We start from the raw sequence: 56,855 nt of genomic DNA, 5'->3' as shown, positions 1-56,855 counted from the left end.
ATCGCAACGTCATCGAACCCGACCAGCCCGGCATCAAACAGGAATTCTCACCGCCGCCGGCAGACTTCCTCGTCAATGTCAGCGCGTCCGAGCCGGCCATCGCTGTGATCCCCGAGGGAAATTACGTCGCCGCCGTGATCCGATTGCGAGCGTTCGACAACATGTTCCTCTATGTCGCCCGCAAGCTCGATCCGCGCGTGGTCGCGCAGATGAACCAGAGCCAGGCGGGCGCGGCCGAATATGCCGAACTGGAATCGCGCAGGCTCGGCATTCAGGTCGCCTTCGCGCTGATGTTCACCGTGATCGCACTGACGGTGCTGATGTCCGCCGTGCTGATCGGACTGAATTTCGCCAACTGGCTGGTGGCGCCGATCCGCCGCCTGATGGGCGCAGCGAACATGGTTTCGACCGGTGATCTTCATGTCCAGGTGCCGGTGATCCAGTCCGAGGGCGATCTCGCCCATCTCGGTGAAACCTTCAACAAGATGACGCAGGAGCTGCGCACCCAGCGCGACGAACTGGTCAGTGCGAGCGACGTCATCGACAGCCGCCGCCGTTTTATCGAGGCGGTGTTGTCATCGGCCAGCGCCGGCATTATCGGCGTCGATGGCTCGAACATGATCGGCATTCTCAACCGCTCGGCCGAGAAGCTGGTCGGACATTCGGAGTCCGAGACGCTGGGCCACCCGCTGCACGAGATCATTCCCGAGCTTGATGAATTGATGCAGACCGCACGAGAGGGATCGCAGCGGCTGGTGCAGGGACAGGTGACGATCACCCGCGACGGGCAGGAGCGCAATCTGTCGGTGCGCGTCAGCGCCGAACAGACCAGCCAGTCGCGCGACAGCTACATCATCACCCTCGACGACATCACCGAACTCGTCTCGGCACAGCGTACCTCGGCCTGGGCCGACGTGGCGCGCCGCATCGCGCATGAGATCAAGAATCCGCTGACGCCGATCCAGCTCTCCGCCGAGCGCATCAAGCGCAAATTCGGCAAGGTGATCGTCGATGACAAGGCGATCTTCGAACAATGCACCGACACCATCGTCCGGCAGGTCGACGATATCCGGCGCATGGTCGACGAATTTTCGCGCTTTGCACGCATGCCCAAGCCCGTGATCGAGGGTGAGGATGTCGCCGACACTGTGCGTCAGGCCGTATTCCTGATGCGGGTCGGTCACCCCGAGCTCGACATCTCCGCCGAGATCAAGGAAGAGCCGATGCGCGCGCGGTTCGATCGCCGGCTGATCTCGCAGGCGCTCACCAATATCATCAAGAATGCGACGGAGGCGATCGAGGCCGTGCCGCCAGAAGAACTCGGCAAAGGTCGTATTGATGTCACAGCGTCGCGCGAGAACGACATGATATTGATCGACGTGATCGACAACGGCATCGGTCTGCCGACTGTCAACAGGTCGCGTTTGCTCGAACCCTATGTCACGACTCGCGAGAAGGGCACCGGCCTCGGCCTCGCGATCGTCGGCAAGGTGCTCGAGGATCATGGTGGAGGCATCGAACTTGGCGACGCATCGAGTGTTCGTCCAGGACAGCGCGGTGCCTGGATGCGACTGCGGTTTTCTATCTCCGGTCAGAAGGCTGACGCGGACAAGAGTGAACCGGAAGCCCCGCCTGATGACGAACCGAAGATCAAAACTGCGACCGGCAACTGACAAGAATAAACGTGACCAGGATATTTTGACCCATGGCAAATGACATTCTGATCGTCGACGACGAAGCCGATATTCGCGATCTTGTTGCGGGCATTCTGGACGATGAGGGCTTCACCACCCGCACCGCACGAGACAGCGATTCCGCGCTCGCGGAAATCGCCAATCGCCGCCCCAGCATGGTGTTTCTCGACATCTGGCTGCAGGGCAGCAAGCTCGACGGCCTGCAACTGCTCGAGCAGGTCAAACGCGACAATCCCGAATTGCCTGTGGTGATGATCTCAGGCCACGGCAATATCGAAACCGCGGTCGCGGCAATCAAGCGCGGCGCCTACGACTTCATCGAAAAGCCGTTCAAGGCTGACCGGCTGATCCTTGTCGCGACGCGCGCGCTGGAAACCTCGCGGCTGAAACGCGAAGTCAAGGAACTGAAGCAACTCGCGCCGGTCGCCAATTCGCTGACCGGGCGCTCCGCCGCCATGAACCAGCTGCGCCAGACCATCGATCGCGCCGCCAAGGCCAATAGCCGCATTCTCATCGTCGGCCCGTCGGGCGCAGGTAAGGAGCTCGCCGCGCGCACGCTGCACACGGCCTCTGCCCGCTCCACGGGACCGTTCGTCGTCATCAACGCTGCGGCGATTACGCCGGAGCGCATGGAAGTCGAACTGTTCGGCATCGAACAGTCCAATGGCGAACAGGCGCGTAAGGCAGGAGCCCTGGAAGAGGCTCATGGTGGCACGCTATTCATCGATGAGATCGGCGATCTGCCCCGCGAGACCCAGAACAAGATCCTGCGCGTGCTGGTCGATCAGACTTTCATGCGGGCAGGGGGCACCACCAAGGTCAATGTCGACGTCCGCATCATTTCGTCGACCGCACGCAATCTCGAAGAGGAAATCGCCGAGGGCCGTTTCCGCGAAGATCTTTATCACCGCCTCTCGGTGGTGCCGATCCGCGTGCCGCCGCTGTCCGAGCACCGCGAGGATATCCCGGAGCTGATCGAATATTTCATGGAGCAGATCTCGATCGCGACCGGTCTGCCGAAGCGGCAGATCGGCGAGGACGCCATGGCGGTCCTGCAGTCGCATGTCTGGCCGGGCAATATCCGCCAGCTTCGCAACAACGTCGAACGCGTCATGATCCTGGCAGGCGGCGGGCCGGAAGTGATCATCACCGCCGACATGCTGCCGCAGGATGTCGGCTCAATGGTGCCGTCGATGCCCACCAGCAACAATGGCGAGCACATCATGGGCCTGCCGCTGCGCGAAGCCCGCGAAGTGTTCGAGCGCGATTATCTGATTGCGCAGATCAGCCGTTTTTCGGGTAATATCTCGCGCACCGCTGAATTCGTCGGCATGGAGCGCTCCGCCTTGCACCGCAAGCTCAAGGCGCTCGGCGTCGGCTAAATCACTCACCTCACCTCAAGCTTCAACTCAAGCCTCGGAACGAACATGTCGCGCATCGCCTATGTGAATGGTCAATACGTCAACCTGCGCGATGCCGCCGTGAACGTCGAGGACCGCGGCTATCAGTTCGCCGATGGCATTTACGAGGTCTGCGAGATCATCGGCGGCAAGATGGTCGACTTTCCCCGCCATATTGCGCGCATGCAGCGCTCTTTGCGAGAGCTGCGCATCGCCGAGGCCATGCCGCTGACATCGCTCAAGGTGGTGATGCAGGAAGTGATTCGCCGCAACCGCATCAATTACGGCATCGTCTATCTGCAGATCAGCCGCGGCGTCGCCCATCGTGATCACGGATTTCCGTCGCCGGACGTGAAACCCAGCGTGGTCGTGACGGCGAAATCGCTCAACTTCGCCAAAAACCAGGCGACCGCCGCCAAGGGCGTGAAGGTCATCACCACGGCCGAGAACCGTTGGCCGCGCGTCGACATCAAGACTGTCGGCTTGCTGCCCAACGTGCTGGCGCGACAGGAAGCCCGCGACAAGGGCGCCTATGAGGCCTGGTATGTCGACGCTGACGGTTTCGTCACCGAGGGCGCATCCTGCAACGCATGGATCGTCACCAAGGACGGCAAGGTGGTGACGCGCACGGCCGTATCAGGCATTCTTGCAGGCATCACCCGCGCCGTACTGATCGAGGTTCTGGCTTCGATGCAGCTCAAGCTGGAAGAGCGGAACTTCACGCCGGCAGAGGCCTATGACGCCGCGGAAGCCTTCGTCTCGTCGGCGAGTCAGATCGTGATGCCGGTCATCAATATCGACGGCAAACCGATCGGTGACGGCAAGCCAGGTGGTATCGCGACGCGCCTGAGGCAGGAATTCCATAAATTCGCAGCGATTTCATAAAATTTGCCGCGCTTTTAGGCACCAATTCCGCGTTCCGGCTTGCCTAAAAAGCGCGCCTGCCGTCTAATCACGTCGTCGCGCTCCCGGAGGGGGATCTCAGGGGAAAGCGCGGCGGCTTGGTAAGGCCCCGGAGAGGGCTGCGCCGGGTTCAAAAAAAGCAACAAAACAGACTGCGGGATTAAAAAAAATGGCGGCAGACCGCGCACAGAATCTACAGGACACCTTCCTCAACCACGTACGCAAGACCAAGACTCCGCTCACGATCTTTCTGGTGAACGGCGTCAAACTGCAGGGCATTGTCACCTGGTTCGACAATTTCTGTCTTTTGCTCCGACGCGACGGACACTCGCAGCTGGTGTATAAGCATGCGATCTCGACCATCATGCCGGGCGCACCGATTCAGCTGTTTGAGGGTGGCGAGGATCCGGCTTGAGCGAACTCCTGAGAGACGCTTGATTGGAATTTCGTAGCTTCGAAGGCAATGCTGCCGACCGACCCTCGGCCAGCAGCGAATCGACCGGCCGCGTTCTCGTGGTCGGTCCTTACATGCGCGAACGGCGGGGCGACGCCGACGCGCAAGCCTATTCTCATGTCCGCGATACGGAAGCCCGGCTCGAAGAGGCGGTCGGTCTCGCACGCGCCATCGACCTCACTGTAGTCGAAGCCGTCGCCGCGCCGCTGAGCCAGATCCGCCCGGCCACCTATCTCGGCAAGGGCAAGGTCGAGGAGATCGCCGGCCTGATCGCGGCAAACGAGATCGGCATCGTGGTGATGGACTGCGCGCTGTCGCCGATCCAGCAGCGCAATCTCGAAAAGGAACTGAAGGCCAAGGTGCTCGACCGCACCGGCCTCATCCTCGAAATCTTCGGCCGCCGTGCCAAGACCAAGGAAGGCACGCTGCAGGTCGAGCTCGCGCATCTCAATTATCAGCGCAGCCGTCTGGTCCGGTCGTGGACCCATCTGGAGCGCCAGCGCGGCGGCTTCGGCTTCATGGGCGGCCCCGGCGAAACCCAGATCGAGGCCGATCGCCGCATGATCGGCGACCGCATCGCGCGGCTCGAAGCCGATCTCAGGAAAGTGCAGGCGACGCGGCGCCTGCATCGCGCCGGTCGCCAGCGCGTGCCGTATCGCGTCGTCGCTCTCGTCGGCTACACCAATGCCGGCAAGTCGACGCTGTTCAACCGTCTGACCCGCGCCGACGTGCAGGCCGAGGACATGCTGTTTGCGACCCTCGATCCGACGCTGCGTGCGCTGACGCTGCCGCATGGCGGCAAGGCGATGCTATCGGACACCGTGGGCTTCATCTCCAACCTGCCGACCCAGCTCGTTGCGGCCTTCCGCGCGACGCTGGAGGAGGTCCTGGAAGCCGACATCATCCTGCATGTCCGCGACATTTCGCACGAAGACGCGGACGCGCAGCAGAGCGATGTCGACAAGGTTTTGCGCCAGCTCGGCATCGACACCGATGCATCAGCGCGCATCCTCGAAGTCTGGAACAAGATCGATCGTTTCTCGCCGGACGAGCGCGAGAACCTCGCCAATATCGCTGCCCGCCGTCCGCCAGAAAAGCCGTGCTTCATGGTCTCGGCGGAAACCGGCGAGGGCATCGATGCGCTGCTCAACGCCATCGAGGAACGGCTTGCCGCTGCGCGCGTGACGCTGGATTTGCAGATCGATGCCGCCGACGGTGCCGGCGTGAGCTGGCTGCACCGCAATGCCGAGATTCTCGTGAAGGAACTGCACGACGGGCATTTCGACATGGTGGTCCGCGTCGATGAGACCAAGCGTGATGTGGTGATCAGCAAATATGGCGCGGTGCTGCATCCCGTGGAGTACTGACGGCTACTCCGCGCCCTTCGCCTCGTTCCACAGCGCATCCATCTGTTCGAGCGACGCCTCCTGCAGCGAGCTTCCCTTCGCCGCGAGCGCCCGTTCGATATAGCCGAAGCGCCGTTCGAATTTCGCATTGGTGCCGCGGAGCGCCAGTTCCGGATCTGCCTTCACATGGCGCGCGAGATTGACCAGCGCGAACATCAGATCGCCGGTTTCGGCCGCCACTTCGCTCTGATCGCCGCGATCGAGCGCTGCTTCGATCTCGTCGGCTTCCTCGCGGATTTTCGCCAGCACCGCGCGTGGGTCGTTCCAGTCGAAGCCGACGCTGGAGGCTTTCGTCTGCAGCTCCATGGCTTGGCTCAGCGCGGGTTGCCCGGCCTTGACGCTGGCCAGGAACGAGGAGAGCGACGGGACGTCTACGCCGCGCCGCGCAGCACGCTCGGCCTTTTCCTCGGCCTTGATGCGGCCCCACGTGCCCTTCACGTCGGTCGCTGCGATCTTGCCGTCCTTGCCGGGAAACACATGCGGATGTCGGCGGATCATCTTGCGGGTGATCGCCTCCACGACGTCGCCGAACGCGAATGCGTTCTGCTCCTCGGCCATCCGCGCGTGGAACACCACCTGCAGCAGGAGATCGCCGAGTTCGTCGCAGAGATCGCCGAGATCGTGTCTGACGATAGCATCGGCGACCTCATAGGCCTCCTCGATCGTATAGGGCGCGATACTCGCGAAATCCTGCTCCAGATCCCATGGGCACCCCGTCACGGGCGTGCGCAACTGGGCCATGATCTCGATCAGGCCGGCGATATCGCGGGAAGGGGTCATAAGGCACCACAGGTCACAGCAGGAGCTTCTGCTATGCCGCAGGATGACGCGATGGCCCAGCGGAAATGCCCGGTTTTGCCTGTCTTTCACACAGCCCTGCAGAGTGCTATTTGCAGCCCATGAGCGACACTTTTCCAGATCAAACGGCCCTGGTGCTGTTTTCCGGCGGCCAGGATTCCGCGACCTGCCTGGCCTGGGCGCTGGCGCGCTTCAACCGCGTCGAGATGCTGGGCTTCAGCTATGGTCAGCGCCACGCTATCGAGCTCGACAGCCGCGACAAGCTGCTGGCCGGCGTGAAGGCACTGAACCCCGGCTGGGCCGCCAAACTCGGCGACAGCCACACGCTGGATATCCCGACACTGTCCGCCATCTCCGACACCGCGCTGACGCGTGACGTCGCCATCGAGATGGGCGCCGACGGGCTGCCCAACACCTTCGTGCCCGGCCGCAATCTGGTGTTCCTGACATTCGCGGCAGCGCTGGCCTATCGGCGCGGCATCACCCACATCATCGGCGGCATGTGCGAGACCGACTATTCCGGCTATCCCGATTGTCGCGACGACACCATCAAGGCGCTGCAGCAGGCGCTCAATCTCGGCATGGCGAAGAACTTCACGCTGCACACGCCGCTGATGTGGCGCGACAAGGCGGCGACTTGGGCGCTGGCGCATGAGCTCGGCGGGCAGGGCCTCGTCGACCTGATCCGCGAACACTCGCACACCTGCTATCTCGGTGAGCGCGGCGCGTTACACGACTGGGGCTATGGCTGCGGCAAATGCCCGGCCTGCGAGCTGCGCGCCAAAGGCTGGCGCGCATTCGCAGCCACGGCTGTCTAGACCGAGAGCGACTCGCGGACCTTGGCCGCCTCGCTCGCGCTGAGGCCTGTCAGCGGCGGACGCACCCGCAGCCAATTGTCATTGTTGTCGCGCTTCGCCAGCAGCACCTTGAGCGAGGGAAGCTGCACATAGGTGGACACCGCATTGCGCGTCGCCACGATCCGCTCCTGTGCGGCCGCGACTTCAGCCTGTTTTGCTGGGTCGTTGAAGCCGTTGAATACAGTCGCGAGCTCACGGCTGACGAGGTTGGACGCTGCCGTGATACAGCCGGCGCCGCCCAGCGGCAGCAGCTTCAGCATCAGGGGGTCGGCGCCAACCAGCACCGAGAAGCCCGGGAAGCGCTCGACGATGGCGCTCATATTGGCGAACTCGCCCGCGGAATCCTTGATGCCCACAACGATCTCCGGGAAACGCTTGCGCAACCGATCGATGACATCGAGAGAGATCGGCACCGCCGACATCTGCGGGATGTGATACAGCACGACGCGCAGGCGCGGATCGGCGACGCGCTCGATCACTGCCGTATAGGCATCGACGATGCCATCATCGGACACGCCCTTGTAGTAGAACGGCGGCAGCATCACGACGGCACCGACGCCATTGGCAACCGCGTGTTTCGTGAGCTCGACCGTTTCCATGATCGACGCAACGCCGGTGCCGGGCAGCAGCTTCGACGGCGCGATCCCCGACTTCACCACGGCGTCCAGCAGCGCCATGCGCTCGCGGGATGACAGCGAATTGGCTTCGCCTGTGGTGCCGAGCATGGCGATGCCGGTGCAGCCGTCATCGAGCAGGCGCTGGCAGTGGGAAGTGAACAGACCCTGATCCACCGACAGGTCGGCGTTGAAGGGGGTGGTCGCGGCGCAGTAGACGCCGGTCGGGAAGGGAGCTGTCATCGTTGTGCTCTTTCGGGTGCGTGTTGCAGGAGTTCTTCTAACGAAGCGCTGGTGTTTTCACCTCTCCCCCCGCGCGAAGCGAAGCTTCGCTAGAGGGGAGAGGTGAAGGAAGATCACGGCATGATCTGCCCGCCATTCACCTCGATGACCTGGCCGGTGATGTAGCTGCTCATGGTCTCGTCGGCGAGGAACTGATAGGCGCCGACGCAATCGTCCGGCGTGCCGATGCGACCGAGCGGGATGCCCTGGCGGGCGCCTTCAAGCTGCTCCGCGGTCGAATAGCGCTGGTGGAACGGCGTCATGATTACGCCCGGCGCCACCGCATTGGCGCGTACATTGAACGGCGCCAGTTCCTTCGCCAGCACACGCGTGATGGTGCTGACAAAACCCTTGGCGGAACCGTAGAGGCCGGCACCGCCGCTGCCGCCGTTGCGGGCCGCGACCGAGGTCGTGTTGATGATCGAACCCGCGCGCTGCGCCTCCATGATCTTCGCGGCCCTGCGGCAGGCGAAGAACACCGAACCGATATTGAGATCGACCACGTCGTCATATTGCTCGTCGGTGGCATCAGCGATCGAGGTGCGGCCGAACATGGCGCCGGCATTGTTGATCAGCACGTCGATGCGGCCGAGCTTGGCATGGGCTTCGTCGATCACGCGCGCAGCTTCAGCACGCTCCGACACGTCGCCGCGCACGAGGTCGGCGGTGCCACCACTCGCGCGGATATTCGCGACCACTTCCTCCGCGCCTTCCGGATTGCCGTTGTAGTGCACGATCAGCCTGGCACCGAGGGCGCCGAATTTTGTCGCCACGGCGGCGCCGATGCCGGAGCTTGCGCCGATGATCACGGTAGCCTTGCCGTTCAGTCCGTTGGTCACGCCTGGTCCTTTCCGATTGAGCGAGCGTTCGACCACGATTTCAGCAACCTGACAAGTTGTCAGCGCTTGTGCGTTGCAGCACGATACTTGACCAAGTCATGCAATTTAATTGTTGTATCTCAATGATATAAGACAACAGCGGCCCATCTGCGCGACGTTAACATGTTGACAAGTTTGCCGCCGCCTCCCATGGTCGCCGAAATTTTTTGGGCGAGGAAGTGTTTCCATGCGACGGCGCTCCCGGGCGATCGCACTGTCACACGAAACCTCCGCCGCCATCCCTGTGAGCTGCGGTTTGACCGATCATGAAGCCGATTGATCCCTCTGAATTGCCTGAAGCACCGCGTCCGCGCGGTGCCGCTGGTTCGCTCGTCGACAAGGTCTATGGCGAACTCGCGCAGCGCATCGCGAGCGGCGATTACGCGCCGGACCAGAAGCTGCCCGGCGAGCACGAACTCGCTGATATGTTCGACGTCTCCCGACCGGTGCTGCGCGAAGCCCTCGGCCGGTTGCGTGAAGACGGACTGATCACGTCACGCCAGGGCGCGGGCAGTTTCGTGCAGATGCGTGCGCAGCAACAGCCGCTCGGCTTCGCGCGGGTGGAAACCATCGCCGACATCCAGCGCTGCTTCGAATTCCGCATCACCATGGAAGCCGATGCTGCGCATTTTGCAGCGCTTCGACGCAGCGACGACAATCTCGGCAAGATGGAAGCAGCGCTCGGCCTGCTGCGCGAGGCGACGAAGAAGCGCAAGCATCGCGAAGACGCCGACTACGCCTTCCATCTCGCCGTGTCCGAAGCGACCAACAACCACTATTTCGCGACCTCGCTGAATGCCCTCAAGGACCATGTCGCTGTCGGCATGAAGCTGCACGGCCTGTCGCTGATGGGCCCGCGGCCCGGCCTCGAGCAGGTGTTCGAGGAACACAGCAGTATTTTTGAAGCGATCCGTGATCGCGACGCCGAAGCGGCGCGCACGGCCATGCGTCACCATCTCGAAACTTCGCGCGACCGCCTGTTCGAAGGCCGGCTGCTCGATCTCTCGTTCCGGTGACGGGGAGGGTGAATTGACCGACCATACCGCATTCCTCGCAACGCTTGCCGGCATTGTCGGAGATCCCCGCCACGTCATCGGTCCCGGCGGCGATTTTGAGCCCTATGTGGTGGACTGGCGCGGCCGCTATCACGGCAAGGCGCTGGCCGTCGTGAAACCTGGCTCGACGCAGGAAGTCTCCGACGTGGTCAAGGCCTGCGCGGCCGCCGGCATCGCCATCGTACCCCAGGGCGGCAATACCGGCATGTGCGGCGCGGCGACGCCGCTCGGCGAGCGCGACATGATCGTGCTGCGTCTCGATCGCCTCAACAAGATCCGCAGCGTCAGCCGTCTCGGTGACTCCATCGCCGTCGATGCCGGCTGCATCCTCGCCGACATCCAGAAGGCCGCCGACGAGATCGACCGCCTGTTTCCGCTCAGCCTGGGAGCCGAAGGCTCCTGCCAGATCGGCGGCAATCTCTCGACCAATGCCGGCGGCACCGCTGTGCTGCGCTATGGCACCACGCGCGAACTCGCGCTCGGCCTCGAAGTCGTGCTGCCCGATGGCGAAATCCTCGACGGCATGACGGCGCTGCGCAAGGACTCCACAGGTTTCGATACCAAGCAGCTCTTCATCGGCGCAGAAGGCACACTTGGCATCATCACCGGCGCGGTGCTGAAGCTGTTTCCGAAGCCGCGGGCGAGGGCAGTGTCCTTCGCCAAGCTGAACAGTATCGACGCGGTGCTCGACCTCCTCGCGCAGGCGCGCACCGAACTCGGTGACCGTATCGGCGCCTTCGAGGTCATGTCGCGCGGCCAGATCGAAGTCATCGCCGAAAATTTGCCGCTGGTGAACATCCCGTTCGAGCTGGATACGCCATGGTATGTGCTGATCGAACTCGTCGATACGCTGGCGTCAGTCGATCTGAACGCGGCGCTCGAAGCGCTGCTCAGCAACGCCTATGAGCGCGAGCTGGTTACCGATGCGCTGGTGGCGTCCAGCGAGACCCAGGCCGCGGCGTTCTGGAAAATCCGCCACAGCGTGTCGGAAGGCAGCAAGAAGGCCGGCTACGTCATCTCGCACGACAGCGCCGTGCCGCTGTCGCAGCAGGCGACTTTCGTCACGCAGGTGGAAAAACGCATCGCCGCCTATCGGCCAGATGCGCGCATCGTGATGCATGGCCATATCGGCGACGGCAACATCCACATCCTCGCGATCATTCCGGGCCTGGAGCAAAACCAGAAGGATCAGATCCAGGACACGATCCGCGGCATCAACACCATCGTCGATGAAGAGACCGTCGCGCTCGGCGGCAGCATCAGTGCCGAGCACGGCATCGGTATCGCCAATCGCGAGCGGCTTGCACGCGTCACCAAGCCGACCGAGCTGCGGCTACTGCGCAGCGTCAAGCAGATGCTCGATCCGAACGACATCATGAATCCCGGAAAAGTGTTGCCTGCATAGGCGCATGTCCGCCGACATCTGCTTGCTTCAACGACTTCAAATCATCAGATCAGAAGGGAAACACCAATGAGAATGACATCGATCCTGATGGCCGCCTGCGTCGCCTTGGGCGCCGTCGGGCAGGCCAGTGCGCAGGACGCGAAATATCCGACCAAGCCGATCACCATCGTCGTGCCCTTCGCGGCCGGCGGCACCGTGGATATCATCGCACGCATGGTGTCGGAGAACCTGCAGAAGAAGCTCGGCGCCACCGTGCTGGTCGAAAATATGGGCGGCGCCGGCGGCAATATCGGCGTCACCCGCGTCGCCCGCGCAACACCTGATGGCTACACGATCGGCCTCGCCAGCACATCGCCGCTGGCGATCGCGCCCTCGCTCTATGGCAGCAAGCTTCAGTTCCAGCCGGAGAAGGACCTGGTGGCCTTCGCGCAAGTCAGCATTGTGCCTAACGTGCTGGTGGTGAATCCCGATCGCATCAAGGCCCGCACGGTGCCGGAGTTGATCGAATATATGAAGGCCAATCCTGACAAGGTAACGTTCGGCTCGGCCGGACCCGGCACCTCGCAGCATCTCGCCGGCGAACTGTTCCAGCAGATGACCGGCACCAAGATGGTCCATGTGCCCTATAAGGGCTCGAGCCAGATGGTCACTGACCTGATATCAGGTCAGATCGACATCGCCTTCGACAATGTCCCGCTGCTGCTGCCGCATGTCGCCGCAGGCAAGCTGGCGATGCTCGCCACGGCAACGCCGAAGCGCGCCGAATTCGACGCAAATGTCCCTGCCGTCGCCGAATTCCTGCCGGGCTTCGAGGCTGTCGCCTGGCACGGTTTCATCGCCCCGGCAGCGACGCCGAAGCCGATAGTCGACAAGCTCTCGGCGGAAATCCGCGAATTCATGAGCCTGCCGGAAACCAGGAAGAAGATGGCTGAACTCGGCGCAGTCGCCGTGGCGATCCCGCAGGATGAGTTCACCAAATACATCGCCAGCGAGACCCTGCGCTGGAAGGGTGTGATGGAGAAGGCCAACGTCACGATGAACTAGGCGACCGCGCAGATGGTGACGACGTCACGTTCGTCACCATCTGCGATATCGAGCGTCCATCAAAGGACGCCGAAGATCAAAATAGAAAAATACATGGAGGAATGTTCAATGAGACTTCGGTCAATCCTGATGGCTGCCTGCCTGACGCTCGGCACGCTCACGCCAGCGACGGCCCAGGACGCGAATTACCCGAGCCGCCCGATCACCAGCATCGTTCCGTTTGCCGCCGGCGGCACCGCCGATATCTTTGCGCGCATGGTGTCGGAGCATCTGCAGAAGAAGATGGGCGCGACGGTCATCATCGAGAATGTCGGCGGCGCAGGCAGCATCATCGGCGTCACCCGCGTCGCCCGCGCTGCGCCCGATGGCTACACAATCGGCCTTGCCAGCACCTCGGCGCTGTCGATCAATCCGACGCTGTATGGCGCAAAACTGTCCTACAATTCTGAAAAGGATCTCGTGCCGATCGCGCAGATCAGCATGGTGCCGAATGTGCTGGTGGTGAACCCGACCAGGATCGCGGCGCGCACGGTGCCGGACCTGATCGCCTATATCAAAGCCAATCCCGACAAGGTGACATTCGGCTCGGCCGGCGTCGGCACCACGCAGCATCTTGCCGGCGAACTGTTCCAGCAGATGACCGGCACCAAGATGGTCCACGTACCCTATAAGGGTTCGAGCCAGATGGTTACGGACTTGCTGAGCGGCCAGATCGATATCGCCTTCGACAACGTGCCGCTGCTGCTGCCGCATGCGGCGGCCGGCAAGCTCGCGATGCTCGCGACGGCCTCGCCGAAGCGCGCCGAGTTCGATCCCAACCTGCCGGCGGTGTCCGAATTCCTGCCGGGTTTTGAGGCCGTCGCCTGGCACGGCTTCATGGCACCGGCCGGCACGCCGAAGGCCATCACCGACAAGCTGTCGGTCTCGATCCGCGAATTCATGCAGTTGCCCGAGACGAAGAAAAAGATGTCCGAACTCGGGGCGGTCGCCGTGGCGGTCCCGCCGGATGAATTCGCCAAATACATCGCCAGCGAAACGCAGCGCTGGAAGGGCGTGATCGAGAAGGCCAACATCACGATGAACTGACGCTGGCGAACCGGCGGGTGGGCAGGCGGCCGATGCCGCCACCCATCACGCCGGGTCGAGATATGGCTCGAACGCCTCAACCGACACTTTCAGCGTCGGGTCGCCATCGGCGCCCCACAACTCCGCGCCGTCGAACACGACGGTGTAGAGCCATTGCGGGTTTTCGCCCTGGTCATGCGCCGCCGTGTCGGGATAGACATGGGCGCCGTGTATCCGCTCGATCACCCCGACATGACCGCGGACGTAGCGCGGCAAGCGCGTATGGGTGGTCGGATGAATGTTCTTCATCCGCACGCGATCGCCGATCGCGAATGCGGCAGGCGCCGAAGCAGGGCGCGTGAATGAGCCGCGCGTCAGCACGCGGTCGACGCTGTTCGTGGTGAAGCTGCCGCGCTTCAGCGGCTTTGGCGGCGCCGATGCGTGGCCGGCCTTGACCTCATCCGCAGCGAGGAAGCCGCGTTCGACCAGCATATCCTCAAGGCCGAGAAACCATTTCTTGTAGTAGCTGCTGGAGAGATAGACCTCCGGCGGCAGCGTCTCGCGATAGAAGCGTGAGGCATCGATGTTGAAGGCACCGGTCGCGCCCATGGCTCGCACCATGGCCAGCACGCGCGCTTCCCATTCGGCATGAAACATCGGCTCGTTCGGCTCCGGCTCGACCTTGCCGAAACCGTCCATGCCGCCCATGTCGTGGACGCCGTTCACGATGGGGCTCCCGGCGCTGTCACCAGACCCGTGCCGATCATCGAGTCGCGCGTGACCAGTTCGGCGAGTTGTTCCTCGCTCCAGCCCTCGGTACCTGCAGGGCGCATCGGCAAAACCAGAAAGCGCGTTTCCGCCGTCGAGTCCCAGACGCGGATCTCCGTATCCTTGGGGATCGTGAAGCCGAAGTCCGCCAGCACGCCGCGCGGATCCTTGACGGCGCGCGAACGATAGGGCGCCGCCTTGTACCAGACCGGGGGGAGGCCGAGCATTTCCCAAGGGTAACAGGAGCACAGCGTGCATACGACCATGTTGTGGCGTTCGGGCGTGTTCTCGACCACGACGAGATGATCGCCGGTCCGGCTGACATGGCCGAGCGTACCGACCGCCGCGGAGCCATCGGCCAGCAGCGCCTCCTTGAAGGCCGGATCGGTCCAGGCCTTGGCCACCACCAGCGCACCGTTATGCGGGCCGATCTTGGTCTCATAGGCCTGGATCATCGCGTCCAGCGCAGCCGGATCGATATAGCCCTTCTCGGTCAGAATGGTCTCGAGCGCGCGGACGCGCAGCTCGGTGTCCGACAATTCGGAATGATCGTGATCGTGGTCATGATGGTGTTCGCTCATACCGGCAGGATAGGCGACGCGCGAATGTTCTGTCGAGCGTTTCGGGACTCAGCTACGCCTACGACATGGCTGCTCTTCTCTTTCGCGCACTCGTCCTGTTCGGCTTCGTCGCTGCGGCGCAGCTGGTGGCTGCGGACCACGCGGAGGCGGCCAATGGCGCCTATGCGGTCGATGCGGCGGATATTTCGGACCTCGGCTCCTGCAAGGTCGAGAGCTGGTATTCGATGGCCACCAACAGCGACTTCGCCGCGGTGGCCAATCCATCCTGCGTCGTCGAAATCACGCGTCCGGTCGAACTCAGCGTGCTCACCAATTACAGCCGCTCCGACGGCGATTTCAGCACCACGCTGGCGCCCAAGGCGAAGATCAATCTCGAGCCGACCGGTATCGGAAAGTTCGGCGTCTCGGCGCTGGCCAGCGGCACATTCGACGCCATGACCGGCCAGAACACGGCGGTTTTTGCGGAGATTCCGGCGACCTATCGCTTCTCCGAAACCACGCGCATCAATCTCAATGCCGGCTGGCTGTGGGACCGCGTGCTCGATCGCCACTACTTCACCTATGGCGTCGGCTTCGACTGGAAATTCACCGACGTGCTGGAATACACCGTCGAGCTTTACGGGCAGGCGGGTCACGCCGGATTCGCCAGCGTGATCCAGCCCCGTATCCAGACCGGCGTGCGCTATCGGCCCAACGAGACATTCTCCCTCGACGTGATCTACGGCCGCAACATCACCGGCGAGAATTCGAACTGGATCACTGTGGGCACCACGATCCGGTTTCCGCCGCCCGGAAGCGTGCGCAAGCCCGATGCGCATTTGTGATCCACATGGGGCCGCCAATCGCTGTAAAACCGCGATATTGGCAAATTGAGTGATTTTCCGACAAGTATCTGAAATATCTCGGTGTTAGCGTCCGACCGTGTTCAAGCCCGCTTGCGGAAATCCAGTGTCAATCTTGCGACGATCTTGCGACTTCCTGTCTGTCATCGCCATTGCGGCGGCGCTGGTGACGCCCGCATTGGCAGGCACCAGCCTGCTGACCGACAAGCCTGATCTCAGCAGCTTTTCCCAGGAGGGCCTGAACCGCGTCACCGAAATGCTCGACCGCGAAGTCGGCCAGGGCCATCTCGCCGGCGCGATCATGCTGATCCAGCACCGCGGCAAACCGGTCTATTACGAGGCCTTCGGCGTTCGCGATCCCGCGACCATGGCGCCGATGACGACGGATACGATCTTCCGGCTGTATTCGATGTCGAAGCCTGTGACATCAGTCGCGGCTATGATTTTGGTGGAGCAGGATAAGCTCAGGCTCGACGATCCCATCGCCAAATTCATTCCGTCTTTCGCCCATCCGCAGGTCGCGACCGAGCGCACGGATGCCAGCGGCAAAACCTATCTCGACTTCGCGCCGGCCGAGAAGCCGATCACTGTGCTCGACCTGATGCGGCAGTCGTCCGGCATCAGTTCGGCTTTCACCAATCTCGGGCTAATCACGGAGCTTTATCTCGACGCAGGCCTGTTCGACGGCGATTTCGATAATGCCGACTTTGCCGCGCGGCTTGCGAAACTGCCGCTGGCCTATCAGCCGGCCACAGTCTGGGACTATGGCCATTCGACCGATCTTCTCGGCCGCATCATCGAGATCGCATCGGGCCAGTCGCTGTATGACTTCCAGCGGCAGTATCTGTTCGATCCGCTGGGCATGACCGACACCGGCTACTACGTGCTCGATCCCGCCAAGGCGCCGCGGATTGCGCAGCCGATGCCAACTGACCGTATCATCGGCAACGAGACCATCAGCGATCCCACGATGAAGCGAAGATGGGAGTCAGGAGGAGGCGGCCTCGTCTCCACCACGGGCGATTACGCGCGCTTCCTGCAGATGCTGATCAATGGCGGCACGCTCGACGGCGTCCGAATCCTCAAGCCCGAGTCGGTCCAGCTGATGCGCCAGAACCAGGTCGCACCGGCCAGCGATGTGAAGCCCTGGGCCTATTACTATCCGGGCGCCGGTTTCGGTTACGGCCTCGGCTTCGGCGTCCGCACCGGACCCGGCGACGACGGCGTTCCCGGTTTTGTCGGCGAGATGGCCTGGGGCGGCGCCGCCGGGACGTATTTCTGGACCTATCCCGATCAGGACGTGGTGATGATTCTGATGGTGCAGACACCGACCCAGCGGGGCCGCATCCAGCCGATCCTGAAGACGCTGGTTTACGACGCGATCAGGAAGTAGCTGGAGCGTGACCGGGTGAAGGCTCTAGCTCGGCCCCAGAGCCCACATCTCGGATTCGCATAAGGTATATTATGGAATAAGTGCGCGGTTTCGATTTTGTCGCATTTTTCAGCTCGGATCGCTACAGATTGCGTCGGAACCGAACATACTGCGGTTTCAGTTGTCGCATTGTCGGGCAATAGCTCATGTGCAGCGTCGGGTGCGCAGCCGAAAGTGAGGCCGTTCGGCAACAGCCAGTTGGTAATCGATTTTATTTCGAAAACATCGCACAGCGATAATTGGACTGTCTTCCTGTATGGCTTGGACGTTTTTCCTGTGAGGCTTGTCGGTCAAACTACATTAGCAGGACTCGATCCTTCACCGCTAAGAACTCAATTCTTTCGGCCGTAGCGAACGCAATATCTCGCTGGGCAATTCGGCTCGTAGTCCGTGCATCTGCGCCCTCCTGCGCTGGGCTGGCGCTTTATCCGTCTGCAGATTAGTAGAATCCTCATCGATCCGCGAACGGCTCGATCGTTGCGAACTATCCTCTGTGTTCAGGTTGACCTGCGCGCCCGATACCGCATGGGCGATTGATCGCGACAGTAGCTAGTGACCTCGTAATTCGGCGGAGATCTACTGTGCCACAGCCCAGCATCCGTGCTCTTCGGTCGGAGTTAGTTCCTCGGGGGCTCTCAGGTTTCGTCTGCTTGTCCGAAACGCATGAACCGCGTTTTTGGGGGGCGATCTGGATAGAAGTTCTCAATGACGCAATGCGGCCATCGACGAAACAAAGGCGCTTGCGCGCGATCAACCGCATCTACTCCTATGCTCAGGATCGGCACGGCGGAAGCGATTGTCTCGACAAACTCCTGGCAGACCAGGAAATTGATGCTCTCGAAGACATACTCATCGGTTTCCTCGCAAGCTTGCGGAACCAGACAGCTAGGGACGGCAAAAACAGGTCGGCAACTTGGGAAACATCTCTAGCGTTCGTGGTGGATATTCTGCGTCACGGGAGCAACAGCTCCGAATTTCGGGCAGGGGCTATTGAGGCTCGCCTCCGGCGCCTTAGTCAGCTGTACGGTCAACTCAGCCCTGCCCCAGTTCGGGCCCCTGTCCCTATTCGAGCGCTGCCGCCCGTTGTAATTGAAGATCTCTACGAGATATTCAATCCATCGTCAGATCGCAATCCGTTTCGAACTGAAGCTCAGCGCTGGCGCAACTTGCTCGTTTTCACATTGCTGCTTCGCATGGGCCTCAGGCGTGGAGAAGCCGCTATCCTTCTCCGGAACGCAATCGAAGATGAGGACGATCCATCTACTGGCGAGAAGACTTACCGCCTCACCGTCGAAGGAACGGCTGACGATGATGTCGATCCCAGACGAGAACCACCAGGTCTAAAAACTTTCCTCGCCGTTAGGCAACTTCCTGTTCCACTCGAACTCGTCGCGATCTTCGAACGCTACGGCGCAAACTACCGCGGCCGAACTTATCATCCGCAGCTTTTGATGTCTCAGAAGCGGAATCCAATCTCGCTAAGAGCTCTCAGTGAGATCTTCGAGATTGCCACTCAAGCATTGTCCGAACCAGCGCGTCGAGCGCTCAATAAGCAAGGACTTTCTAGCGTGTCCGGTCATGACCTGAGGCATACTTGCGCCGTAACCCGAATGCGATTGTATCAAGAAGGCGGCATCGAACTGGACCGTGCGGCTGAAAAACTCCGAATGTTTTTCGGATGGACGCCGAGTTCGGACATGCCGCGGCTGTATGCGCAAGCTTACTTTGAGACGTCGGCTGCGGAGGTCTGGAACGAAAGCTTTGACGACTTCGTCGACGCTTTGCGCCATTGCGTTGGCCGAGAACATACATGAAACCAGCATCTCAACAGAAGAAAGAACGACTTGCGACTGAGATGGTCCGGGCGATTTGCAACGATCTTCCCCCTCCTCCATCGACCGTCCGATACTACGACGACTTCACAAACGAATACCGCCCGATCAAGAAGTTCCCTTCTCTCTCTGCAGTTTCCTTCTATGTCGACGGGCGCAAGCGGACCGTAAACCTTGCCTTCTTTGGGGTGGCAGAACCTATACTAAGGCTGGCCCTCGCGGATTGGCTGCTTACCAATGACCAATCGAGCGCAGCGGTTTCATTTCAATCCCTCGATAATTTTGTCGCGACGCACGGCCTCTCATCGCTCGCAGTGCTGATTACGTCGTCGCCTGGAGAGATCGAGGGCTATTGGCGCTCATTCGTACTGGTACAAGCAATGCGAAACGCACTTGCGTTACGGCAATTGCTTCACGCCTTATGCGCCAACTCAATCGGAAACTGGACACCCGCAGGTGCCAGACCGCCCACCTCGGTCACGCGATGCCCCTGGGCACCGTAGGACTGCGCGTAGGCGACGAAATCCGGATTGCCGAAAGTCATCCCCGCATCGGCGAAACCGTCCACGGCCTGCTTCCACCTGATCATCCCGTAGGCGTGATCCTCGATTACGAGCACGACGAGATCGAGCTTCAGACGCTGCGCGGTCTCCAGTTCCTGCGAATTGATCATAAAACCGCCGTCGCCGGCGACAACGAGTACACGGCGCTTCGGATACAGCAGCGCCGCCATCATGCCCGACGGAAGCCCCGCTCTCATCGTCGCAAGCGCGTTGTCGAGCAGCAGTGTATTGGCGACGTCCGTGCGGTAGTTGCGCGCGAACCATATCTTGTACATCCCGTTGTCCAACGCGACGATGCCGTCGGGTGGCATGACCTGGCGGACGTCGTGGACGATCCGCTGCCAGCGGAAAGAGGTCTTCGTTGGCACGGTCGCCGATGTGGCGCAGGATGGCCTACCTCACCATTCCATTCGACAGTGGATCGAACCGAGCAGATTGCTTGTTTAGGCGCTCTTCGTCCCAGGCCACGCGATCACTTGGCCAGACATTACCAGCCGATCACGCCCACCATCCTTAGCGGCATATAGGGCTCGATCCGCCGCCGCGACCAAGGATACACAATCGGCTGCGACTCCGGCAGGCAGGTTCGTCGCTCCGCCAAGGCTTACCGTTACCCGCTTAGAAGGCGGATTCAGAACGTGCAGCATGCCAAACTCATGAAGCGCCTCGCGCACCCTTTGACCGACTTGCTCACAGCCTTCCGCGTCGGTATTTGGTAACAGCAAAACGAACTCCTCGCCGCCATACCGCGCGGCAAGATCCGCCGGTCGCTGGGCCTGTTCGGTCAAAATCCGCGAGATCGAGCGCAGGCAACCATCCCCCGCTTGATGGCCGTACTGGTCGTTGAATTTCTTGAAGTGATCGACGTCAATCAGCAATAGCGACAAGGGAGTATTATCGCGGCTGGCCTTGGCCCACTCTCCCTGCAACCGCTCATCGAAGTGGCGGCGATTAGCAAGCCCGGTAAGCCCATCGGAGATCGCAAGAGCCGCGAGCTTCTTCTCCAAATCCTTGTGCTCGGTCATGTCGCGCGAGATTGCAACGACGCCATCGATCTTGCCGGTCTCGGGCACGCGGGTTACACGCATTGCCGTCTCGATCCAGATCTCGCCTTTTTGCCGATGGCGGGTGCGATAGATGATCCTGGCCTCTTCCGCTTCGCCGAGTTTCAACGCAGTAACCGTCTGCTGGACCCGCGGCAGGTCCTCGGCATTGATCCCGGCGAGGGCGGGAGTTCCGATGATCTGGCCAGGGTCCCAACCGACGACGCGCGCACAGGACGGCGAAACGTAAAGAATCCGCTCGTCGAACCCGATCCGCGTCACCATGTCACTGGATTGTTCGGCCAGCAACCGGAAGTCCGCCTCCTTGGCTAACAGCGCTGCTGCCATGCGCTGCCGCTCGAGCAACTGACGGACGAGATAGAAACCGGTGGTGGCAATCAAGCCGGTCAGGCCGAGGACGAAGACCATCCGTGTGAGTGCCTCGTATCGCCAGGATTCGAGCACATCGTCCACGGCTTTCGTGGCGAGGACGACAAGTGGATAGCGGCTGCTTAACTGGTAAAAACTCAGGCGCTGCAAGCCATCCAACGGTGACTTGAAGTAGTAGACGCTGGCTGCTGGTCTATCGAGAAGGTTTTTGAACAAAGGCGAATTCGACATATCGCGGCCAACATAGGTACCCTCGTCACGACTTCGCGCCAGCATGATGCCATCGGCATTCAGCAGCGAGACGGCGCCGTTCGGGCCGATGTCAAACTGCTCGTAAAACTGCGAGAAATAGGCCGCATCGATGGTCGTCAACGCCACGCCAGCGAAACTTCCATCCGGATGATTGAACCGGCGCGACGCGGTGATGATCCACTGTCCACCGGATCGGCTTTTAATCGGGCGGCCGATCAGGGTCTCTCGATCTGATGATGCGCGATGGCGCTGGAAGTAGTCGCGGTCGCTGTTGTTCAGGCGCGTGAAGTCCACTTGTTCGGTGGTTGCCAGCCAGCGGCCGGTCTCGTCATAAATGAACATACCCCGAATTCGCTTCTGCGTGGATTTGCGGAGTTGCAGGATCGTCTGGATTTTTTTGATCGCCGCCGGGCCCGTTCCGTCCGTCTCCAAACGGTTGACCAGTCCGATGAGAATAGTGTCGGCCAACTCGAAAGTGTCATCAGCATGCTGCGTCAGCGAACGGGCGAGGTTTGCCATATCCACTTCTGCATTCTTCAGGTCGTTTTGCCGCGATGACCATTCCCGCCAGCCGTTGAGCGCCAGAATCGCAACGCAAGCCAATGCCACAAATACTGCGGCCCAAAACGGGAGATAGATCTGGTCAAGTGCGCGGCGGCTTCGAGTCATGTTTAACTCCGATGCTCAACCTTCCACGCGGACCGTTAATGCAATACTGCGAGCATATTCTGACGGTCAAATATGGTTATTACGTTTTAACGATCAGCGGTTTATCTTCGGATAGATTGAGTTAATCTGCTTCTCGCCACATCCGGGGCGACGAGTCGAGCCCTCGCCGCCGCCAGGCATTGCTCCCCGAGATCCGGCGCCTTCGCGAAGTCTCCATCGACCTGGTAGCCCTTAGCTTTGAGATGCTTGTAAATCTAGAGTTCCACGAATTTATCCGCGCGTTCAGTCATCGATCCACCGAGCTTTCAGCAGCACGGCAATGGACGGATTCTCCGCCCAAGACGTCAAGATCAGGTTTTGATCGACCAAAAACCTTTGTTGATGTCGAACTTGATGGCGCCCTCATCTCGCATCTTCAGCAAGTGCGACTGGCAGGCTTCCTGGTTCGGCATGTTCGCGCGCTTCATGACCTCGAAGATCTTCATCAGCTTCTCAAGAAGCGCGGTCATAACTTTTTCTCGATCCTTCAACATCTATCGTTCCTTTTTCAATTGCCTCATATTGCACAGATGATCTTTCTCGACGATCGCCAGAGACACATAGCGTTCTGCGCGTCTCGTGTCGACGATGCCGCGTCAGAGCGAGCTTGTTGGCGCGCGGAAAGGCGACCTCTACGGCGACCGCATCACATCGAAAATCGTCGAGTGTTCCAAAGGCGGCGCAGGCTCGGTTGGTGATCGACGACGCCCCGCGAACAGCATGCCGCCGATGAACGCCGCGGCCAACATGCCGAGAGGAGCCGCTTTGGTCACATCCTTCAGCATGCTGACATAGGCTCCGGCCGCCTGGCCGCATCCACATTGTCTTTAAGGTGTCGACCGACCCGATCCACTTCTTCGACGGCCGTATGCACGACCTGGGCTGCGGCATCGAACCTCTGCTGTCCGCGCGAGGTCCGAGCATCATCATCGGTCATCCGACTATCCTCCGACGTCGGGGCGGCTGTAGCCTTTCTTGCAAGTCCCACGGCAAGCCAGATCGCGGCGGGAGTTCATACCTGTCGCAGAGGCGCTCTCGTACGTGGATCCGCGTGTGCCATACTGGCATCTCGGGATGCACGCCAGCATGCACCGCACCGCGTCGGCCTATTTGCGTCTCCGGATTACATCGACGGGCGTGGCATGCCGCAACATCCCGGTGAACTCGCAAAGCACGGAGTGCGTCAACTTCCGATATCAAAGCACTGAACAATCCCTACGTTGGTCCCCTCTCCTGCGCCATGGGATCATTACCTAGCGGAGGCGCGTCGCGCGGACACCATTACGCAGGAAGCCGTGTGATAGCGAGGCATCGCAGCCATGATGACAGCTTTCAGTCCCTTTAATGGGCCGGAACCTTTATAGCTGGCTTCGCGGTGGTGGGAGTGCGGCTCTGCGGCGCCGGCCAATTCTAGCCTTGGCTGCTTCTGAGCCGGAATTTAACAGTACGCTATGCACAGCGGAAATGACTGCGAACGGCGATCACCTTGATACGCAGCCGCCGGAACCGATGTGACAAATCCCAACGATCGTCCGCTGTGCGCAAAACCGGCCATCCGCCACCGCAGGAAAGCACCGCAACTGTGAAAGCTGCTTTCAAACCGCCGCCATCAAAGTTTCTTGCTCTCGAGCCAGCTGCGGATGACCTGGATGAGCTCTACCTTGCGTTCCAGCGGTAGCCAATGTCCGGCGGGCATGCTCGTCACAGTAAGGTCTGAGCAGGCTGCGCGCATTGGGTCGCCTTGGCGATTTCCGATGATGGTGCAGACCTGATCAAAGTCGCCGTTGACGAACAACACTGGCTGCGAAAGGCGGCCGCCATCAGGTGCTTCGCGCGCGTAGGCGATGTCGGCGGCGTCGTTCATGTACCACGCACAGGAGGGACCGAAGCCACGAGCCTCGAAAGACTGCACCAAAACGTCGAAGTCCGCCGACGGCCAGATACCCGGGTCAGGTTTCGTTGGCGGGGCGCGGTGCGCTTTGCCGAAGCGCCCTCCGTTGCGAGTGACCACCGCAAGCGGCGCTACCTTGCCGATGGCGGCGGGATCGCCCGGCCGAAAGATCGATGCCAGGGATGCCGCCTTATCAGCATCTAGGTCGGCGACCGCCGTCTCGAAATGCTTCGTGTAGTAACGATAATAATCCCACTGGCCATCTGGATACTGGTCATCCGGATAGATGGCTCGATCGACCAGCGGGACGATTGTTCGAAGGGCGTGTCCGTCCGGTTGATACGCAAGCGAGGTCAGCACGACGCCACGGCTGCGCGCGGGCTGATGCGCGACTAGTTCACCGACCACAACACAGCCCCAATCGTGGCCGATCCAGATCGCAGGCTCGCCGCCCAGATGATCATGGAGATCCGCCATGTCCGTCACAACATCTTCGATCGCATAGGCATCATTGGATGCAGGGGCAGACGAGCCGCCAAATCCCCGTAGATCGGGAGCCACGCAGTGCCAGCCATCGGCGGCAAACGCATCCAATTGGGCGCGCCACATTAGACTGATACTCGGCCAGCCGTGCAGAAAAATCATCAACGGTCCGTCGGACGGCCCGCACTCGATGTAGTGCGTCGTGTGACGCGGCATGCTGAAAGTGCGCGAAACCAGCGTGGGCTGATGGAAGCCTGTCATGGTTGAATACTCCGGCTGGATTCAGAGGTATTTGAGCTTGAGAAGGTTCCCTTGGTCCTTTGACGTCGCCACCGCGTTTCGGTTTTTCCTGAATGCAGAGGACGCGCTTAGGCGCGAGGCCTTGCGGGCGATTTATCGGCAGCTCTGCAAGGGCGGCGTACTGGTGTGCAACATCCAACTGAACGCAACCTCACCAATCGAGAGTATCACTCGTATCCTGAACTGGGCATATCCAGCAAGGCCTCGAAACACACTGACCTTGGACCAATTTTCGAGAGTGCTCTCGGCTGAGGAATTTGAGGTAATTGAGAGCACGTATTACGGCTCTCTCCCGCGACGGGGCAGCGTGCTTCCGCGCCTCTGAAGTGCTGGTCGGCCCATTCTAAAGATATGCCGGAGCCTCACGGTCCCGGGATTTCTCGCGGAGCATTTTCTCATTGTGTAGCGAAAGGCGTAGGCCGAAAGCGCATCTAAATTCCGTCCTTTCATGAGTTCCCGGCCCAGACGAACTCCACGCAACGAACTCCACGCCCCCTTTAGGCGGCGAGTGGAACGACATCTCCCTGGAGGGCGGCGCTGGCAGCGTTGCAGATTGCACCGCCGGCCGCGACAAACGGATCAGCGGCGGCACTATCGAGATGCACGAGTGCGGCTGCTGTCATGAGGAAGGCAGCAACCTCTTGCGTGGAAAGCCTTCCCGAGATCACGCAGCTTGCCGAGTAAGAGCTACCCCAAGACCGAGCCCGTGCGGCGAGACATTTAACCCAAGATTTCACGAACAGACGATGGCGCATATCGGGCATATCACGGGCCGGGCTCCGGGGGACGTGATATTCCCAAAATCCTCGGAGCGCTTGTTCAACCATGCATGATCTGGGACAAACCAACGACGGCGCCGCTTGCCGCACCGCCTGGCAAATGTGCTATATTGGCCTCATCACCGTCCGACCAATGAGTTGAGGGATGCCCGATTATCGCGCCTATCTCGTAGGAAAAGACGGCATTTCGAAAGCTTCGAAGTAGTCCAGGCCGCTTCCGATGAACAGGCCTTAAAGGTCGCAGAGAAGCGCGGCGGCGAATGCGCAATTCATGAGGAGGCCTCATGATTGCATCCCGTTTATAGGCGCTAGCGGATGACAGGGTTCCGGTTTACGTTCTGGCAGACATGCCGGTTGACCGATCCGACCTAGCCGACTTCACGTATTTTTTGGCGATCTCGAAGCATCGCAGCTTCAGGCGTGCCGGTATTGAATTGGGTGTGAGCGCATCCGCACTGAGCCACTCCTTGAAGGGCCTGGAGGCCCGCCTCGGAGTTAGGCTCCTGAACCGGACCAATCGCAGCGTCACGCTGACAACGGCGGGTGAACAGCTTCGGGACGCCATCAGTCAGCCCTTCGACGCCATTGGTCACGCGATCGAGGCCTTGAATAATTTCAGGGACACACCGTCAGGGCGGATTCGACTGAACGTAATGCAAGATGCAGTGCCGCTATTGTTGGGGCCAGTCATGCCGACTTTCGTCGATCGTTATCCGGACGTCGATATTGATCTGGTCGTCAGCAACCGGATGGTGGACGTAATCGAAGAAGGTTTTGACGCGGGGATCCGTTACGGCGGTACTGTTCCTCAGGACATGATCGCTTCACGGCTATCGGCCGATTTTCGTTGGGTTGTCGCAGCCTCTCCCGCTTACCTCGAGCGCTTCGGCGTTCCGATTCATCCAGACGATCTGCGAAGTCACCGGTGCCTTCGCCTTCGGCTTGGCAACGACCGCATCTATCAATGGGAATTCGACAAGGGTCCCGAACACATTGAGATAGATGTCCCTGGCTCCATCACCATCGATGAGTCGGGAGCCGCGATGGCCTTCGTACGCGGCGCCGTCGGTCTTTTATTCGTTGCCGAACCCATCGTTGCCCCGTTGGTCGAGCGCGGCGAACTGAAACTGGTGCTGGAGGACTGGGCCACGCCCGGTCCCGGATTTTACATGTACCACCCTAGTCGGCGCCAAATTCCGACCGGCCTGCGATTACTGTCCGACCTGATCCGTGAATTGCGTCCGATGGGACTATAGATATGTCTTTGAGAAATCGAAATCAGAACAACCTTGAGGCAGACCTTACGCCGTAATCCCGCAGCACCAAGGTGCCGAGCACGACGATTAAATGCGGTCGGTAGGATGAACGGCCGGTACGGAAAGTCCGCGGGCAACGCGACCACGGCGCCGAGCGCCGCCGCCGACCAACGTGCCGCGACGCCCAACGACCAGTGTAGCTTTCAGCGACTGGAAGCGCGTCATCCAGCGGAATGCGCGTCGCAATCGGAACGATGCACATGGAGCAAGCTTATGCTGAGATCGAAGTGATGGAGCGCTCTGATTGTCACCGACCGTGCACCGGCGATAACAGAAACGACCGATATCGCCATTTGCGGAAACACTCGTCCGTCACCGTTTCAGCAAGCGTCGGAAGCGGTCCGGGTATCTAAGGTTTGAACATCGATGTCTGATCACTGTCACGAGGAATAACGACATGTCGAAACCTGACCGTTTTACCGGCAAGGTGGCCTTCATCACGGGTGCAATCAGCGGCATCGGCCGCGCTGCGGCCATCGCTTTCGCCGCGGAAGGCGCGCGCGTGGCCATCCTCGACCGAACCAGCAATGCGCTGAAAGAAACCGAGGAAGCCGTGAAGGTCGCGGGAGGCGACGTACTGGCCATCGCGTGCGATGTGTCGTCACCGGAGCAGGTCGAGGCCGCCGTCAAGCAGGTCGTCAAGCGGTTCGGGCGACTCGACATCGCCTTCAACAACGCAGGCGTCGAGAACAAGGCGGCGCCGCTTCATGAAATCGAACTAGGTGAATGGGATCGCATCCTCGGCATCAACCTACGCGGCACTTTCGTCTACATGAAGCATGAGATCACGCAGATGGTGCATCAGGGCGACGGCGTGGTCGTGAACACTTCGTCCGGAGCCGGTATCCGCGGCGTTGCAGGCGGCGCCGCCTATGCCGCGTCCAAGCACGCGATCATCGGCATGACCAAATCCGCCGCGCTCAACTATGCAAAGCAGAACATCCGCGTGAACGCCGTCCTGCCCGGCAACATCGAGACGCCAATGATGGACCGTTTCACGGGCGGCGACGTTCAAAAGGCGATCGACCTCAAGCCCGTGGGGCGCCTCGGCAAGCCGGAAGAGATCGCGGAAGCTGTGCTGTGGATGAGTTCTGATCTGGGCGGCTTCGTCACCGGATCTTCGATCGTCGTCGATGGTGGCTGGTCGCTATGAGACTTCTGGGAAGTGGAAAGCCAGTGTCGGAGCGTACCGCCCGCGCAAGCGCATCCGCAAAAAACCGAAGCAAATTTGGCATTGACTCCGCCTGAATGTTCTCTATTTGTTCTTTTCATAATGACCGCGTTTTCTCACACTCCGATCGCCCGGATGCGCCCGGAGCGCAGCGCGACGACGCGCGCATCGTACATACGCATACGCTGATCCTTTGATTTGAGTATTCCAAGGATTCCCGGATGATTTCATCCGCTTCGGGACGAGCATATTCATGCCCAATGCGCTATGCTTGGTAGCGTTCTCCTTGAAAAAAGAACAACCTCTCCTCCATGAATAACTATCCGAGTTTAATGAAGACCCCTAGTTGCCTTCCCGTCATGAAGTCCGTCGAGATCCATCCGTCTTTCGATTCGAAAGAGCGTGGCACTCACGCTGCCCCCTTACACGAACAAAATCGGCGCCGCGGCGATTTCTGAGCGGGAATCGACAGTAACTTCCCGCTGGCCGCGCGGATCACGGACAGGCCCTGGGAACTCCGCTTTTGAAAATGAAACCGTTGATTTGTCTGATGGGGGCGGCTGGCTTATGCTGATGCCGTGACATCCGGAGCTGTGTAAAATGAGAGTCAGCGAAAGAATCTCCCTGCTCCGTAGGCAGCGGGCAGAAGCCAATCTCGGTAAGGCCGATCCCGAGAGCAAGCTCGGCTAGACTTCTCAATGAAACCGAAGACAACATCTCTGCGTTACGCGCGTTCGGATCGGCTGCTCAGAAGTAACAACAACACCAAATCGCCATCGACGCGCTCGTTGCAACGCTCGCGCTTGCGCCGTCTGACGCCTTACTGTGGCGCGAACTCGCCTCGATTCACCAACTCTCCGGCAATTCGACATTAGCTGAGGCTTGGGCTCTGGAGTCCCTGTCGATCGATCCAAAGCATGCGGCAACATGGCTTCAATATGCAAGTCTCGCGGATCAACTAGATCACCCTGAAGTGTCAAGGTCATGGTCGCGCCGATCGACTTCGAAAAGGACAAGGTCGACCTCGCCGTCCAGTTCGGCGCCGGCAATTGGCCGGGCGTCGAGACCGAACTCCTGTTCAAGGACCTGATCCAGCCTGTCTGCAGCCCCAAGCTCATCAAGAGCGCGCGGCTTTCGGAACTCGACGACCTCAAGAAGGTGCCGCTCCTGCATTCGCACTACCGCCGGACCGACTGGCCGGATTGGCTGATGGCGGTGAAACGGCCGGACCTGCTGGCCAACGAGGGTATCAGTTTTCCGAGCTCGGTGCTGACCTATCAGGCCGCGGTCGAAGGCGTCGGTGTCGCGGTCGGTCAACTCTTTCTGCTGCGCAACGAGATCCAGGACGGAACGCTGGTACCGCTGTTCAACGCGCCGTTTGAGCGCCCGATGGCCCACTATGTCGCCTGGCCGAAACAACGTCCCCTCGGCCGTAAGGCACGCAGTTTCATCCATTGGCTCAAGGGGCAGATCGCCGAATCCCTCGCTGCGGCGTCGTAGGAAACGGAGGCCGACGGCCGCAGGTTCGGGCCACGCGTTCCGCAGAGAAGCAAATCCGGAACGGAGGCGCGCCGACAGTCTCCTGCGACCGCGACATGGCCGCCGTCGCGTCGCATCCCATCGCCAGGATGACGTCGCAGTCCCCTTTGGGTCCTCCGTGACGATCGTGCACACTAGTTGCGGGGCCAATTCGCATCGGCTCCAACGCGATTGTTCGGAAAGCCGCGCCAGGCACGACGAGGCGACCGATCACAGCGACGAAGTCGTTGCTCTTCTTGAGCCTCTCGTCGGTTCGCCGACGTTGCTGATGATGGCGTTGGAGAAGATTACCGGCTGGCTGAAGCGCACAAATCCGGCGGCTGAAAAGCAGGTGTCACACGAGACGGCTTGATCACCCCGGCTAAACCCGGCTGCGTCGCGCACGCGTACCAACGCCCAAAGTGTACGTTGCTTCACGTCACGGTAGAGCTTGGAGCAGAGGCTGGGGTGAAAAGCGAACTTTAGCGGTCTTGCCCAATAGGATTAGCGCACGCGGCGTTAAATCGGCATCTAAAACGCAACAGGATCGCAAACGCCACACTTTGACTCGAATGCAGCTGTTGCACTTGCGGGCTCACAGCGCAACAAACGCCCTGTTCTTCCAGTGCAACGCGTCCACACGACGATCATGAATGGAGCGCTCTAATATAGGGCTCAGGACTCAGTCACTCACCCAGCTACAGAACCGAAACCGCATACTTGGCGACATATTATCCCATAGCGATCCCAGAGGTTTAGCTCAAATTGTTGCGATATCTGGTTGACCGAGCAGCCACCCGAGCCAGTTCGTGGTCCCACATCATTGCATCGTCAGCCGCCGAAATATCTGACGTGATCTAGGTCTGCGATCAATCCCGGCTGCGTCGGTTGCCATCCCAATTGCTGCTGTGTCCAGGCACTGGACGCCGGTGCGTCCATGGCCGCGAAGCCCGCGAACCAGCCGAAGTGATCGGCGGCTTCAGCCGGCGATTTCGAGACGACTGGCAGGTTCAGGTGCCGACCGATGACCTCGGCAAGCTCACGGAATGCGACGCCTTGTTCGGCGCTGGCGTGATACCGAATGTCGGCGGAACCGTGCTCCAGGACGAGCCTGTAGAGCCGGGCGACGTCCAGCCGGTGTGCCGCGGGCCAGCAGTTGAGGCCGTCGCCAATATAAGCCGAGGCGCCCTTCTCCCGCGCGATATTGATCAGCATCGGCACGAAGCCATGGTCGCCATCGCCATGGACCGATGGCGGCAGCCGGACCGACGAAGTACGCACGCCGCGAGCTGCCAGACGCTCGGCGACCTGTTCCGATACGCGCGGGCTTGGCGACGCGCTCGACGGGCCCATGTCTTCGGTGGCCACGCGTCCGGGCGCGATGAAGGCCATGCCGGAAGTTACGATCAAGGGCCGCTCGGAGCCCGCCAGCACATCGCCAAGCGTCTCGATGGCACGCGCGTCGATCGCGCAGTTTTCCTTGAATTTCGAGAAGTCGTGGATGAAGGCCGTATGGATCACGCCGTCTGAATTGGCAGCCCCGGACCGCAGGCTGTCCAGATCTTCCAGATCGCCGCGATGGATCTCCGCACCAGCGTCGACCAGTGCCTTGGCAGATGCATCCGAGCGCGCCAGACCTAGCACCTGATGACCGGCGGCGATCAGTTCCTGAACGACCGCCGATCCGACAAAGCCCGAAGCACCGGTAACGAAGACACGCATGTGATATTCCTCTCGTGAATGCGCGGATGTATCGGTCCTGCGGTACAGTGCGTGAAGCCGCGACGTTATACGGGTATGGCGACTAACAGGCTGAACATGACGATTGCCGAAACAACCCCGAGCGCAAGTTCCAATCCGCTTGGCGCCTATCTCAGGGATCGCCGCGCGAAGCTCGATCCCGTGGCGTTCGGTTTTTCGTCCGAGCGACGCCGCACGCCGGGCCTGCGGCGCGAGGAAGTCGCGCAACGCGCCAATGTCAGCGCCACCTGGTACACATGGCTCGAACAAGGTCGCGGCGGCGCGCCGTCTGCCGATGTGCTCGATCGAATTTCACGCGCACTGGAATTATCCGCTGTCGAGCGCGAGCATCTGTTTTTGCTGGCCCAGCACCGGCTGCCGGAGGTGCGCTTCGAACCCTCGGATATCGTATCGCCAACACTGCAACGAGTGCTGGATGCGATGAAGTTCAGCGCCGCCGTCGTGAGGAATGCGACTTGGGATATCGTGGCCTGGAATCGCGCGGCGCTGGCCGTACTTGGCGACTATCCGAACATCGCGCCCGAGGACCGCAACGTCCTGCGCATCCTGTTCTGTCGTCCGAATGTCCGCGCCAAGATGCCGGACTGGGAGCAGGATGCACGTTTCGCCGTGGCGGCCTTTCGCGCCGACATTACACGCAGCGGCGCGTCGGAGCGCGCCCAGACATTGATCGACGAGCTCTGCCGCATCAGCCCCGACTTCGCAGCCATGTGGCATGACAACGATGTCGGCAGCTACGGTGAAGGCCGCAAGCATGTGAACCATCCCGTCGTCGGGCCTTTCGTGATGACCTATTCAACCTTCTCGGTCGACGGCCAACCGAATTTGGGCATGGTCGTCTATACGCCGGCAACGGCCGCGGACGCCGAGCGAATGAAGGCACTGATAGCGGCGAAAGCGGGCTAATCCCACGCTTGTCATTCCCCGCCACTTCAATTGAAGTGGCGGGGAATCTCGCAGTGTGACACACATCGGGATTCCGGGTTCGCGACCGCCTCACGGCGGTCACGCCCCGGAATGACAGTTTTTGTTACTACGGATATTTCGGCAGCAGCCCATGCGCCGCAAAGCCGCCGTCAACGTTCAGAACATGCCCTGTCACAAAGCTCGACTTGCTATCATCCAGCAGGAACATCGCGGCACCCGCGACCTCCTCCGGCTCGGCATAACGCCGCTGCGGCACCACCTGCATCCAGCCTTCCCGCGTTGCCACCGTGTGCATCTCCTGCACCATGGGCGTCTCGAACGGACCCGGCGCAATTGCATTGACGCGGATCTTCAGCGGCGCCAGTTCGCAGGCCATCACCTGGGTCAGCGTGATGACGCCGCCTTTGGAGGCGCCATAGGCCGCGCGCTCGATATTGCCGCGCAGGCCCGACACCGACGCCACATTGACGATGGCGCCGCCGCCATGGGCCTTCATCAGTTTGCCGGCTTCACGCGCCACGGCAAAAGTGCCGACCAGATTGATGTCGAGGATTTCGCGAAACAGTTTCACGGAGGTCTCGAAGAACGGCACCTGGCGGCCGATGCCGGCGGAGTTCACCAGGCCGCGCACCGGGCCGAAACCGGCTTCACAATCCTTCAGTCCGGCGATCACGGCGTCTTCATTGGCGACATCCATCACGACAGTTCGGGTAACGCCGGGCTTGATGGCGTCGACCTGCGCGCAAGCGCGGTCCAGCGCGTCCTGGGTGAGGTCGGCCAGCAGCACCTTCCAGCCTTCGCTTACGGCCGCCTTGGCAACCGCCAGACCGATTCCCGAGGCGCCGCCGGTGATGATCGCCACGCCGTGATCCCTATTCATATGCTGTCCTTGCGTTTCCTGCAGACGGTCCTTGGCCGGTCTTGGCTGCCGGGGTTTCGTTCGCGCGATGCTTCTCACAAATTCACGCGGTGCAAAAGCCGTATGCCTGCGTCCTCCACCTTTGGTCGCACAGCGAAAAGGCTTGACCGGGCAGCCCGGGCATGATGACCAGACGGCAAGGGCCCTTGCGCCTCACAAAGACAAACAAAGAAGTGGTTGGGAGAAACAAAATGACGATTTCACGCCGGACTCTGTTGAAGGCATCGGCCGCTGCGACCGCGTTTGGCGGCGTCAGCATGCCGTTCATCGCGCGCGCGCAGCAGGCCGAATACGTCTACAAATACGCGAACAACCTGCCCGATACGCATCCGATGAACATCCGCGCCCGCGAGATGTCGGCGGCGATCAAGACCGAGACCAACGGCAAGGTCGATCTGCAGGTATTCCCCAACAATCAGCTCGGCTCCGACACCGACATGCTGAGCCAGATCCGCTCCGGCGGCGTCGAGTTCTTCACGCTGTCCGGCCTGATCCTGGCGACTTTGGTGCCGGCCGCCTCGATCAACGGCATCGGCTTTGCCTTCCCGAATTACGACACCGTCTGGAAGGCCATGGACGGTGATCTCGGCGCCTATATCCGCAAGGAGATCACCAAGGCCAATCTCGTGGTCATGGACAAGATCTGGGACAACGGTTTTCGCGAAATCACCTCGTCCACGAAGCCGATCAAGAGCCCGGACGATCTGAAGGGCTTCAAGATCCGCGTGCCGGTGTCGCCGCTATGGACCTCGATGTTCAAGGCGTTCGACAGTGCGCCCGCCTCGATCAATATCAGCGAAGTCTATTCGGCGATGCAGACGCGGGTTGTCGAAGGCCAGGAGAACCCGCTGGCGATCATCTCGACGGCGAAGTTCTATGAAGTGCAGAAGTTCTGCTCGCTGACCAACCACATGTGGGATGGCTACTGGTTCCTGGCCAACCGTCGTGCCTGGGAGAAGCTGCCGGCCGATCTGCGCGACATCGTCGCCAAGAACATCAATGCCGCCGGCATGAAGGAGCGCGAGGACGTCGCCAAGCTCAACGCCGGCCTGCGCGGCGAACTGGAATCCAAGGGCCTCGCCTTCAATGAGCTCGAGCCCGGCCCGTTCCGCGACAAGCTGAAGTCGGCCGGCTTCTACAAGGAATGGCAGGGCAAGTATGGCGACGAAGCCTGGGCCATCCTTGAGAAGGCCGTCGGCAAGCTCGGCTGATCGGAACCATTATGGCCGTGCATGACATCTCCGCCCTCGAAAGCGGGGCGTCCAGCGTGGAGAGGGTGCCCCTCTCCCGCCGCGACGCCATCCTGACCTCCATCGACCGCGCCCTCGGCCATCTGGTCGAGATTCCCGCGGCGCTGCTGGTGGTGGCGGAGGTGATCATCCTGTTCATCGGCGTGGTGGCCCGTTACGGCTTCCACCGTCCGCTGATCTGGTCCGACGAGCTGTCCTCGATCCTGTTCCTGTGGCTGGCGATGCTCGGCTCCGCCGTGGCGTTCCGGCGCGGCGAGCATATGCGGATGACTGCGCTGGTGGCGTCGGTCGGTCCCCGGATGTGGGCTTTTCTCGACGTCGTCGGGACCTGCGCCGCACTCGCCTTCCTCTTGATGATCGTCGCGCCGTCCTTCGAATACGCCTATGAGGAAAGCTACATCACGACGCCGGCACTGCAGATCGCCAACAGCTTTCGCGCGGCCGCGCTGCCGGTCGGCATCTCGCTGATGATCGTCTTCGCGCTGCTGCGGCTGGTGCGCTACGGCCAGGTTCGCACCGTGTTGACGGCGCTCGGCACCGTCGTGGCGATCATCGGCCTGTTCTGGCTTGCCGAGCCGCTGCTGCGGACCCTCGGCAATCTCAACCTGATCATCTTCTTCGTTGGCGTCGTGGCGCTGTGTGTGTTCGCCGGCGTGCCCATTGCCTTCGGTTTTGGCCTCGCGATCTTCGGCTATATGGCGCTGACCACACACACCCCGATGATGGTGCTGGTCGGCCGCATGGATGAGGGCATGAGCCATCTCATCCTGCTGTCGGTGCCGCTGTTCGTCTTTTTGGGCCTGCTGATCGAGATGACCGGCATGGCGCGCGCCATGGTGGCGTTCCTTGCCAGCCTGCTCGGCCATGTCCGCGGCGGGCTACATTATGTGCTGATCGGCGCGATGTATCTGGTCTCTGGCATTTCCGGTTCCAAGGCTGCCGACATGGCGGCCGTGGCGCCGGTGCTGTTCCCGGAAATGAAGGCGCGCGGCGCCAAGCCGGGTGATCTCGTCGCCCTGCTCTCGGCGACCGGCGCGCAGACCGAAACCATTCCGCCGAGCCTGGTGCTGATCACTATCGGCTCCGTCACAGGCGTCTCGATCTCGGCGCTATTCACCGGCGGCTTGCTGCCGGGTGTGGTGCTCGCAATCACGCTGGGCGTGCTGGTGTGGTGGCGCTATCGCGGCGAGGACCTCAGCCACGTCAAACGGGCATCCGGGCGCGACATCTTCAAGGCGTTCATTGTCTCGGTGCCCGCCATCGCGCTGCCCTTCGTGATCCGCGCTGCCGTGGTCGAGGGTGTGGCGACCGCCACAGAGGTCTCCACCATCGGCATCGTCTATGCCGTGCTGGCGGGCCTGTTGATCTATCGCCAGTTCGACTGGAACCGGCTGAAGCCGATGCTGGTCGATACGGCCTGCCTCTCCGGCGCAATCCTGCTGATCATCGGAACCGCGACCGGCATGGCCTGGGGCCTGACCCAGTCCGGCTTCTCGCGCTCGCTGGCCGCCGCCATGACCGGCCTGCCGGGCGGCGGTGCCACCTTCATCGCGGTCTCCATCGTGGCCTTCGTGATTCTCGGCAGCGTGCTGGAAGGCATCCCCGCCATCGTGCTGTTCGGGCCGCTACTGTTCCCGATCGCGCGGCTGGTCGGTGTCCATGAGGTCCATTATGCGATGGTCGTCATCCTCGCCATGGGCATCGGACTGTTCGCGCCGCCCTTCGGGGTGGGCTATTATGCCGCCTGTGCCATCGGCCGTGTCGATCCCGCGGAAGGCATCCGGCCCATCCTCGGCTATCTGCTGGCGCTGCTGATTGGCCTGATCATCGTCGCGATTTTCCCATGGATATCGATCGGATTCCTTTAAGATACAATCTTTCAGAAAGTTATGGCCATTACCTCGCGTGACTTTGGAAGATCATTTCTGCAATAATCTGATAGATGAGATATCCGACATAACTTATTGAACTAAATATAGGAGTCTCAAAAATGATCCCAGATCAGGGCGCCTATAGCGTCGGCCTCGACCAGACTCCGGCCAACTTCGTGCCGCTGTCGCCGCTGAGCTTTCTCAAACGCAGCGCGGCGGTCTATCCGGACCTCACCAGCACCGTCTATGAGGGACGTAGTTTCACCTGGGCGCAGACCTATGAACGCTGCCGGCGCTTTGCCTCGTTCCTGACGGGGCGCGGCATCGGACGGGGCGATACGGTCGCGGCGATGCTCCCGAATCTGCCGGCAATGAACGAGGCGCATTTCGCCGTGCCGATGGCGGGCGCCGTCCTCAACGCACTCAACATCCGGCTCGACGCCGCGGCCATTGCGTTCCAGCTCGACCACGGCGGCGCCAGGCTGCTGCTGGTCGATCCGGAATTCTCCGGCGTGATCACTGAGGCCCTCGGCCTCATGACCGGCCCGAAGCCGTCCGTGATCGACGTCGACGACGCGTCCTTCGCCGGTGGCCAACGGATCGGCGAACTCGAATATGAAGCCGCCCTCGCCGAAGGCAGCCCCGATTTCACCAGCGCCTTTCCGCTCGACGAATGGGACGCCATCGCGCTTGGCTATACGTCGGGGACAACGGGCAATCCGAAGGGCGTGGTGACCCATCATCGCGGCGCCTATCTGAACGCGGTCTCCAACATTCTCGCCGCCGGTCTCGGCCAGCATCCGGTCTATCTCTGGACCCTGCCGATGTTCCACTGCAACGGCTGGTGCTTCCCATGGACCGTGGCAGCGAGTGCCGGCGTCAATGTCTGCCTGCGCAAGGTTGATCCCACCAAGATTTTCGCGCTGATGCGCGAGCATGGCGTCACTCACATGTCCGGCGCGCCGATCGTCTACAACACGCTGATCAATGCGCCCGATGCACCGGTCTATTCCGGCGGGCCTCTCGTGCAGGGCTCGATCGCCGGCGCACCGCCGCCGATGGCGGTGCTGTCGGGTGCCGAGAAGATCGGCATCAAGCTGACTCACGTTTACGGCCTGACCGAGGTCTATGGCCCCGCCTCGGTCTGCGCCGAGCAGCCCGGCTGGGACGCCCTGCCCGCGGATGAACGTGCCAACCTGAAGCGCCGCCAGGGCGTGCCCTATCACCTGCAGGAAGCGGTGACGGTAATCGATCCCGAAACGATGCAGGAAGTGCCGCGCGACGGCGAAACCATCGGTGAGGTCATGTTCCGCGGCAATATCGTGATGAAGGGCTACCTGAAGAACGAGAAGGCCACCAAGGAGGCGTTCGAAGGCGGCTGGTTCCACACCGGCGATCTCGGCGTGCTCGACGCCGCCGGCTACGTGACCATCAAGGACCGCTCCAAGGACATCATCATTTCCGGCGGCGAGAACATCTCGTCGGTGGAAGTCGAGGACGTACTCTACAAACACCCGGCCGTGCTGTTCGCGGCCGTGGTCGCCAAGCCCGATGCGAAATGGGGCGAAGTGCCATGCGCCTTCGTCGAGCTGAAGGCAAATGCCGAGGCGACGGAAGCCGACATCATCGCGTTCTGCCGCGCGCAAATGCCCGGCTTCAAGACGCCGAAGGCCGTGGTGTTCGGCGTGATCCCGAAGACGTCGACAGGCAAGATCCAGAAGTTCCTGCTGCGGGATCAGGTGAAGTCGACGGGGTCGTTTAGTTCGTAACAAAACGCCGTCATGCCCGGCGAATGCCGGGTATCCACGCCTTGGCCGCAAACGAAGAAAGATGTGGATGGCCGGGACAAGCCCGGCCATGACGGAGCATTGGGTGCGGTGTGTAGCCCCACTCCACCAGCCGTATCCCATCATCCGGCAGGATCACGGGATATACGGCATCCAGAAAGCCAAGAATGCAAATAGACTAGATGGCTGCGCTCGCAATGACGACTGATAGGGTGGAGCGAAGCACACCAAGCCAAGTCCTTCATTCCGGATCGCCATCCATGACTCAGAACTTCGCGGCAATCATTCTTGGCGGGACCGGGCAAGTTGGCGGTGCAGCCGTCGCGGAGTTGCTCGCGCTTCCGGAATGTCGGGAAGTGGTGATGGTCACCAGAAAGCCCATCGCCGCGCGACCGCGGGTACGCAACCTCGTTCTCGATACCGGCCATGCCGGCTTTGCCGAGCGCACGGCCGTCCTTGCTCGCGAAGTCCTGAGCCAGGGCCCGGTCAGCGCGGTGAGCTGTGTGGGTGTCGGTTCCGGATCGATACGCTGGAGCGAAGAAGAATTGAAACAACTTGAACTCGGTGTTGTCGGTGGCTTTGCGCGTGGCTGCCATGACGCCGGAATCGCCCAGTTCTGTCTGCTTTCCGCGGTAGGAAGCACAGCCCAAAGCCGGTTCCGCTATGTCCGCGTCATGGGCATGAAGGAAGACACGGTGCGCAAGGTTGGTTTTACCCGGCTCGCCATCTTTCGCCCCGGCATTATTGTCGGCAATGCTCATACGCCGGTCTGGGTCAGTTGGCTGGGACGTCTCGTGCCTGGTCGGTTTGGCAATATCGATCAGCAAATTCTCGGCCGCTCGATCGCCGCAGAGATAGCTTTGCACAGCTCAGAGGCTGGTGAAGTGATCCGCGAAAATGCGGCCATGAAAAAACTCGCGGCTCAATCTACTCCGCTGTCAGCCTGATCCCGTCATAGGCCGGAATTACGCCGTCTGGCAGGCTCTTGCGCACCACCTCGTAATCCAGATCCGCATGCATGTTGGTAATCACTGCGCGCTTTGGCTTGAAGCGGTCGATCCATGACAGCGCATCGCTCAGGCTGAAATGGCTGGGGTGCTGGGTATAGCGCAGGCCATCGACGATCCAGAGATCGAGACCTTCCAGCGCCGGCCAGCTCTCCGGCGGAATGTCGTTGAGGTCGGGCGTGTAGGCGGTGTTGTCGATGCGGTAGCCGAGCGCCGGGATGTTACCATGCTGGACTAGGAACGGTGTCAGCGTGAGGTCGCCGCCCCTCCCCGTGATGGTTCGGCTCTCGCCGGCCTCGATGCTGAGGCGATCGAGGATCGGCGGATAGTCGCTGCCGGGAGGCGACTGAAAGCAATAGCCAAAGCGCAGCATGATATCAGTCGCCGTCGAGGCGTTCATATAGACCGGGATACGCTTGCGGCGCTTCACCACCACTGAGCGGAGGTCGTCCATGCCGTGGGTCTGGTCCGCATGCTCATGCGTCAGGAACACCGCATCGATGTCATCGACATCAGCGTCAATGAGCTGCTCGCGCAGGTCCGGCGAGGTGTCGATGACAACGCGCGTGACGCCCTCGGGCCCAATCCGCTCCGCCATCATCGAACAACGACGGCGACGGTTTTTTGGATTGGCGGGATCGCAGGCGCCCCAGCCCAGCGCCGGGCGTGGCACACCGGCCGACGAGCCGCAGCCGAGGATGGTAAGCACCAGCGTCATGCCGGCTCGCCAGTGCCAGGCGAGCTCTCGGCGAATGCCTTGCTGAACAGGCGAAAGAAGTTCTCTGTGGTCTGCCGCGACAGTTCTTCGAGGGACACACCTCGCGTTTCCGCGAGCACCTTCGCCGTCTCGACCACATAGGATGGCTCGTTGCGCTTGCCGCGCCATTTGCCGGGCGCGAGATATGGCGCATCGGTTTCGACCATGATGCGATCAGCGGGCAGCTCGGCCGCGAGATCGCGCAGCTCCTGCGATTTCTTGAAGGTGATGATGCCGGTGAAGGAGATCGACAGGCCCATATCGATCGCTTTCATCGCGAGTTCGCGCCCGCCGGTGTAGCAATGCAGCACGGCCTTGAACGCACCTCTGGCCATCTCGTCTTCGAGAATGGTGCCGCACTGTTCGTCGGCCTCTCGGGTATGAATCACCAGCGGCAATCCTGTCGCGCGTGCTGCGGCGATATGGGCGCGAAAGCCGCGTTCCTGCGCGCCTGATGAGCCGTGCTCGTAGAAATTATCGAGCCCTGCCTCGCCGAGTGCGATCACCTTTGGATGCTTCGTCAGCTCGATCAGCTCTTCCGCCGAGATGCCGTCTTCCTCGTCGGCATTGTGCGGATGGGTGCCGACCGAGCAATAGACGTTCGGGAAGCGCTCGGCGATCGCCAGCAACGCCGGCAGGCGGCGCACCCGCGTCGAGATGGTCACGAGCTTGCCGACGCCTGCGGCTTCGGCACGCGCGACGATGCCGTCGAGGTCTTCGGCGAAGTCGGGGAAATCGAGATGGCAGTGGCTATCGACCAGCATCACGTCAACTCAGCTCGCAGCCGGCGGCTCGACATAGCGCGGGAATACGCCGGTCGGTGTCGGCAGTTGCGTACCGGCCTTGATGCGGTTGGCCAATGCCGTGAAGTCGCGTTCGCCATCGGGGATGCCAAGCACATCGAGTAGCTTGGCGCAGGACGCGGGCATCACCGGCTGTGCCAGGATCGCGACCTGCCGCACGACTTCGGCGGTCACGTAGAGCACCGTGGCCTGCTTCTTCGGATCGGTCTTGGCGAGCGCCCACGGCGCCTCGCCCGCGAAATAGCGGTTGGCTTCGGCCACTACGGCCCAGATTGCATTCAGCGCCTGATGGATCTGCTGCGTTGCCATCGCGGTACGCGCGAGCTCCAGCATGCCGTCCGCCTGCGCCAGGATCGCCTTGTCGTTGTCGCTGTAATCACCCGGCTCCGGCAGCACGCCGCCATACTGTTTGGCGATCATCGACAGCGAACGCTGCGCGAGATTGCCGAGATCGTTGGCGAGGTCCGCATTGGTGCGGTTGACGATGGCTTCGTGATTATAGCTGCCGTCTTGCCCGAACGAGACTTCGCGCATGAAGAAATAGCGCATCTGATCGACGCCATATTGCTGGGCCATGTCGATCGGATCGACCACGTTGCCGACCGACTTCGACATCTTCTCACCACGGTTGAGAAGAAATCCGTGACTGAAGACGCGATGCGGGACATCGACCCCTGCAGCCATCAGGAATGCAGGCCAGTACACCGCATGAAAGCGAACGATATCCTTGCCGATCACATGCAGGTTGGCAGGCCAGTAGCGCTTGAAGCTTTCGCCATCGACATCGGGATAGCCGGCCGCGGTGATGTAGTTGGTCAGCGCATCGATCCAGACATACATCACATGGCCGGGCGCACCCGGCACCTTGATGCCCCAATCGAACGTGGTTCGCGAAATCGACAGATCCTGCAGGCCGCCCTTCACGAAACTCGTCACTTCGTTGAGGCGCTCGCGCGGCAACACGAAATCCGGAACACGCGCATACAGATCGAGCAGCTTGTCCTGATACGCGGACAGACGGAAGAAATAGGTTTCCTCCTCGGTCCACTCGACCGGCGAACCCAGCGGCTCACGCCGGACACCATCGTCGCCGAGCGTTGTTTCCGCTTCGTCGAAATAGGCTTCCTGGCGAACCGAATACCAGCCGGCATATTTGTCGAGATAGATAGCGCCGGCTTTCTCCAGAGCGACCCAGAGTGCCTGCGAGGCGCGTTCGTGACGCGGCTCCGTCGTGCGAATGTAGTCGTCATAGGAAATGTTGAGCGCGGCATCCATCTCGCGAAAACGCGCAGAATTCCGGTCGGCAAGTTCGAGCGGTGTCAGGCCTTCCTTGACGGCGGTCTGCTGCATCTTCAGACCATGCTCATCCGTTCCAGTCAGGAAACGAACGTCGTAACCGTCGAGCCTCTGGAAGCGGGCAATCGTGTCGGTCGCCATGACCGTATAGGCATGACCGATATGCGGCACGCCATTGGGATAGAAGATCGGCGTTGTCAGAAAATACGCCGGTCGGGTTGCATCGGTTGCAGATGTCATGGCTGACTTTACGGACCTTGAATAAGACGATCTTGGTGAAGCGCGGATCGGCTGAAACCAGTCTCGCAGCGATCAGCGCGTTGCTTCCGCGAGCAGTCCAAACACCGAGAAAACCAGCGGTTTTCGCTCGAGATTGTAGGATTCGGTCTCGCGCGCGGCTCGGTTGATCTTTTCCCATACCTCCGCCAGCCGCGCAAGGCGGGGCAGATTGGCGTTGGCATTGGCGTCATCGGCCCGCATGCGCTCGCCGATCCAGCGGTCGACGCTGTCGACAAAGGCGCCGAGCGCGACACGGTCGCTGGTCCCCAGCGCATCGCCCAGAGCATGCAGTTCGCGCGGATCGACATGGGGCAGCGTATCCAGCAGCGAGGCGGTGCGCTGGTGCAGTTTCAGCGCGCCGCCGCCGAGCAGATTCAGAGCGCGCGACACGCTGCCTTCGGAGGCCTCAGCGACCTCTTTGAGCAACGGATCGCTGGTTTCGATCTCGGCGGCCTGCGACGTGGCGCGGGTCACGTCGGCAACGGAAAGCGGACGCAGCGCCAGCTTGCGACAGCGCGACTGGATGGTCGGCAACACGCGCGCCTGCGCATGTGTCACGAGCAGGAACAGCGAACGCAACGGCGGCTCTTCAAGCACCTTCAGCAGCGCGTTGGCGGCATTGGCGTTCAGCTCATCGACGGTGTCGACGATGCAGACGCGCCAGCCGTCGACAGCGGCGGTCGAGCCGAAGAACGACACGGTCTGCCGGGTCTCATCGACGGTGATGACCGTGCGCATCACGCCCTTGTCGTTGAGCGAGCGTTCCAGTGTCAACAAACCGCCATGGGATTCGGCGGCGACCTGGCGCACGATCGGATGCATCGGATCGAGACCGAGCGATGTTGCGGATTGCACTTGCGGTGATGTGGGATCGCGATGCGCCAGTACGAAACGCGCCATACGATAGGCCAAGGTCGCCTTGCCGATGCCCTGCGGGCCGCCGATCAGCCAGGCATGCGGAACGCGGCCGCCGCGATAGGCATTGAGCAGCGTGGCTTCGGCACCCTGATGACCGAACAGCGCGGTCGTCTCGCGCGGATGCGGAACCGAAATCGTTTGCTCTGATGACTTTGCGCTCATGCCGAAGTGACCTCGTGGTTCGACGGCGTCAGAAGGCGTCGGCGCAACACGCCCCAGATATTGTTCGATACGATCTTTGGATCTGCATTGGCGTCGATCAGCACGCAGCGTTGCGGTTCATCGGCTGCGATCTGCCGGAACGCGTCACGCAGCCCCTGATGAAAGGCGATGCCCTCGGCCTCGAACCTGTCGGGCACATCATTGCCACGCCGCGCTGCTGCGCGTCGCATGCCGATCGACACCGGGATATCGAGAATGACGGTGAGATCCGGTTTGAGCCGTCCAATGGTGACGCGCTCCATCGCATTGAGCAGTTCTGGCGAGACATGCCCGAGCCGGCCCTGATAGGCCCGCGTCGAATCCGAAAAACGGTCGCACAGCACCCAGATGCCCTGCTCCAGCGCCGGCGCAATCACCGCGTGGACATGATCGTCGCGCGCCGCGGCAAACAGCAGCGTTTCGGCTTCGGGGCCGAGCAGCTTGCCCATGCCGGACAGTACCACATGGCGGATGATCTCGGCGCCGGGCGAGCCGCCGGGCTCTCGGGTGACGATGACGCGCTTGCCTTCGGCCTCGAGCCGATCGGCCAGAATCTTGATCTGCGTTGATTTGCCGGCGCCCTCACCGCCCTCGAAACTGACGAAGCGGCCGCGCGGCGGCGGTGTGGTGTGCGTATCCGCCATGTCAGAGCTTCTCGGCGCCGGCGCGGAACAGTCCGATCACCAGCTCGCCGGCGCCGTCCACGGCGCGCCGCATGGTCGATCCGGTGCCAACGGCCGCCGCCGTATAGAGCGGCGTCTCGACAGCGATATTGGCGCCGCGCCAGACCTTGATCACGCCGACCGGCTGACCGGGCTCGATGGGTGCACGCACGGGGCCTTTATAGACGATGCGAGCGATCAGCTTGTCGGTGCCGTTCTTCTGCACCATCACCTTGACCGGCTCCTTGGCCGAGAGCGCGACCGAACGGCTCTCGCCGCCAAACACCTTGGCGAAGCCTACGGTCTGGTCGGCCGCAAACAGCGTGCGCGCCTCGAAATTCTTGAAACCCCATTCCAGCAGCTTCTTCGCTTCAGTCGCCCGATCGTCCGGATCGTCCAGACCGTTGATCACCACGATCAGACGCATGCCGTCGCGGATGGCGGAGCCGACCATGCCGTAGCCACCATCCTTGGTGTAACCGGTCTTGAAACCGTCAGCGCCGTCCAGCGTCGCCAGCAACGGATTGCGGTTCTGCTGACGGATCTTGTTCCAGGTGAATTCGCGCTCCCCGAACAACTTGTAGAATTCCGGATAGGTGCGAACGATGTGGCGGGCGAGCAGACCAAGCTCGCGCACCGTCATCTTGTTGCCGGGGTCCGGCAGACCGTTGGAATTGGCGAAGGTGGATTTCGGCATGCCCAGCGCACGCGCCCGTGCCGTCATCTTCTCGGCAAAGGCGGCCTCGCCGCCTGCGATGCCCTCCGCCAGGATCATGCAAGAGTCGTTGCCGCTCTGGATGATGGCCCCGCGCAAGAGATCGGCGACCGGCACGCGGCTGTTGATGGCAGCGAACATGGTCGACGCGCCGGCCGGCGCGCCGCCCTTGCGCCAGGAATTCTCGCTGACGCGATATTCGTCCGTGAGCTTGATGTCGCCGCGGGTCAGCGCGTCGAACACCAGTTCGACGGTCATCAGCTTCATCATGCTGGAGGGCGCGCGGAGCTCATCGGCATTCTTCTCGAACAGCACGCTGCCGGAGCCGGCCTCGATCAGGATCGCGGTCGGCGCATCGGTGTCGTAGCCGCCGTCCTCGACGACCTTCTTGGCACCCTGCACGCTCTGGTTCGCAGCCTGCGCTGTTGGGCCGAGGACGATGCCAAACGTCATCAGGGCAGCCAGCAGCGTCCGCCAGCTCCGCGCGGCGAATTGCGGTCGTTTCGAGGGGATGGAGCCAGATGCCATGTGCTGTCCTGAGTGCTCTGGTCTTAACAGGATCAACGGAGGCAAACAACGCGGCAAGGTGCAACGCGGATCAGGGCGCCATGCTGCGCCCGTCTGGTGTCGGTCGTGAAGGACGAACCGGCTTAATAGAGACCGCGGCCGGACAGGATGGCCTGAGCGCCGCGCGCATCGACCGTGCCGTCATCCGGCTCGGCAGGCGCAGCATATGCGGCGTTGCTCTCATAGGACACCGCCCGATGGTTCTCGGTCATCCGCGGCGCCGATGCCGTGCGCATGCGGCTCGACGCCGACATTTCCGACGTCGAACGGATCGACGCCACATCGGCCGAGGTATTGCCGAGCGAATACGGGCGACCCTCCGGCAGAGGAACATCGCGGGAGACGACGCGGCCACCCTGCATGTCGGGCACGAAAGAGCGCGCCGAGGCGACGCGCACCAGCGATGGCGACGGTGCCGGCTCACCGGTGCGCAGCGTGGCAACGAGCTGGCGGTCGTCCGACCCTTCCAGCGGCGCACGGCCGACATATTCGACACGGACCTTGGCGGTGCCGTTACCCTTGAATTCGAGCAGTTCGGCGGCCTTGTTCGAGACGTCGATCAGGCGGTTGCCGTGATACGGACCGCGATCGTTGACGCGAACGATCAGCGACTTGCCGTTATAGACGTTGGTCACGCGGGCATAGCTCGGGATCGGCAGCGTTGGATGCGCCGCGGTGAGCGAGGCCATGTCAAACACTTCGCCATTCGCTGTCAGACGGCCATGAAATGCGTCGCCATACCAGGAGGCGATGCCTTCAGCGCGGTAATTGATGTTTTCTTCCGGCACATAGAGCTTGCCGGCGACGGTGTAGGGCTTGCCGATACGGTAGGTGCCGCCGCCCTTGGGAACCGGCTCGCCCATCCCGACGACCCGAGGACTGCTCGAGACGCCATATTTCGGATCAACGCGGCTGAAGCTGGTGGTGGAGGACGAACAATTGGCCAGCGTCAGGCAGGCGCTGATGGCCGCTGCTGCCTGAACAGCCTGGCCGAGTCGGTTTGACCCACGAATCCCCATACGCCCCAATACCATTCCAGCGACCGCCTGCCCATCTCCGGGCATCCCCACGGCCAAAATTCCCGATGCGGCCCACTTCCGCATCAAGTGGTGAATATATCGCAGCCGGATCGCGGCGGAAATGGGGAGAGCCACGCTATGGTAAACAGAGGATGTCGTATTTTGGCCCGCACAACGGGTGATCATCTCGCGCTGCACACACCGCGCGGCGCGCGGTGTTCTCCCTCAAGTTGCGCCGTGCACGATCAATCCCGCCACTCGCGGCGGATATACGGGCCGTACAGCACGTCCTGACGCCAGCGATAGACCTGCACCAACAGGCCGCCGACACCGGCAACAACACTCAACAACAACAAGGTCTCGATCACCACAAAGCCCCCCGGCATTCTCGTTGGGCACAGCAATACCAAGTGATTTTTAAAATCCCCGCCGCCGTTTGGTTTGAATTTGTGGCCCGCCGCTAACGGAGATTAATTTCCGCGACCCACCTTGGCCGATTTCAACTTTTTGTTAGTTGAACGATCGCGCACGATCTTGATCTGATAGCAGAACGCGCTGACGCGATTCCTGGCGGGACTCTTGCGGCGGGATTTTGGGGATGGAGATGGACGTTTCAAGGACGGACTGCGGCGGGATCACCGGCGCCGGAGAGTACAGGTTTCGCGATGGCCATCTCATCGTGACGCTCTACCAGATCGCCATCTGGGCCGAATATCCCCAAGCGATCTTTACCGCCGTCACATCGCGCTTCCGCAACAGCATGAAGCTTTATGTGCTCGCGTCGTGGCGCCTGCCGAATGCAGCGCCGAGTGATCAGCCGCCTGCTCCCGCTAGTGGGGAAGGAAGGTCGCTGCATTGATCACGGCAACGACTGCGAAAGCCATCACCCATAGCGGCCAGGCGGACGCCTGTGCCCGTGGGCGGAACTGTCGGGGAACGCCGAAATTGCGGGCCATTGCCTGCTCCATTGCATCGACCGAACGACACTGAATGTGAGCATGCATTCTGTTAAAATTGCGTCGTGGCTTCGGCTATAATTTGTGCGTCCACGGCAAGCATCGCCTCGGCGCGCGACGCTTCGTGGTAACGCGGAGTGAGCTGGCAGCAAAGCGGGGCACCATCGCATCGTGACGATGGATAGCTACCAATTATCAGACGCACATGCTGCCGATAAGGTTGATTGGTTAGGTTAAACCGGTAATTGCATTGACCGCACCTGCAGCCTTGCTCAATTGCCGGCATGATCGACGATGACGACAGCTATGAGTTGAATGACCAGGGCATCCGGGTGCTGATCGGGCTGACCGTGGAAGAGACTGCGGAATTCACCCGCCTCGACGGCACTATCGGTCACGGCCGCCCGCCTGGGATCTCGCTCGAACAATGGGCCCATGCCGAAGACCGGCGCTGGCTCGAACTCTATCAGAAACACGAAAATGCGCGGCAGCCGTTCTTGCAGGCCGGCAAGACCAGGCACTGAGCGCACGGAAGCGCCATTCTCCGACACCGCAAACCAGAAGCCTGGGCAAATTAAAAGCCGCGCCAACCCGAAGGTTGACGCGGCCATGGCCGTTCTGTTGCAAGGTGGACCTACCCCGAACGGTTACGCCGCGAGGCGCACTTCGTTCATGCGAACGTTATCGTTTGCATTTAGGTTTTGACCCGATAACGGCGGTATCATGCCGAGCACAATTCACAACTTCTTCGCGGCCATCGATCCTGTTTCGCCCCCGCCTGAGCAGCCCGTGCATTTCACCGTCCGGCGAAATCGACCTCACCTGGATGAGATCGCGAGCTGCTGAGGTGGAGGCGCCGGGTACTGCCCCCGGGTCTGCCCGCAGTCCATTGAGAGGTTCAGCGCCATCGTCTTGCGACGAACCAGATATAGGCGCGATCTCAGGCGAAATCTAGGCTCGGTCCGCCCTGCTTTCCGGGCGGAATGCCGCTGGCCGCTAGTCCTTCTTGGCGGAACTCTTTTTGGTGGCGGTCTTTTTGGCAGCGCCCTTGGCCGCCTCCGCCTTGGCCGGCTTTTCTTTAGGTGCCTTGATCTTTGCGGGTTTGGCTTCGGCAGCCGGAGCTTCGACCGGCGGCACGTCCGCAGCCTGAGGCCCCGAACCCTGCGTCTCGACCGCCAGAACCTCAACAGCCGGCTTCGCGGCAGCCACCTTCTTCGCCGCAGGCGCAGGCTTGCTCTCCGCAGGCGCGGCGGCCTTGCCGGCCTCCTTGATCAGCCGCTGCGCGGCTTCGAATTTGGCCTCGCGCATCGCACGCAAGGCGTCGGCGCGCGGTGTCGGGTTTGCCATGATGGTCTCCGTCCTCAGAATCGTCAGGCCTTGTTAGCACGCCCGGCGTCCGGCACCGACCAGCCCAGGAAAAACACCCGCGTCGATGATTTCAGCCCCGGACAGCCGCCCCGGCGCAATCCTCTCTTTCCCTCGGCAGGCCGCTTTGCTAAGCGCTGTCCCACGACGGAAAGGTGGCCGAGTGGTTTAAGGCAGCGGTCTTGAAAACCGCCGTGCCTGCAAGGGTACCGTGGGTTCGAATCCCACCCTTTCCGCCATGTATCATTCTAAATAATTGATTTTGTTTATTTATTAGGGCGGCATTGTGAAGCACCCCACATTCTGCCCCACAATTAGATAGTGCTCCTCGCCCCCGTAAAATCGAGCGTTTCGAATTCAATCAACCTGATCCGCTCTCCTATGTCCGGCAAGGGAAAGCTCGCATTGGGTCAGCGCCGATACCTTCCCCCATTTGCGCAATGCATTGACATGGATCCCAAGGCTTGGCCCGAGTTGCGCGACCGACACTCCGAGCCCGCCCCCAAGCCAGATTCCGTCGACCGTTCCTCTCGGCTCAATTTTCGTCCTGCATTCCCCCATCCAATTTTTAGAAATACCCGAACTTGGTGTCCATCAAACCTGGAGCAGCTTAGCGCTATGTCCGAGGCACGAGCCGAGACGAATTTCATGTCTGGAGCAACACCAAACTGATGTTGTCTGGAGCGCCATTTTCTTCGGTAGCTCGGACCAGAGCCTTCGCAGCATCCAGCAATGACTTTGAACACGCCAAAAGCTGATTGATCATCTCATCTGGAACGGCATCAGTTAATCCGTCCGTACAAAACAAAAAGAGATCACCTCTGCGTGCATCCAGAACTCCCGCAGCAGGCCAGACGTCGATCAGATTGTATCCGCCGCCAACAGATTGAGTGATGCTGTGGCTGCGGCTTCTGCTCGTCCCCGTCACACCTCTTGGGACATGATCTGTCGTGAATTGCGTAAGTCCGTTGCCTCTAAAGACATAGCCTCGGCTGTCTCCAAGGTTAAACCATGTGACTCTAGTTGAATTGATGTGAGCGCCAACAACTGTGGCCCCCATTCCGCGTAAGGTGGGATTATTTCCCATTGCATCATAGATAGCGCGATTGGCGGCCCGAGTAGCTTCGATCGGTTCAAAATGCGGACGACGGCTCCTCCAAAGATTACCAATGACTTGAACGGTCACTTGACTAGCCAATTCGCCTCTAACGTGCCCGCCCATCCCGTCGGCTACAACAATTAGATGGTCCTCCGCTTCTGTAAGGCGCCGCTGCTGAATCCGCTCGCATTCTAGCGGCTCGCCATCAACGGATACACAATCCTCATTGTGAGCACGTACCAATCCTCGACCGGAATACGCAATAAATGCGATGCCCGATTCATTTGGTTTGTTCATTTAGCTGGCCTCACACGGTCGAGGTAGGCTCTGGTTAACTCCGCGTCCTGCACGAAATATCCGCTGTACTGTTCGAACGTTTTAATCCGACCATTGTTGCTCAAAAACGGACGGTTAGACACGAGCATAGTTTGATCGTCTGATATTCGCTTGAGTGATATCAAATCTTTGCCGAATTCTGTCCGCCCACCGCTTTGTTGAACTAATATTCGCTGAAGGTCCGTTACCTTTAGATCGCCAACTGTTGGTTTGTTTGGTGGAATGGCAGGTAGTTCAACCAACAACCCGGAGTCAGTGTCTCGAGGCAAGGCTATCTGGTCCTGAGAAACATCAATTGGAAATCGATGTATCCCGTCAAAGAAAACCTGAAATTGGTCTTCAACCGGAACAGCTATACCTTCGTCTTCAAGGGCTTGGGTGCCGACATCCGTTAATACGTACTCCTTGGAGGCTTCTGAATCGGCCTCAGGCAGATTCACACGGGCAAGCCGGTCCGACACAAGTTGTGTAACGGTACCGTTGATTATGTTCGTCTCGAGCCCAAGAAACCCCGATAGTTCATCAGAAGCAAGACCAGCACCGAGCGCACGAAGGACATATTCCTGAATCGGAGAGAAGCGGCGGTGCGCTATAGGAACTCACTACTCGAGAATAATCACGCGCTATGCCGTAGTCTGAAAGCTTTGGTGTACCAAGAGTGTCCATGAGGACATTGCGAGGTTTAATATCTCGGTGAACCATTCTCGATCGCTTGGTGCATCACGTCCCGGCTAACGCGCTTCAAACCGAGACGCTGGAAACGTTCCTGAACCACACCTACATCGACGTCGGTAACTGGTCGGGGTGAAAACTCGTGGCTGCCGTCGAGCGGCTGCATCAACAGGTCGGTCCGAGCCATCTCGTCGTAACCGAAGGTATCCGGCATCACGTTTCGCAACATGGCCAACGCGCTGGCGAGGACCGGCAATGGCCTGCCGGTTTCTCCAAATATGCAATTTCTTAGGAATTTGCCGGTGCCGGCATCGTTTGGCCCGCTACGCACTAGATCGGACGACGATGTCATGTCGCCCTCCCCTTGAATGCCAATTCGAGTCCGACCAGCTCGAAGGCCGAGGCAACACGCAGCTGGATGTGATCTTGGCCATGGACCTCGATCAGGCCGTTCGCCTCGGCGGCATCGAACAGCCCATCGGCGGCATCTGCCCGGTCGATGCCCCCCTCAGCGATCAAGTGGGCCAGTCGCATGCACTGCCGTTCAAATTCTACCAGCTTGCCAATAGCGATCGCTCGCTTGGTAGCGATCAGCTCAATCTTCGTACGTGTCGGACGTGTGTCCTCTTCGTTGCGACGATGTTCCAGCATACTCATGCTAGGACACACCCTGCTCAATGAGCTTGAGGACGTCGGCCACGCGCCACGCGGTGATGCGCGGACCGAGTTTCACCGGCTTGGGATAGCGCCCGTCGCGAACCCCCTGCCACCAGGTACTTCGGCCGATCGGCAGTGGTCCCGCCGGCGCCAGAATGTCGGCGAGGCGCACGTAGCCGGTGCGTTGGGACCAGACGTCGGAACGTGGGGACGATTTCGTGTCGGACATCGCTGTACCTCCTTGGCTGAGGTTAGCGATTGCTCATTCTTGTTTGCGGCAGACCTACCAATCGGGCCCGATCCAAGTAATTTTAAATTACGATTTGAGAACAACAAGTTGTGTCGCTTGTTGCCAACATAAAAACGGAGAGTTTTGCACTAAGTGGGCTCGCCAGCTGAGGTCGATTTCGCACGCTTGCGAGCGATGATCCGGTACTTAGGATCTCCCGTTTCCAGATAAAGCTGGTCCACTGCGCGACGAAGTGTGTTGCGAAGAAACTCGCCTTTAGAAGCCAGCAACTTCGTCAACTTGGCGATGCCGAGGGGTGCAGCCCATTTATCTTCGGCGACCAGCGCCCGGATTAAGTTCAATACCTGTTCGGTTTGCTTCGAGGGTCTACCGACCCTCGGCTTTTTACTCGTCCGTTGAGATAGCCAACGCCGCAAGCTCTTCTGCTTGCCATACCAGGCTTCAAATTCGCTTCGTTTTAGGTGCAATGCCGAGCTTGCAAGCGCCGCGAATAGTTCGGGGACGATGAATTTGTTGCGAAGTAAGCTGATGGGTTGACGTACCGGATGGTCCGGCAGACCACCGCGGACTCTAGGCATGAGTTGGAGAACCTCGACAGGTACGACAAGCCATCTGCAATTTTCGTCCGGGATCGATCGCGCGATGACATAGACTGGCAAGTCGTCCTCCAGCATTGCCCTCAGGATACCCGACGCAGCTGCGTCCCTTTGAGGACCAAATCCCACCGATAGCCGCGTCGCTCTCTGCTTCAGCTCTTTGACCGGTTCGGAGCGTGTGATTGCGCCACCAAACATGCCAGCTTCGAGGCGCTCTACCGCTTCCGAAATCAACAGGAACTCCAGGTCAACGTCGTCCACTAGCCTATCCGGCGTAACGGAACGATGTCTGCGTTAGCGGACGCAACAAACGCTGCCCATGTATCCATCAGCTCGCGCCGCTTTTCAAACAAGTCGCCGCGCCGATAGGCGGCTTCGGTCTTATCCTTTACAATGTGGGCCAGCGCGGCCTCGCAAATTTCACGTGCAAAGTTGGTCCGTTCCGAGGCCCAGTCCCGAAACGCGGACCGGAAGCCATGCACGGTAAAGGGCGACTTCAGCCTGCGCATGGCCATAAGCAGCACCATGTTCGACATCGGTTTCTTGCCGGAGCGGCCGGGGAAGATGAAGGCACTGCCGGCGGCCAACTGTTTGGCGCGTGCCAGGAGCTCAATGCAGCGCGGCGCCATGGGCACACGGTGCTCCCTGCCCGCCTTCATCCGGCCGGCCGGTATCGTCCAGGCTGCCTGATCGAGGTCGATCTCTTCCCATCTGGCTTCCAACACCTCGCCGGTGCGCGCTGCCGTCAAAATCAGGAACTCGAAGGCAAGATCCGGAATGGTTGCAACGTCCGCGCCCGCGAGCCCGCGTACGAAGGCCGGCACCTCAGCATAGGGTATGGCTGCGTGATGCCCCTTCCGCTCTGACTGCCGCGGCAACGCCTTGCTGATCTCCTCGACGGGATTGTTCCCGGAGCGGAAACCGGCAGCCTTCGCCCAGTCCAGGACGGTGCCGATCCGCTGCCTCACCCGCCGGGCCGTCTCCTGCTTGGTGAGCCAGATCGGTGACAGAGCTTTCAGGATTTCGGGGGTGTCGATCTGGTCAATTCGGCGGTCGCCGAATGCCGGATAGGCGTAGGTCTTGAGGGTATTGATCCACTGATCGCCGTGCTTGGCGTTCTTCCAGGCTTTTGCGTGGGCCTTATGGACTGTCTCGGCCGCGACCCGGAACGTCGGTACCACTTTTCGGGCGAGGCGCTTCTCGGCGAGCGGATCTTCGTCATTGCGGGCCATGGCGCGGTACTTCCGAGCCTGCTCGCGGGCTTCCGCCAGGGTCACCGCCTTGAGACCGCCGAGACCGATGTCGCAGCGCTTGCCCCGCACCACGGTGCGGAGCTCCCAGCGTTTCGCACCGGATGAGTCGACCTTGAGATAGAGACCGTTGCCATCGGCGTAACGCCCGGGCTTGTCGATCGCCCTGATGGCGAGGACGTTCAGCGCCTTGTCAGGATGCTTCCTGCGAATTTGAATCCCGGTCGGTCCGCCCATTTAGCACCCCACATTTCACCCCACAAAATATGTGGGATGTCGTGGGTTTTCGCAAGACGTCGGTGGACGAACAGGCGACCATAAGTGCCTGTTAAATGGGGATAACTAGATTTCTTGGGATTGCGCTGGACGTCAAATCGGCGGACACCCTTTCCGCCAGTTCCGCCGATTACCGCGTGATAATGCCCCGAGCATAGTCTGTGAATGCTGCGACAAGGTGATCGAACACGACCGCGATACGTGGCGACCTGCGGAGATCTTCATGCGTCACGAGCCAGGTTTCGAGGCGGTGGACCACGATGTCGGGCAGGACGGCAACAAGACCTGGATCCGACAGCCCGGTCGGTGTCTGCAACACCCCGATCCCGAGGCCGGCGCCAATGCAAGCGCGTTGGGCTGCGTGACTATCGGTTCGAATGACGAATGACCGGCGCGACATACCCATGCCGACCGAATCCACCAATGCCAAGTCGGCCCCTGTGCGATCCGGTCCGATCAAGGCATGGTTGGCCAGTGCTTCGAGGCTGTCCGGCATGCCGTGCTGCGCGATGTATTGTTCATGGGCAAAGAACTGAAGCGGGATCGCGCCGACGTGTCGGGCGACCAGGGCGCCCTGTTGTGGACGGTGCATCCGAACAGCAATGTCGGCCTCCTGCCCGAGGAGGTCGGCGGATGCATCGCTGAGGGCAATCTCTACCACCAGACCGGGATAGCTCTGGCGGAGCGGTGCCAGCATCGCAGGCAGGACGGCGATCCCAACGAATTCGGAGACCGTGATGCGCACCGCGCCGGCGATCGCGCCTTCCGCAGCTGACGCCGTACGAACGAAGGCCTCCGACGAGGCGGCCATGGCGCGGACATAGCTGGCGAGCGAACGCGCCTGCAGGGTGGGCGTCAGTCCGGTCAGGGAGCGGGTGAAAAGGGGTATGCCAAGCCCCGCCTCCAGCGCCTCGATACGCCGCCGGACAGTCGGCTGCGCGAGGCCGAGCTGCCGCGAGGCGCCAGACAGGCTGCCGGTTTCCAGCACGGAGAGGAATGTTCGCTGGTCTTCCCAGTCGATAGACGGCTCGCTCATCAGAAAGTTATGAATGACTGCAAGGTTTTTGACAATTTTATATGAAGGCAGCCAGTGCCATGTTCCGGCCTTCGACATGCTGATCGAGGGAGATGGATATGGACGGAAAGTCGGCTCTTGTGCTCGGGGCGACGGGCGGCGTCGGCGGCGCGATCGCTAGCGCACTGGTCGAACATGGCTGGTCCGTCTGTGGTCTGGCGCGCGATGTGCCCGCCGCAAAGCGCGGATGGCCGAACGATCGCGTCGCGATAGTCTGGGTGGCGGGCGATGCGATGAATGGCGCGGACGTGATCCACGCAGCGGCAGGCACGTCCGTGATTGTTCATGCCGTGAATCCGCCCGGCTACCGCCACTGGGATCGGCTGGTTCTGCCGATGATCGACAACAGCATCGCTGCCGCAAGAGCTGCCGGCGGTGCCCGTATCGTGCTTCCCGGGACGGTGTATAATTTCAATCCGGCAACGACGCCCGTAGTCGGCGAGGACAGCGAACAGATGCCGCAAAGCCGTAAGGGGCGGGTCCGCGTCGAGATGGAGGCCCGTCTGGATGCGGCAGCCCGGAGTGGCGTGCCCAGCCTGATCGTACGGGCAGGCGACTTCTTCGGCGCGGACGCACGGTCGAGCTGGTTCACCCAGGTCATGGCGCCACCGGGCAAGCAGCTCCGGCGCATCGTCAATCCCGTCACCGCTCCCGGTGTGGGACATAGCTGGGCCTACTTGCCAGATCTCGCCGAAGCGATAGCCCGGCTGATCGGGATGAAGGAGAAGCTGCGGCCTTTCGAGCGCCTGCAGTTCGAAGGTGTGTGGGACGCCGACGGCACCGCCTTGCCGGCAGCCATTCGCCGCATCACGCAGCGCCCAGACATTCCGGTGACGCGCTTTTCGTGGCGGGCGATGAGACTGCTCGCCCCTTTCGGCGGCCTGCCGCGCGAAATCGCGGAGATCGCGCCCTATTGGCGCTACCCCATGCGCTTCGACAACCGCCGCCTCGTTGCATTGCTCGGCGAGGAACCGCATACGCCGATCGACGACGCGTTGAAGGCGACGTTTCGGATTGGCACGCCCTGACTGCCCGCCGTGATCGGTGGGCTGGCTCGCCACCTCCACGGTTCTGTGCTTCACCGGCACCGGCCGGCAGAACGCTAGGCGGATGCAGGAGGTGCGGCGTCAAGGACTATAGCGTAAACGTAGAGCTCATCATCGTCGGGCGTGGCCCGCCACCGCTGCATCATCCTCGTCGGACGACATGATCGATCAATCCGAGCCAACGACGCCCGCTGAAACACTCGGCACTCTCAAGCCGCCGCGCTGCGCGATGTGCCGGGCGCGAATGGCGTTGCTGCGAAGTGCGCCCGATGCCGGAGGTGGTGACAAATGCACCTTCACCTGCCCGAAATGCGAATTCGTGAAGACCAAGATCATCGGCGGCCCGCCCGATCTCAGCCGCCACAGGCCGCCCAAAAAAACACGACGGCCCCAGACGCGTTAGGCCGCTTAAGGGATCACCGCGGCGGCTGTGCCGCCGCCGGGAGCGGAGCGCCGCCGACCGAGATAGCACCGGCGGGACGATCGGCGGGTCGCTTGCGCGGCGCCGTGGGTGCCGGGCGCGCGGCCACTGGCGCAGCCGGAGCTGCGGCCATGGGCGCTGGCGCCGCAGCGGCTGGAGCCGGAGCGGCGAGAACGCCCCTGCCCTGCAGCGTATCGATCTTGGCGGTTAGTCCAACGACCTGGGTCGTGAGGCCCTGGATCTGATCGGACAGGCGCTTCAACTCTGTCTGCTGCGCCGTCAGCAATTCGGTAGCAGCCTGGATCGAGCTTCCGGTCTGCTGCTGGAACGCCGCGAAATCAGTCGCGCTGACGCTGCCCTCCGCCGCGCTCGCCAACACCGGGGCGCTATCTC

At 61.1% G+C, this 56,855-nt stretch carries 55 protein-coding genes, 1 tRNA gene, 1 other RNA gene and 1 pseudogene (2 of these 58 running past the window's edge); 25 read left to right on the top strand and 33 right to left on the bottom strand.

Going from position 1 to position 56,855, the window contains the following annotated elements; genetic code table 11:
• From A4A58_RS10990 to hflX, 5 genes are all read left to right on the top strand, one after another.
• Positions 1-1,673, top strand: partial view of a sensor histidine kinase NtrY-like gene (locus tag A4A58_RS10990; RefSeq protein ID WP_068731840.1) — the 3' portion only. The gene continues 613 nt to the left of window position 1, outside the view; the window shows 1,673 of its 2,286 coding nt (coding positions 614-2,286); the start codon falls outside the window, past its left edge; the stop codon is at positions 1,671-1,673.
• A 32-nt stretch (positions 1,674-1,705) separates the two neighbouring features.
• Positions 1,706-3,076 carry a sigma-54-dependent transcriptional regulator gene (locus A4A58_RS10985; protein ID WP_068731838.1) on the top strand — a complete coding sequence of 457 codons (1,371 nt, stop codon included), beginning with the start codon at positions 1,706-1,708 and terminating at the stop codon, positions 3,074-3,076.
• Between the two features lie 45 nt (positions 3,077-3,121).
• Entirely contained in the window at positions 3,122-3,979 is an 858-nt protein-coding gene (locus A4A58_RS10980; RefSeq protein ID WP_068731836.1) for a D-amino-acid transaminase, read from the top strand.
• Positions 3,980-4,166: 187 nt separating this feature from the next.
• Complete coding sequence (hfq, locus tag A4A58_RS10975) at positions 4,167-4,412, top strand: RNA chaperone Hfq (RefSeq protein WP_068731834.1); 246 nt, start codon at positions 4,167-4,169, stop codon at positions 4,410-4,412.
• 23 nt (positions 4,413-4,435) lie between these two features.
• Positions 4,436-5,818 carry a GTPase HflX gene (gene hflX, locus A4A58_RS10970; protein WP_068731832.1) on the top strand — a complete coding sequence of 461 codons (1,383 nt, stop codon included), beginning with the start codon at positions 4,436-4,438 and terminating at the stop codon, positions 5,816-5,818.
• A 3-nt stretch (positions 5,819-5,821) separates the two neighbouring features.
• Here the strand turns inward: hflX and mazG are convergent, their stop codons facing one another.
• Positions 5,822-6,637 carry a nucleoside triphosphate pyrophosphohydrolase gene (gene mazG, locus A4A58_RS10965; protein WP_068731831.1) on the bottom strand — a complete coding sequence of 272 codons (816 nt, stop codon included), beginning with the start codon at positions 6,635-6,637 and terminating at the stop codon, positions 5,822-5,824.
• A gap of 119 nt (positions 6,638-6,756) precedes the next feature.
• Here mazG and queC point away from each other — a divergent pair, with 119 nt between their 5' ends.
• Positions 6,757-7,473, top strand: coding sequence for a 7-cyano-7-deazaguanine synthase QueC (gene queC / locus A4A58_RS10960; RefSeq protein ID WP_068731829.1), 717 nt, complete (start codon positions 6,757-6,759; stop codon positions 7,471-7,473).
• Here the strand turns inward: queC and A4A58_RS10955 are convergent.
• Together A4A58_RS10955 and A4A58_RS10950 are read right to left on the bottom strand one after the other, a co-directional pair.
• Positions 7,470-8,369, bottom strand: coding sequence for a dihydrodipicolinate synthase family protein (locus A4A58_RS10955; RefSeq protein ID WP_068731827.1), 900 nt, complete (start codon positions 8,367-8,369; stop codon positions 7,470-7,472). The genes queC and A4A58_RS10955 overlap by 4 nt on opposite strands.
• Before the next feature lie 113 nt (positions 8,370-8,482).
• On the bottom strand, positions 8,483-9,247 hold the full coding sequence (locus A4A58_RS10950; RefSeq protein WP_086937018.1) for an SDR family NAD(P)-dependent oxidoreductase: 765 nt from the start codon (positions 9,245-9,247) through the stop codon (positions 8,483-8,485).
• Between the two features lie 305 nt (positions 9,248-9,552).
• On the opposite strand from A4A58_RS10950, the gene A4A58_RS10945 reads away from it, so the two are divergent.
• The 4 genes from A4A58_RS10945 to A4A58_RS10930 all read left to right on the top strand — a co-directional run bounded on the left by A4A58_RS10945 (position 9,553) and on the right by A4A58_RS10930 (position 13,876).
• Positions 9,553-10,302, top strand: a complete 750-nt coding sequence (locus tag A4A58_RS10945; protein WP_068731823.1) for a FadR/GntR family transcriptional regulator — start codon at positions 9,553-9,555, stop codon at positions 10,300-10,302.
• 13 nt (positions 10,303-10,315) lie between these two features.
• Entirely contained in the window at positions 10,316-11,746 is a 1,431-nt protein-coding gene (locus A4A58_RS10940) for an FAD-binding oxidoreductase (RefSeq protein ID WP_068731821.1), read from the top strand.
• Between the two features lie 66 nt (positions 11,747-11,812).
• Positions 11,813-12,790 (top strand): Bug family tripartite tricarboxylate transporter substrate binding protein, encoded by a 978-nt coding sequence (locus A4A58_RS10935; protein ID WP_192855903.1) that lies wholly within the window; start codon positions 11,813-11,815, stop codon positions 12,788-12,790.
• A 108-nt stretch (positions 12,791-12,898) separates the two neighbouring features.
• Positions 12,899-13,876: a Bug family tripartite tricarboxylate transporter substrate binding protein gene (locus A4A58_RS10930; protein WP_068731817.1), complete on the top strand. Its 978-nt coding sequence runs from the start codon at positions 12,899-12,901 to the stop codon at positions 13,874-13,876.
• A 45-nt stretch (positions 13,877-13,921) separates the two neighbouring features.
• On the opposite strand, the gene nthB is transcribed toward A4A58_RS10930, so the two are convergent.
• Together nthB and nthA are read right to left on the bottom strand one after the other, a co-directional pair.
• Positions 13,922-14,581: a nitrile hydratase subunit beta gene (nthB, locus tag A4A58_RS10925; protein ID WP_068731815.1), complete on the bottom strand. Its 660-nt coding sequence runs from the start codon at positions 14,579-14,581 to the stop codon at positions 13,922-13,924.
• Positions 14,578-15,204 (bottom strand): nitrile hydratase subunit alpha, encoded by a 627-nt coding sequence (gene nthA, locus A4A58_RS10920; RefSeq protein ID WP_068731813.1) that lies wholly within the window; start codon positions 15,202-15,204, stop codon positions 14,578-14,580. The genes nthB and nthA overlap by 4 nt, the downstream gene beginning before the upstream one ends.
• 65 nt (positions 15,205-15,269) lie before the next feature.
• Between nthA and A4A58_RS10915 the strand changes: the two genes are divergently transcribed.
• The 3 genes from A4A58_RS10915 (at position 15,270) to A4A58_RS10905 (ending at position 19,292) form a co-directional block, all read left to right on the top strand.
• On the top strand, positions 15,270-16,028 hold the full coding sequence (locus A4A58_RS10915) for a hypothetical protein (protein WP_139069831.1): 759 nt from the start codon (positions 15,270-15,272) through the stop codon (positions 16,026-16,028).
• A 124-nt stretch (positions 16,029-16,152) separates the two neighbouring features.
• Positions 16,153-17,439, top strand: a complete 1,287-nt coding sequence (locus A4A58_RS10910; RefSeq protein WP_433993619.1) for a serine hydrolase domain-containing protein — start codon at positions 16,153-16,155, stop codon at positions 17,437-17,439.
• 689 nt (positions 17,440-18,128) lie between these two features.
• Positions 18,129-19,292: a site-specific integrase gene (locus tag A4A58_RS10905; protein WP_139069830.1), complete on the top strand. Its 1,164-nt coding sequence runs from the start codon at positions 18,129-18,131 to the stop codon at positions 19,290-19,292.
• A gap of 472 nt (positions 19,293-19,764) precedes the next feature.
• On the opposite strand, the pseudogene A4A58_RS10900 reads toward A4A58_RS10905, so the two are convergent.
• The 6 genes and pseudogenes from A4A58_RS10900 to A4A58_RS31645 form a co-directional block, all read right to left on the bottom strand.
• Positions 19,765-20,263 (bottom strand): annotated as a pseudogene (locus tag A4A58_RS10900) (thiamine pyrophosphate-dependent enzyme); the annotation flags it as partial.
• A gap of 53 nt (positions 20,264-20,316) precedes the next feature.
• Complete coding sequence (locus tag A4A58_RS10895; RefSeq protein ID WP_068731809.1) at positions 20,317-22,227, bottom strand: diguanylate cyclase; 1,911 nt, start codon at positions 22,225-22,227, stop codon at positions 20,317-20,319.
• A gap of 350 nt (positions 22,228-22,577) precedes the next feature.
• Positions 22,578-22,736 (bottom strand): hypothetical protein, encoded by a 159-nt coding sequence (locus A4A58_RS10890; protein WP_244499728.1) that lies wholly within the window; start codon positions 22,734-22,736, stop codon positions 22,578-22,580.
• A 162-nt stretch (positions 22,737-22,898) separates the two neighbouring features.
• The gene (locus tag A4A58_RS30775; protein ID WP_158005671.1) at positions 22,899-23,051 is read right to left on the bottom strand and encodes a hypothetical protein; all 153 of its coding nucleotides are present in this window, start codon (positions 23,049-23,051) and stop codon (positions 22,899-22,901) included.
• Between the two features lie 824 nt (positions 23,052-23,875).
• On the bottom strand, positions 23,876-24,901 hold the full coding sequence (locus A4A58_RS10885) for an alpha/beta fold hydrolase (RefSeq protein ID WP_068731807.1): 1,026 nt from the start codon (positions 24,899-24,901) through the stop codon (positions 23,876-23,878).
• 536 nt (positions 24,902-25,437) lie between these two features.
• Entirely contained in the window at positions 25,438-25,563 is a 126-nt protein-coding gene (locus tag A4A58_RS31645) for a hypothetical protein (protein ID WP_283804894.1), read from the bottom strand.
• A gap of 503 nt (positions 25,564-26,066) precedes the next feature.
• Here A4A58_RS31645 and A4A58_RS10875 point away from each other — a divergent pair.
• The 3 genes from A4A58_RS10875 (at position 26,067) to A4A58_RS10865 (ending at position 29,706) form a co-directional block, all read left to right on the top strand.
• The gene (locus A4A58_RS10875; protein WP_068731803.1) at positions 26,067-26,975 is read left to right on the top strand and encodes a LysR family transcriptional regulator; all 909 of its coding nucleotides are present in this window, start codon (positions 26,067-26,069) and stop codon (positions 26,973-26,975) included.
• A 457-nt stretch (positions 26,976-27,432) separates the two neighbouring features.
• Positions 27,433-28,188 carry an SDR family NAD(P)-dependent oxidoreductase gene (locus tag A4A58_RS10870; RefSeq protein ID WP_068731801.1) on the top strand — a complete coding sequence of 252 codons (756 nt, stop codon included), beginning with the start codon at positions 27,433-27,435 and terminating at the stop codon, positions 28,186-28,188.
• Positions 28,189-29,190: 1,002 nt separating this feature from the next.
• Positions 29,191-29,706 carry a LysR substrate-binding domain-containing protein gene (locus A4A58_RS10865; protein WP_068731799.1) on the top strand — a complete coding sequence of 172 codons (516 nt, stop codon included), beginning with the start codon at positions 29,191-29,193 and terminating at the stop codon, positions 29,704-29,706.
• Positions 29,707-30,555: 849 nt separating this feature from the next.
• Here A4A58_RS10865 and A4A58_RS10855 read toward each other — a convergent pair.
• A complete protein-coding gene (locus A4A58_RS10855) occupies positions 30,556-31,446 on the bottom strand; it encodes an SDR family oxidoreductase (RefSeq protein WP_068731795.1) in 891 nt (296 codons plus the stop codon).
• Between the two features lie 96 nt (positions 31,447-31,542).
• Between A4A58_RS10855 and A4A58_RS10850 the strand changes: the two genes are divergently transcribed.
• Positions 31,543-32,391, top strand: a complete 849-nt coding sequence (locus tag A4A58_RS10850; RefSeq protein ID WP_068731793.1) for a helix-turn-helix transcriptional regulator — start codon at positions 31,543-31,545, stop codon at positions 32,389-32,391.
• A gap of 127 nt (positions 32,392-32,518) precedes the next feature.
• Here the strand turns inward: A4A58_RS10850 and A4A58_RS10845 are convergent, their stop codons facing one another.
• Positions 32,519-33,292: an SDR family NAD(P)-dependent oxidoreductase gene (locus A4A58_RS10845; RefSeq protein WP_068731791.1), complete on the bottom strand. Its 774-nt coding sequence runs from the start codon at positions 33,290-33,292 to the stop codon at positions 32,519-32,521.
• A gap of 230 nt (positions 33,293-33,522) precedes the next feature.
• Between A4A58_RS10845 and A4A58_RS10840 the strand changes: the two genes are divergently transcribed.
• From A4A58_RS10840 to A4A58_RS10825, 4 genes are all read left to right on the top strand, one after another.
• On the top strand, positions 33,523-34,542 hold the full coding sequence (locus A4A58_RS10840) for a TRAP transporter substrate-binding protein (RefSeq protein WP_068731789.1): 1,020 nt from the start codon (positions 33,523-33,525) through the stop codon (positions 34,540-34,542).
• 11 nt (positions 34,543-34,553) lie between these two features.
• A complete protein-coding gene (locus A4A58_RS10835) occupies positions 34,554-36,449 on the top strand; it encodes a TRAP transporter large permease (protein WP_068731787.1) in 1,896 nt (631 codons plus the stop codon).
• A 122-nt stretch (positions 36,450-36,571) separates the two neighbouring features.
• Positions 36,572-38,221, top strand: coding sequence for an acyl-CoA synthetase (locus tag A4A58_RS10830; protein ID WP_068731785.1), 1,650 nt, complete (start codon positions 36,572-36,574; stop codon positions 38,219-38,221).
• Between the two features lie 278 nt (positions 38,222-38,499).
• Positions 38,500-39,186, top strand: coding sequence for a hypothetical protein (locus tag A4A58_RS10825; protein WP_068731783.1), 687 nt, complete (start codon positions 38,500-38,502; stop codon positions 39,184-39,186).
• On the opposite strand, the gene A4A58_RS10820 is transcribed toward A4A58_RS10825, so the two are convergent.
• The 8 genes from A4A58_RS10820 to A4A58_RS31640 all read right to left on the bottom strand — a co-directional run bounded on the left by A4A58_RS10820 (position 39,167) and on the right by A4A58_RS31640 (position 46,831).
• The gene (locus A4A58_RS10820) at positions 39,167-39,964 is read right to left on the bottom strand and encodes an MBL fold metallo-hydrolase (RefSeq protein WP_068731781.1); all 798 of its coding nucleotides are present in this window, start codon (positions 39,962-39,964) and stop codon (positions 39,167-39,169) included. The two genes, A4A58_RS10825 and A4A58_RS10820, sit on opposite strands and share 20 nt — an antisense overlap.
• A complete protein-coding gene (locus tag A4A58_RS10815) occupies positions 39,961-40,767 on the bottom strand; it encodes a TatD family hydrolase (protein ID WP_068731779.1) in 807 nt (268 codons plus the stop codon). The genes A4A58_RS10820 and A4A58_RS10815 overlap by 4 nt, the downstream gene beginning before the upstream one ends.
• Positions 40,768-40,776: 9 nt before the next feature.
• A complete protein-coding gene (metG, locus tag A4A58_RS10810) occupies positions 40,777-42,342 on the bottom strand; it encodes a methionine--tRNA ligase (protein WP_068731777.1) in 1,566 nt (521 codons plus the stop codon).
• A 72-nt stretch (positions 42,343-42,414) separates the two neighbouring features.
• Positions 42,415-43,461, bottom strand: coding sequence for a DNA polymerase III subunit delta' (locus A4A58_RS10805; protein WP_068731775.1), 1,047 nt, complete (start codon positions 43,459-43,461; stop codon positions 42,415-42,417).
• Positions 43,458-44,144, bottom strand: a complete 687-nt coding sequence (gene tmk, locus A4A58_RS10800) for a dTMP kinase (protein WP_068731773.1) — start codon at positions 44,142-44,144, stop codon at positions 43,458-43,460. Before tmk ends, A4A58_RS10805 begins: the two co-directional genes overlap by 4 nt.
• A 1-nt stretch (position 44,145) precedes the next feature.
• Positions 44,146-45,330 carry a D-alanyl-D-alanine carboxypeptidase family protein gene (locus A4A58_RS10795; protein WP_244499731.1) on the bottom strand — a complete coding sequence of 395 codons (1,185 nt, stop codon included), beginning with the start codon at positions 45,328-45,330 and terminating at the stop codon, positions 44,146-44,148.
• Positions 45,331-45,527: 197 nt separating this feature from the next.
• Positions 45,528-46,463: a septal ring lytic transglycosylase RlpA family protein gene (locus A4A58_RS10790; RefSeq protein ID WP_068731769.1), complete on the bottom strand. Its 936-nt coding sequence runs from the start codon at positions 46,461-46,463 to the stop codon at positions 45,528-45,530.
• Between the two features lie 245 nt (positions 46,464-46,708).
• Positions 46,709-46,831 (bottom strand): hypothetical protein, encoded by a 123-nt coding sequence (locus A4A58_RS31640; RefSeq protein ID WP_283804893.1) that lies wholly within the window; start codon positions 46,829-46,831, stop codon positions 46,709-46,711.
• A 236-nt stretch (positions 46,832-47,067) separates the two neighbouring features.
• Here A4A58_RS31640 and A4A58_RS10785 point away from each other — a divergent pair, with 236 nt between their 5' ends.
• Together A4A58_RS10785 and A4A58_RS10780 are read left to right on the top strand one after the other, a co-directional pair.
• Positions 47,068-47,322, top strand: a complete 255-nt coding sequence (locus A4A58_RS10785; RefSeq protein WP_139069829.1) for a hypothetical protein — start codon at positions 47,068-47,070, stop codon at positions 47,320-47,322.
• 381 nt (positions 47,323-47,703) lie between these two features.
• The gene (locus tag A4A58_RS10780; RefSeq protein ID WP_068731765.1) at positions 47,704-47,943 is read left to right on the top strand and encodes a hypothetical protein; all 240 of its coding nucleotides are present in this window, start codon (positions 47,704-47,706) and stop codon (positions 47,941-47,943) included.
• Positions 47,944-48,024: 81 nt separating this feature from the next.
• Here A4A58_RS10780 and ssrA read toward each other — a convergent pair.
• Positions 48,025-48,377: a transfer-messenger RNA gene (ssrA, locus tag A4A58_RS10775) on the bottom strand.
• Between the two features lie 38 nt (positions 48,378-48,415).
• Complete coding sequence (locus tag A4A58_RS10770; protein ID WP_068731763.1) at positions 48,416-48,766, bottom strand: hypothetical protein; 351 nt, start codon at positions 48,764-48,766, stop codon at positions 48,416-48,418.
• Between the two features lie 167 nt (positions 48,767-48,933).
• Here A4A58_RS10770 and A4A58_RS10765 point away from each other — a divergent pair.
• Positions 48,934-49,023, top strand: a tRNA-Ser gene (locus A4A58_RS10765).
• A 407-nt stretch (positions 49,024-49,430) separates the two neighbouring features.
• Here the strand turns inward: A4A58_RS10765 and A4A58_RS29635 are convergent.
• The 9 genes from A4A58_RS29635 to A4A58_RS10735 all read right to left on the bottom strand — a co-directional run bounded on the left by A4A58_RS29635 (position 49,431) and on the right by A4A58_RS10735 (position 55,034).
• Positions 49,431-50,180 carry a PP2C family protein-serine/threonine phosphatase gene (locus tag A4A58_RS29635; protein WP_081421816.1) on the bottom strand — a complete coding sequence of 250 codons (750 nt, stop codon included), beginning with the start codon at positions 50,178-50,180 and terminating at the stop codon, positions 49,431-49,433.
• Entirely contained in the window at positions 50,177-50,659 is a 483-nt protein-coding gene (locus A4A58_RS30260) for a hypothetical protein (protein ID WP_139069828.1), read from the bottom strand. The genes A4A58_RS29635 and A4A58_RS30260 overlap by 4 nt, the downstream gene beginning before the upstream one ends.
• Positions 50,660-50,741: 82 nt before the next feature.
• Positions 50,742-50,885: a hypothetical protein gene (locus tag A4A58_RS31820; protein WP_158005670.1), complete on the bottom strand. Its 144-nt coding sequence runs from the start codon at positions 50,883-50,885 to the stop codon at positions 50,742-50,744.
• A gap of 16 nt (positions 50,886-50,901) precedes the next feature.
• The gene (locus tag A4A58_RS10760) at positions 50,902-51,243 is read right to left on the bottom strand and encodes a hypothetical protein (RefSeq protein WP_139069827.1); all 342 of its coding nucleotides are present in this window, start codon (positions 51,241-51,243) and stop codon (positions 50,902-50,904) included.
• Positions 51,240-51,548 (bottom strand): hypothetical protein, encoded by a 309-nt coding sequence (locus tag A4A58_RS10755; RefSeq protein WP_068731759.1) that lies wholly within the window; start codon positions 51,546-51,548, stop codon positions 51,240-51,242. The genes A4A58_RS10760 and A4A58_RS10755 overlap by 4 nt, the downstream gene beginning before the upstream one ends.
• A gap of 1 nt (position 51,549) precedes the next feature.
• Entirely contained in the window at positions 51,550-51,777 is a 228-nt protein-coding gene (locus tag A4A58_RS10750; protein ID WP_068731757.1) for a helix-turn-helix transcriptional regulator, read from the bottom strand.
• 149 nt (positions 51,778-51,926) lie between these two features.
• Entirely contained in the window at positions 51,927-52,655 is a 729-nt protein-coding gene (locus A4A58_RS10745) for a hypothetical protein (protein WP_068731755.1), read from the bottom strand.
• Positions 52,655-53,881: a tyrosine-type recombinase/integrase gene (locus A4A58_RS10740; protein WP_068731754.1), complete on the bottom strand. Its 1,227-nt coding sequence runs from the start codon at positions 53,879-53,881 to the stop codon at positions 52,655-52,657. The genes A4A58_RS10745 and A4A58_RS10740 overlap by 1 nt, the downstream gene beginning before the upstream one ends.
• A 169-nt stretch (positions 53,882-54,050) precedes the next feature.
• Positions 54,051-55,034, bottom strand: a complete 984-nt coding sequence (locus A4A58_RS10735) for a LysR family transcriptional regulator (RefSeq protein ID WP_349509574.1) — start codon at positions 55,032-55,034, stop codon at positions 54,051-54,053.
• Positions 55,035-55,054: 20 nt separating this feature from the next.
• Here A4A58_RS10735 and A4A58_RS10730 point away from each other — a divergent pair, with 20 nt between their 5' ends.
• Complete coding sequence (locus tag A4A58_RS10730) at positions 55,055-56,023, top strand: NAD(P)H-binding protein (protein ID WP_068731880.1); 969 nt, start codon at positions 55,055-55,057, stop codon at positions 56,021-56,023.
• Between the two features lie 434 nt (positions 56,024-56,457).
• Here A4A58_RS10730 and A4A58_RS10720 read toward each other — a convergent pair whose 3' ends face one another.
• Positions 56,458-56,855, bottom strand: partial view of a hypothetical protein gene (locus A4A58_RS10720; RefSeq protein WP_068731750.1) — the 3' portion only. 193 nt of this gene lie beyond the right edge of the window; only the last 398 of its 591 coding nucleotides appear in the window; its start codon lies beyond the right edge, outside the window — the gene reads right to left on this strand; its stop codon occupies positions 56,458-56,460.

Origin of the sequence: Tardiphaga robiniae (genome assembly GCF_001618955.1) — a bacterium.
GTDB lineage: Bacteria > Pseudomonadota > Alphaproteobacteria > Rhizobiales > Xanthobacteraceae > Tardiphaga > Tardiphaga robiniae_A.
This window is presented reverse-complemented; position numbering and strand designations above follow the sequence as displayed.

Bases quoted from the DNA above. Each gene is read 5' to 3' on its own strand.
- A4A58_RS10820 (WP_068731781.1), bottom strand. From the start codon at position 39,964: ATGACGCTGGTGCTTACCATCCTCGGCTGCGGCTCGTCGGCCGGTGTG.
- A4A58_RS10780 (WP_068731765.1), top strand. From the start codon at position 47,704: ATGATCGACGATGACGACAGCTATGAGTTGAATGACCAGGGCATCCGG.
- A4A58_RS10835 (WP_068731787.1), top strand. From the start codon at position 34,554: ATGGCCGTGCATGACATCTCCGCCCTCGAAAGCGGGGCGTCCAGCGTG.
- A4A58_RS10945 (WP_068731823.1), top strand. From the start codon at position 9,553: ATGAAGCCGATTGATCCCTCTGAATTGCCTGAAGCACCGCGTCCGCGC.
- A4A58_RS10830 (WP_068731785.1), top strand. From the start codon at position 36,572: ATGATCCCAGATCAGGGCGCCTATAGCGTCGGCCTCGACCAGACTCCG.
- A4A58_RS10825 (WP_068731783.1), top strand. From the start codon at position 38,500: ATGACTCAGAACTTCGCGGCAATCATTCTTGGCGGGACCGGGCAAGTT.
- A4A58_RS10840 (WP_068731789.1), top strand. From the start codon at position 33,523: ATGACGATTTCACGCCGGACTCTGTTGAAGGCATCGGCCGCTGCGACC.
- A4A58_RS10980 (WP_068731836.1), top strand. From the start codon at position 3,122: ATGTCGCGCATCGCCTATGTGAATGGTCAATACGTCAACCTGCGCGAT.
- A4A58_RS10815 (WP_068731779.1), bottom strand. From the start codon at position 40,767: ATGCTGGTCGATAGCCACTGCCATCTCGATTTCCCCGACTTCGCCGAA.
- A4A58_RS10890 (WP_244499728.1), bottom strand. From the start codon at position 22,736: ATGACCGCGCTTCTTGAGAAGCTGATGAAGATCTTCGAGGTCATGAAG.
- A4A58_RS10845 (WP_068731791.1), bottom strand. From the start codon at position 33,292: ATGAATAGGGATCACGGCGTGGCGATCATCACCGGCGGCGCCTCGGGA.
- A4A58_RS10955 (WP_068731827.1), bottom strand. From the start codon at position 8,369: ATGACAGCTCCCTTCCCGACCGGCGTCTACTGCGCCGCGACCACCCCC.
- A4A58_RS10855 (WP_068731795.1), bottom strand. From the start codon at position 31,446: ATGCGTGTCTTCGTTACCGGTGCTTCGGGCTTTGTCGGATCGGCGGTC.
- queC (WP_068731829.1), top strand. From the start codon at position 6,757: ATGAGCGACACTTTTCCAGATCAAACGGCCCTGGTGCTGTTTTCCGGC.
- A4A58_RS30775 (WP_158005671.1), bottom strand. From the start codon at position 23,051: ATGCTGAAGGATGTGACCAAAGCGGCTCCTCTCGGCATGTTGGCCGCG.
- A4A58_RS10870 (WP_068731801.1), top strand. From the start codon at position 27,433: ATGTCGAAACCTGACCGTTTTACCGGCAAGGTGGCCTTCATCACGGGT.
- A4A58_RS10895 (WP_068731809.1), bottom strand. From the start codon at position 22,227: ATGACTCGAAGCCGCCGCGCACTTGACCAGATCTATCTCCCGTTTTGG.
- A4A58_RS10805 (WP_068731775.1), bottom strand. From the start codon at position 43,461: ATGAGCGCAAAGTCATCAGAGCAAACGATTTCGGTTCCGCATCCGCGC.
- tmk (WP_068731773.1), bottom strand. From the start codon at position 44,144: ATGGCGGATACGCACACCACACCGCCGCCGCGCGGCCGCTTCGTCAGT.
- mazG (WP_068731831.1), bottom strand. From the start codon at position 6,637: ATGACCCCTTCCCGCGATATCGCCGGCCTGATCGAGATCATGGCCCAG.
- hfq (WP_068731834.1), top strand. From the start codon at position 4,167: ATGGCGGCAGACCGCGCACAGAATCTACAGGACACCTTCCTCAACCAC.
- nthA (WP_068731813.1), bottom strand. From the start codon at position 15,204: ATGAGCGAACACCATCATGACCACGATCACGATCATTCCGAATTGTCG.
- A4A58_RS10885 (WP_068731807.1), bottom strand. From the start codon at position 24,901: ATGACAGGCTTCCATCAGCCCACGCTGGTTTCGCGCACTTTCAGCATG.
- A4A58_RS10770 (WP_068731763.1), bottom strand. From the start codon at position 48,766: ATGGCAAACCCGACACCGCGCGCCGACGCCTTGCGTGCGATGCGCGAG.
- A4A58_RS10985 (WP_068731838.1), top strand. From the start codon at position 1,706: ATGGCAAATGACATTCTGATCGTCGACGACGAAGCCGATATTCGCGAT.
- A4A58_RS29635 (WP_081421816.1), bottom strand. From the start codon at position 50,180: ATGAACAAACCAAATGAATCGGGCATCGCATTTATTGCGTATTCCGGT.
- A4A58_RS10755 (WP_068731759.1), bottom strand. From the start codon at position 51,548: ATGAGTATGCTGGAACATCGTCGCAACGAAGAGGACACACGTCCGACA.
- A4A58_RS31820 (WP_158005670.1), bottom strand. From the start codon at position 50,885: ATGGACACTCTTGGTACACCAAAGCTTTCAGACTACGGCATAGCGCGT.
- A4A58_RS10750 (WP_068731757.1), bottom strand. From the start codon at position 51,777: ATGTCCGACACGAAATCGTCCCCACGTTCCGACGTCTGGTCCCAACGC.
- A4A58_RS10850 (WP_068731793.1), top strand. From the start codon at position 31,543: ATGACGATTGCCGAAACAACCCCGAGCGCAAGTTCCAATCCGCTTGGC.
- A4A58_RS10795 (WP_244499731.1), bottom strand. From the start codon at position 45,330: ATGACGTTTGGCATCGTCCTCGGCCCAACAGCGCAGGCTGCGAACCAG.
- A4A58_RS31645 (WP_283804894.1), bottom strand. From the start codon at position 25,563: ATGACAGCAGCCGCACTCGTGCATCTCGATAGTGCCGCCGCTGATCCG.
- A4A58_RS10730 (WP_068731880.1), top strand. From the start codon at position 55,055: ATGGACGGAAAGTCGGCTCTTGTGCTCGGGGCGACGGGCGGCGTCGGC.
- A4A58_RS10930 (WP_068731817.1), top strand. From the start codon at position 12,899: ATGAGACTTCGGTCAATCCTGATGGCTGCCTGCCTGACGCTCGGCACG.
- A4A58_RS10735 (WP_349509574.1), bottom strand. From the start codon at position 55,034: ATGTCGAAGGCCGGAACATGGCACTGGCTGCCTTCATATAAAATTGTC.
- A4A58_RS10760 (WP_139069827.1), bottom strand. From the start codon at position 51,243: ATGACATCGTCGTCCGATCTAGTGCGTAGCGGGCCAAACGATGCCGGC.
- metG (WP_068731777.1), bottom strand. From the start codon at position 42,342: ATGACATCTGCAACCGATGCAACCCGACCGGCGTATTTTCTGACAACG.
- A4A58_RS10935 (WP_192855903.1), top strand. From the start codon at position 11,813: ATGAGAATGACATCGATCCTGATGGCCGCCTGCGTCGCCTTGGGCGCC.
- A4A58_RS10875 (WP_068731803.1), top strand. From the start codon at position 26,067: ATGCCGGTTGACCGATCCGACCTAGCCGACTTCACGTATTTTTTGGCG.
- A4A58_RS10785 (WP_139069829.1), top strand. From the start codon at position 47,068: ATGGACGTTTCAAGGACGGACTGCGGCGGGATCACCGGCGCCGGAGAG.
- A4A58_RS10790 (WP_068731769.1), bottom strand. From the start codon at position 46,463: ATGGGGATTCGTGGGTCAAACCGACTCGGCCAGGCTGTTCAGGCAGCA.
- A4A58_RS10740 (WP_068731754.1), bottom strand. From the start codon at position 53,881: ATGGGCGGACCGACCGGGATTCAAATTCGCAGGAAGCATCCTGACAAG.
- A4A58_RS10865 (WP_068731799.1), top strand. From the start codon at position 29,191: ATGGTCGCGCCGATCGACTTCGAAAAGGACAAGGTCGACCTCGCCGTC.
- A4A58_RS10915 (WP_139069831.1), top strand. From the start codon at position 15,270: ATGGCTGCTCTTCTCTTTCGCGCACTCGTCCTGTTCGGCTTCGTCGCT.